Annotated in this window: 46 protein-coding genes (1 of these 46 cut by a window edge); 14 read left to right on the top strand and 32 right to left on the bottom strand. The window is 71.3% G+C overall.

The genetic code is table 11. The annotated features are described in order from the left end of the window. Positions 1-162: 162 nt before the first annotated feature. The 5 genes from AB4K12_RS05465 to AB4K12_RS05445 all read right to left on the bottom strand — a co-directional run bounded on the left by AB4K12_RS05465 (position 163) and on the right by AB4K12_RS05445 (position 6,292). The gene (locus AB4K12_RS05465; RefSeq protein ID WP_368433105.1) at positions 163-1,209 is read right to left on the bottom strand and encodes a phosphotransferase family protein; all 1,047 of its coding nucleotides are present in this window, start codon (positions 1,207-1,209) and stop codon (positions 163-165) included. Next, a complete protein-coding gene (locus tag AB4K12_RS05460) occupies positions 1,206-1,889 on the bottom strand; it encodes a StsF protein (protein WP_368433104.1) in 684 nt (227 codons plus the stop codon). Before AB4K12_RS05460 ends, AB4K12_RS05465 begins: the two co-directional genes overlap by 4 nt. A 58-nt stretch (positions 1,890-1,947) precedes the next feature. Continuing rightward, positions 1,948-2,598 carry a class I SAM-dependent methyltransferase gene (locus tag AB4K12_RS05455; protein ID WP_368433103.1) on the bottom strand — a complete coding sequence of 217 codons (651 nt, stop codon included), beginning with the start codon at positions 2,596-2,598 and terminating at the stop codon, positions 1,948-1,950. Between the two features lie 200 nt (positions 2,599-2,798). Continuing rightward, on the bottom strand, positions 2,799-4,538 hold the full coding sequence (locus AB4K12_RS05450) for an ABC transporter ATP-binding protein (protein WP_368433102.1): 1,740 nt from the start codon (positions 4,536-4,538) through the stop codon (positions 2,799-2,801). Then, positions 4,535-6,292, bottom strand: a complete 1,758-nt coding sequence (locus AB4K12_RS05445; RefSeq protein ID WP_368433101.1) for an ABC transporter transmembrane domain-containing protein — start codon at positions 6,290-6,292, stop codon at positions 4,535-4,537. The genes AB4K12_RS05450 and AB4K12_RS05445 overlap by 4 nt, the downstream gene beginning before the upstream one ends. A gap of 172 nt (positions 6,293-6,464) precedes the next feature. Here AB4K12_RS05445 and rfbC point away from each other — a divergent pair, with 172 nt between their 5' ends. Together rfbC and AB4K12_RS05435 are read left to right on the top strand one after the other, a co-directional pair. Next, entirely contained in the window at positions 6,465-7,013 is a 549-nt protein-coding gene (gene rfbC, locus AB4K12_RS05440) for a dTDP-4-dehydrorhamnose 3,5-epimerase (protein ID WP_368433100.1), read from the top strand. Then, complete coding sequence (locus AB4K12_RS05435; RefSeq protein ID WP_368433099.1) at positions 7,010-8,296, top strand: NAD(P)H-dependent oxidoreductase; 1,287 nt, start codon at positions 7,010-7,012, stop codon at positions 8,294-8,296. Before rfbC ends, AB4K12_RS05435 begins: the two co-directional genes overlap by 4 nt. Before the next feature lie 32 nt (positions 8,297-8,328). On the opposite strand, the gene AB4K12_RS05430 is transcribed toward AB4K12_RS05435, so the two are convergent. The 12 genes from AB4K12_RS05430 to AB4K12_RS05375 form a co-directional block, all read right to left on the bottom strand. Beyond that, on the bottom strand, positions 8,329-9,123 hold the full coding sequence (locus AB4K12_RS05430; protein ID WP_368433098.1) for a glucose-1-phosphate cytidylyltransferase: 795 nt from the start codon (positions 9,121-9,123) through the stop codon (positions 8,329-8,331). A gap of 25 nt (positions 9,124-9,148) precedes the next feature. Continuing rightward, positions 9,149-10,174, bottom strand: a complete 1,026-nt coding sequence (locus AB4K12_RS05425) for an NAD-dependent epimerase/dehydratase family protein (protein ID WP_368433097.1) — start codon at positions 10,172-10,174, stop codon at positions 9,149-9,151. Positions 10,175-10,189: 15 nt separating this feature from the next. Next, positions 10,190-11,371, bottom strand: coding sequence for a dTDP-dihydrostreptose--streptidine-6-phosphate dihydrostreptosyltransferase (locus AB4K12_RS05420; RefSeq protein ID WP_368433096.1), 1,182 nt, complete (start codon positions 11,369-11,371; stop codon positions 10,190-10,192). Positions 11,372-11,487: 116 nt separating this feature from the next. Beyond that, complete coding sequence (locus tag AB4K12_RS05415; protein WP_368433095.1) at positions 11,488-12,087, bottom strand: streptomycin biosynthesis protein StrG; 600 nt, start codon at positions 12,085-12,087, stop codon at positions 11,488-11,490. 9 nt (positions 12,088-12,096) lie between these two features. Continuing rightward, a complete protein-coding gene (locus AB4K12_RS05410) occupies positions 12,097-12,942 on the bottom strand; it encodes a glycosyltransferase (protein ID WP_368433094.1) in 846 nt (281 codons plus the stop codon). Between the two features lie 86 nt (positions 12,943-13,028). Continuing rightward, a complete protein-coding gene (locus AB4K12_RS05405; protein ID WP_368433093.1) occupies positions 13,029-14,075 on the bottom strand; it encodes an inosamine-phosphate amidinotransferase 1 in 1,047 nt (348 codons plus the stop codon). Between the two features lie 83 nt (positions 14,076-14,158). Further along, on the bottom strand, positions 14,159-15,085 hold the full coding sequence (locus AB4K12_RS05400) for an aminoglycoside phosphotransferase family protein (protein WP_368433092.1): 927 nt from the start codon (positions 15,083-15,085) through the stop codon (positions 14,159-14,161). 73 nt (positions 15,086-15,158) lie between these two features. Continuing rightward, positions 15,159-16,121 (bottom strand): aldo/keto reductase, encoded by a 963-nt coding sequence (locus tag AB4K12_RS05395; protein ID WP_368433091.1) that lies wholly within the window; start codon positions 16,119-16,121, stop codon positions 15,159-15,161. 38 nt (positions 16,122-16,159) lie between these two features. Next, a complete protein-coding gene (locus tag AB4K12_RS05390; RefSeq protein ID WP_368433090.1) occupies positions 16,160-17,296 on the bottom strand; it encodes a DegT/DnrJ/EryC1/StrS family aminotransferase in 1,137 nt (378 codons plus the stop codon). Positions 17,297-17,476: 180 nt separating this feature from the next. Then, positions 17,477-18,856, bottom strand: a complete 1,380-nt coding sequence (locus AB4K12_RS05385) for an alkaline phosphatase (protein ID WP_368433089.1) — start codon at positions 18,854-18,856, stop codon at positions 17,477-17,479. Then, on the bottom strand, positions 18,853-19,926 hold the full coding sequence (locus tag AB4K12_RS05380; protein WP_368433088.1) for a Gfo/Idh/MocA family oxidoreductase: 1,074 nt from the start codon (positions 19,924-19,926) through the stop codon (positions 18,853-18,855). The genes AB4K12_RS05385 and AB4K12_RS05380 overlap by 4 nt, the downstream gene beginning before the upstream one ends. Before the next feature lie 87 nt (positions 19,927-20,013). Beyond that, positions 20,014-21,369, bottom strand: a complete 1,356-nt coding sequence (locus tag AB4K12_RS05375; protein ID WP_368433087.1) for a ParB/RepB/Spo0J family partition protein — start codon at positions 21,367-21,369, stop codon at positions 20,014-20,016. Between the two features lie 372 nt (positions 21,370-21,741). Here AB4K12_RS05375 and AB4K12_RS05370 point away from each other — a divergent pair, with 372 nt between their 5' ends. The 3 genes from AB4K12_RS05370 (at position 21,742) to rfbD (ending at position 24,833) form a co-directional block, all read left to right on the top strand. Further along, a complete protein-coding gene (locus AB4K12_RS05370) occupies positions 21,742-22,809 on the top strand; it encodes a glucose-1-phosphate thymidylyltransferase (RefSeq protein ID WP_368433086.1) in 1,068 nt (355 codons plus the stop codon). A gap of 73 nt (positions 22,810-22,882) precedes the next feature. Then, complete coding sequence (rfbB, locus tag AB4K12_RS05365) at positions 22,883-23,872, top strand: dTDP-glucose 4,6-dehydratase (protein WP_368433085.1); 990 nt, start codon at positions 22,883-22,885, stop codon at positions 23,870-23,872. 31 nt (positions 23,873-23,903) lie between these two features. Then, the gene (gene rfbD / locus AB4K12_RS05360) at positions 23,904-24,833 is read left to right on the top strand and encodes a dTDP-4-dehydrorhamnose reductase (protein WP_368433084.1); all 930 of its coding nucleotides are present in this window, start codon (positions 23,904-23,906) and stop codon (positions 24,831-24,833) included. 17 nt (positions 24,834-24,850) lie between these two features. Here rfbD and AB4K12_RS05355 read toward each other — a convergent pair whose 3' ends face one another. Both AB4K12_RS05355 and AB4K12_RS05350 read right to left on the bottom strand, forming a co-directional pair. After that, entirely contained in the window at positions 24,851-25,468 is a 618-nt protein-coding gene (locus AB4K12_RS05355; protein ID WP_368433083.1) for a dTDP-4-dehydrorhamnose 3,5-epimerase family protein, read from the bottom strand. A gap of 75 nt (positions 25,469-25,543) precedes the next feature. Then, positions 25,544-26,476 (bottom strand): aminoglycoside phosphotransferase family protein, encoded by a 933-nt coding sequence (locus tag AB4K12_RS05350; protein ID WP_368433082.1) that lies wholly within the window; start codon positions 26,474-26,476, stop codon positions 25,544-25,546. A 45-nt stretch (positions 26,477-26,521) separates the two neighbouring features. On the opposite strand from AB4K12_RS05350, the gene AB4K12_RS05345 reads away from it, so the two are divergent. Further along, the gene (locus tag AB4K12_RS05345) at positions 26,522-27,292 is read left to right on the top strand and encodes an inositol monophosphatase (protein ID WP_368433081.1); all 771 of its coding nucleotides are present in this window, start codon (positions 26,522-26,524) and stop codon (positions 27,290-27,292) included. Positions 27,293-27,304: 12 nt separating this feature from the next. Here the strand turns inward: AB4K12_RS05345 and AB4K12_RS05340 are convergent, their stop codons facing one another. Together AB4K12_RS05340 and AB4K12_RS05335 are read right to left on the bottom strand one after the other, a co-directional pair. Further along, the gene (locus tag AB4K12_RS05340) at positions 27,305-28,540 is read right to left on the bottom strand and encodes a DegT/DnrJ/EryC1/StrS family aminotransferase (RefSeq protein WP_368433080.1); all 1,236 of its coding nucleotides are present in this window, start codon (positions 28,538-28,540) and stop codon (positions 27,305-27,307) included. Between the two features lie 66 nt (positions 28,541-28,606). Next, positions 28,607-30,100 carry a GMC oxidoreductase gene (locus tag AB4K12_RS05335; RefSeq protein WP_368433079.1) on the bottom strand — a complete coding sequence of 498 codons (1,494 nt, stop codon included), beginning with the start codon at positions 30,098-30,100 and terminating at the stop codon, positions 28,607-28,609. A gap of 234 nt (positions 30,101-30,334) precedes the next feature. On the opposite strand from AB4K12_RS05335, the gene AB4K12_RS05330 reads away from it, so the two are divergent. After that, a complete protein-coding gene (locus AB4K12_RS05330) occupies positions 30,335-31,615 on the top strand; it encodes a DegT/DnrJ/EryC1/StrS family aminotransferase (RefSeq protein WP_368433078.1) in 1,281 nt (426 codons plus the stop codon). Positions 31,616-31,622: 7 nt separating this feature from the next. Here the strand turns inward: AB4K12_RS05330 and AB4K12_RS05325 are convergent, their stop codons facing one another. Further along, complete coding sequence (locus AB4K12_RS05325) at positions 31,623-32,267, bottom strand: HAD family hydrolase (RefSeq protein ID WP_368433077.1); 645 nt, start codon at positions 32,265-32,267, stop codon at positions 31,623-31,625. A gap of 147 nt (positions 32,268-32,414) precedes the next feature. Beyond that, entirely contained in the window at positions 32,415-33,275 is an 861-nt protein-coding gene (locus AB4K12_RS05320; protein WP_368433076.1) for a helix-turn-helix transcriptional regulator, read from the bottom strand. 167 nt (positions 33,276-33,442) lie between these two features. On the opposite strand from AB4K12_RS05320, the gene AB4K12_RS05315 reads away from it, so the two are divergent. Further along, positions 33,443-34,306 carry an NAD(P)-dependent oxidoreductase gene (locus tag AB4K12_RS05315; RefSeq protein WP_368433075.1) on the top strand — a complete coding sequence of 288 codons (864 nt, stop codon included), beginning with the start codon at positions 33,443-33,445 and terminating at the stop codon, positions 34,304-34,306. A gap of 135 nt (positions 34,307-34,441) precedes the next feature. Here AB4K12_RS05315 and AB4K12_RS05310 read toward each other — a convergent pair whose 3' ends face one another. Together AB4K12_RS05310 and AB4K12_RS05305 are read right to left on the bottom strand one after the other, a co-directional pair. Next, entirely contained in the window at positions 34,442-35,431 is a 990-nt protein-coding gene (locus AB4K12_RS05310) for a phospholipase (protein WP_368433074.1), read from the bottom strand. A gap of 278 nt (positions 35,432-35,709) precedes the next feature. Then, on the bottom strand, positions 35,710-36,690 hold the full coding sequence (locus tag AB4K12_RS05305) for an Lrp/AsnC family transcriptional regulator (RefSeq protein WP_368433073.1): 981 nt from the start codon (positions 36,688-36,690) through the stop codon (positions 35,710-35,712). A gap of 234 nt (positions 36,691-36,924) precedes the next feature. Here AB4K12_RS05305 and AB4K12_RS05300 point away from each other — a divergent pair, with 234 nt between their 5' ends. From AB4K12_RS05300 to AB4K12_RS05290, 3 genes are all read left to right on the top strand, one after another. After that, on the top strand, positions 36,925-37,890 hold the full coding sequence (locus AB4K12_RS05300) for an isopenicillin N synthase family dioxygenase (RefSeq protein WP_368433072.1): 966 nt from the start codon (positions 36,925-36,927) through the stop codon (positions 37,888-37,890). Positions 37,891-38,144: 254 nt separating this feature from the next. Beyond that, positions 38,145-38,585, top strand: coding sequence for a MarR family winged helix-turn-helix transcriptional regulator (locus AB4K12_RS05295; protein ID WP_368433071.1), 441 nt, complete (start codon positions 38,145-38,147; stop codon positions 38,583-38,585). Between the two features lie 49 nt (positions 38,586-38,634). After that, on the top strand, positions 38,635-39,096 hold the full coding sequence (locus AB4K12_RS05290) for a cupin domain-containing protein (protein WP_368433070.1): 462 nt from the start codon (positions 38,635-38,637) through the stop codon (positions 39,094-39,096). A 167-nt stretch (positions 39,097-39,263) separates the two neighbouring features. Here the strand turns inward: AB4K12_RS05290 and AB4K12_RS05285 are convergent, their stop codons facing one another. From AB4K12_RS05285 to AB4K12_RS05275, 3 genes are all read right to left on the bottom strand, one after another. Next, complete coding sequence (locus AB4K12_RS05285) at positions 39,264-39,434, bottom strand: hypothetical protein (protein ID WP_368433069.1); 171 nt, start codon at positions 39,432-39,434, stop codon at positions 39,264-39,266. An 86-nt stretch (positions 39,435-39,520) separates the two neighbouring features. Then, the gene (locus tag AB4K12_RS05280) at positions 39,521-40,012 is read right to left on the bottom strand and encodes an RICIN domain-containing protein (RefSeq protein ID WP_368433068.1); all 492 of its coding nucleotides are present in this window, start codon (positions 40,010-40,012) and stop codon (positions 39,521-39,523) included. Positions 40,013-40,615: 603 nt separating this feature from the next. Continuing rightward, complete coding sequence (locus AB4K12_RS05275; protein WP_368433067.1) at positions 40,616-41,131, bottom strand: hypothetical protein; 516 nt, start codon at positions 41,129-41,131, stop codon at positions 40,616-40,618. 908 nt (positions 41,132-42,039) lie between these two features. Between AB4K12_RS05275 and AB4K12_RS05270 the strand changes: the two genes are divergently transcribed. Beyond that, entirely contained in the window at positions 42,040-42,525 is a 486-nt protein-coding gene (locus AB4K12_RS05270; protein ID WP_368433066.1) for a DUF5709 domain-containing protein, read from the top strand. 88 nt (positions 42,526-42,613) lie between these two features. Here the strand turns inward: AB4K12_RS05270 and AB4K12_RS05265 are convergent, their stop codons facing one another. Further along, positions 42,614-42,976: a hypothetical protein gene (locus AB4K12_RS05265; protein WP_368433065.1), complete on the bottom strand. Its 363-nt coding sequence runs from the start codon at positions 42,974-42,976 to the stop codon at positions 42,614-42,616. A 268-nt stretch (positions 42,977-43,244) separates the two neighbouring features. Continuing rightward, positions 43,245-43,760 (bottom strand): NUDIX hydrolase, encoded by a 516-nt coding sequence (locus tag AB4K12_RS05260; protein WP_368433064.1) that lies wholly within the window; start codon positions 43,758-43,760, stop codon positions 43,245-43,247. Positions 43,761-44,017: 257 nt separating this feature from the next. On the opposite strand from AB4K12_RS05260, the gene AB4K12_RS05255 reads away from it, so the two are divergent. Further along, positions 44,018-44,716 (top strand): hypothetical protein, encoded by a 699-nt coding sequence (locus AB4K12_RS05255; protein ID WP_368433063.1) that lies wholly within the window; start codon positions 44,018-44,020, stop codon positions 44,714-44,716. A 311-nt stretch (positions 44,717-45,027) separates the two neighbouring features. Here AB4K12_RS05255 and AB4K12_RS05250 read toward each other — a convergent pair whose 3' ends face one another. Further along, positions 45,028-46,488 carry an MFS transporter gene (locus AB4K12_RS05250; protein WP_368433062.1) on the bottom strand — a complete coding sequence of 487 codons (1,461 nt, stop codon included), beginning with the start codon at positions 46,486-46,488 and terminating at the stop codon, positions 45,028-45,030. A gap of 93 nt (positions 46,489-46,581) precedes the next feature. Here AB4K12_RS05250 and AB4K12_RS05245 point away from each other — a divergent pair, with 93 nt between their 5' ends. Beyond that, entirely contained in the window at positions 46,582-47,061 is a 480-nt protein-coding gene (locus AB4K12_RS05245; RefSeq protein WP_368433061.1) for a MarR family winged helix-turn-helix transcriptional regulator, read from the top strand. A 150-nt stretch (positions 47,062-47,211) separates the two neighbouring features. Here the strand turns inward: AB4K12_RS05245 and AB4K12_RS05240 are convergent, their stop codons facing one another. Then, positions 47,212-47,681, bottom strand: partial view of an SRPBCC family protein gene (locus tag AB4K12_RS05240; protein ID WP_368433060.1) — the 3' portion only. Its footprint extends 7 nt past the window's final position; the window shows 470 of its 477 coding nt (coding positions 8-477); the start codon falls outside the window, past its right edge; it ends in the stop codon at positions 47,212-47,214.

The raw sequence follows: 47,681 nt of genomic DNA, 5'->3' as shown, positions 1-47,681 counted from the left end.
CGACCTCGGCGGTCGCCGCCGCGGTGAAGCAGGCGGCGAGGGCGCTCCGACAGGGCGAATGAGCGGTTGCCGGACCATTCGCCGGCGTTGGTGTCCGGTTCGCACGTGCACGAGCGTGGCCGGCACAACGCCGGGGAGTGCCGCTCGGGTGACTGATCGTCCTCAGAGGTGGCCCAAGGCGTGCAGCAGCGGCGCGTAGTGGCCGCCGTCGGTGCGGGCCCATTCCGCGAGCATCCGGTACGGCTCCCATTCCCGGAACGCTTCCCGGCCGGGCTTGGCCAGCTCCCTCTCCAGGCCCCAGGTCTCCAGCTGGATCGCGTGGCCCAGCAGGAGGTCCACCTCGGCCGCCGTGCGCAGCAGGGGACGGGCGAGGTCGGTCACCGCCTCCTGCAGGCGGTGGCGGCCCGCCGCGTCCGCCCCGGTCGGTGACGTGCCGGGCTCCGGTGGCGCGTAGGCGAGCTTGACCAGCTCGTTGAGGTCGAGTTGCGCGGGGGCCAGGACGGCGAACTCGAAGTCCAGCAGCGACACCACCTCGTTTCCGTCCCACAGCGCGTTGACCGGGGAGAGGTCGCCGTGGTTGAGGACGGGCGTGGCGTGCGGCAGCGCGGCCCAGTGCCGGTCGAGCGCCGGGCGCAGGCGGTTCAGCTCGGCGGCGGTGAGCACTCCCGCCGCGCGCAGGCGCAGCAGCCCGGCCTCGGCCTCCCGGGGGGACCGCGCGTAGAAGGGGTTGGAGGGGCGAGCCAGGGGCGCGGCGACGACCGGGTCGACCCGGTGCACCGCCCGGGCCCTGGCCCAGAGCCGGCGGGTGGCCTCGATGCGCTGGTCCCAGGTCAGGGCCGGCCAGGCGTCGTCGAGGCTCGCCGCGGCGATCTCGGCCGTCGCCACCCACTGGAATCCGCGTGTCGTGCCGGTGTCCAGTACCCGGGGGTAGCCGGTCTCCGGGGGAAGCACCGCCGCCAGGCGGACTTCGCGGCGCAGGTCCTCGGAGCCCGAGGCGCCGGCGACGCGCACCGCGATTCCGCCGCCCAACCAGGTGGCGTTCGTCCAGCCGCTCGCGCGGCGGGCGCCCGTGAAGTCCACCCCGTACCGGTGGAAGACCTCGGCCGCCACCGAGGCGTTGCCCCGTACATCCCGTGCATCCCGTGCGTCGTCCTGTGCGTCCTGTGCGTCCTGTGCGCGGGAGACGGCGCCGCGTCCGGTGTCCGTCACGGCTTGGCCATCAGCCGCAGCGAGACGACCAGGCGCAGCGGGTCGGGGCCGCCGGGCAGCCGGAGCAGCGGCGGCACCTCGTGCCACATGCGCGGGCCGAGCAGCCGGGCGTCACCGTCGCGGTCGTACATCGGCTCCAGGTAGCCCCGGCGCAGGATGCGCATCGAGCCGACCGTGTCGTAGCAGAGCGGGAACTGGAGGTTGAACCGGTTGAGGTCGGTGTCGTGCTCGGCGCCGTGGGGGCCGATGTAGTCGCCCTCGCGGTAGGCCAGCAGGAACACCCGCTCGTACCGCAGTTCGCGGCCGGTGATCTCGTTCACCAGCGGGATCAGTTCGTCGGCCGTGTGTTCCGCCCAGTCGAGCAGCCCGTGTTCGCGGAAGACGGTGGTGACCCGTTCGGCGTGCGCCGGGGAGTCGGACTTGGCGTCGATGCGCAGCAGCCGGAAGCCGTAGCCGAGCGTGTCGTTGTCGGCCGTGTGCTCCTGCGCGTCCAGCACGGGCTCGTCGTGCAGTTGCTCGTAGGCCGAGCGGGTTGCCGTGCGCAGTTCGCCGACGTCGGCGATCCGCGGGATCTGTGCGCACCGGTGAGCGGCGTAGTGCGCCCGCAGGCTTTCGACATCGGCGTCCGCGATACGGTGCCGGTTGGTCGATGCCATGAGCCGGGCGGAGTCGGCGGCCAAGGGGCTCCTCCTTCACAGTGTTACGGCCGGGCAGGGGCGGTGAGCCGGGCGGGCGGCTTCAGGCGGTGCCGAGCACGACCAGGCGGCGGCTGCTGACGGTGAACGTGCCGCCGCGCTCGTTCATGACGCGCGCCGCGGAGAATCCGGCGGTGCGGAACCATTCCAGGATCTCCGGCGCGGTGAACATGCGGACGCTGTACCGGGCCCGTTCCACCGTGTCGTTCCGTATGGTGATCTTCTCCGCGTAGTAGCGGCCGGCCTCCGCGTCCAGCTCCTGGATGTCGATGGCCATGTCCTCGCCGCGGCGCAGCACGTCGACGTGCATGTCGTGGTTGGCCAGGACGCTGGGAATATGCCGGTACGGGGAATGCATGTCGAGCAGGAAACGGCCGCCCGGGCGGAGCGCGCGACGATAGCGGCGTAGAATGTCCCGGTCGGTCTCGTCGTCGAAATAGCCGAAGGAACTGTACCAGGACACGGCCGCGTCGAATTCGGCGACGAAGGACATCTCCCTCAGGTCGACATGGCGGTAGTCGACCTGTACGCCCATGCGTGCCGCCTCGTCGGCCGCCATGGCCAGAAAGCGTTCGTCCCGGTCGACACCGACCACGGAATAACCCTGGGAGGCGAGCACGTTGGCATGCCGGCCGTGTCCGCAGGGCGCGTCGAGGAGGGTCATCCCACGATCGAATCCGCCGAGTTCGATCATGCTCGACACTTCCTTGGCACTCAGTTCGGGAGTGAGGTCCGGAAGGTCGAAGTAATCGTAGTCGTCCCCGAAAAGACTGTCCCAATCCACATGCGGATGCCTGGAATTCATATCGCCAGGCTAGGGCCGGAACGTCTTTGTCTGCAATAAGTTCAGCAACCAGTTCCGCATTCAGTTCCGCATTCAGTTCCGCAATGCGTTCAGTCGCCGTGCCAGGCGCGCCACAATGCGGCGTAGGCGCCGTTCGCGGCCAGCAGCTCGTGGTGGCTGCCGAGTTCGCTGACGCGGCCGTTCTCGACTACCGCGATGCGGTCGGCGTCCTGCGCGGTGTGCAGGCGGTGCGCGATGGCGATGACGGTGCGGTCGCTGAGCACCGCGGCCAGCGCGCGTTCGGTGTGCCGGGCGGTCGCCGGGTCCAGCAGGGCGGTCGCCTCGTCGAGCACCACGGTGTGCGGGTCGGCCATCACCAGCCGGGCCAGGGCGACCTGCTGGGCCTGTGCGGCGGTGAGCGGGTGCCCGGCGGAGCCGACGACGGTGTTCAGCCCGTCCGGCAGCGCCGCCGCCCAGTCGGCTGCTCCGACGACGGTCAGCGCGCGCAGGACCCGGTCCTCGGCGGCGGGTCTGGCGAGGGTGACGTTCTCCCGCAGGGTGCCCCGGAAGATGTGGTGCTCCTGGGTGACCAGCGCGATACGGCTCCGCAGCTCCTCGGTGCCCAGGTCGACCAGTCGCACGCCGCCGAGTTCGACCGTGCCGGAGCCCGGCGCGTAGATGCCGGCGAGCAGCTTGCCGAGCGTGGACTTCCCGGAGCCGGACGGCCCCACGACGGCCAGCCGCTCGCCCGGGGCGAGATCCAGGTCGACGCCGTGCAGGATGTCGCGCCCCGGCAGGTAGGAGTAGGTGACCTCGCGGGCGGTGATCTCCTGGCCGTTCGGCCGGGCGCCGGTGGGCTGCCGGTCGGCGGGCAGCTTGCTGACACCCAGGACCCGGGCCAGCGAGGCGAAGCCGATCTGGAGCTCGTCCATCCAGCTCAGCACGTCGTCCAAGGGGAAGATCAGCTGCCGGACGTAGAGGGTGGCCGCGACGACCTGTCCCAGCGTGGCCAGGTCGTGGGCGTGCAACAGCCCGCCGACGGCCAGGGTCGCCACCACGGGGACGACATAGCTGAACTCGACCAGCAGGTACCACGAGCTGCGCAGCCACATGGTGTACCGCTCGGCCTCGTAGGCCTCGCCGAGGTCACGCTCCAGCGCCCGGCGCCGCGCGGACTCGAGCCCCAGCGCCTCGACCGTACGGGCGCCCGGCACCGTCTCGGCGAGGGTGTCGCCCAGCGCCACGTAACCGGCGGCGCGCCGCCGGTAGCTCGCTCCGGAGCGGCGCAGGTACCAGCGGGTGCCGGCCCACAGCAGCGGGATCACCACCAGGCTGGGCAGTGCGGTGAGCGGGCCGGTCAGCATGAGCGCGGCGAAGGTGAACAGGCACGTCATCACCGCGATCAGCGTCTCGGGCGCGGCGTAGCGGACGGTGTTGGTCAGGGCGTCGGTGTCGCGCGAGGCCCGGGTGATCAGGTCGCCGGGCTCGGCGTCCTCCACGGTGGACAGCGGCAGGCCGACGACGCGGTCGACGAAGTCCTCGCGGACCTCGGCGGTGACCTTCTCCCCGAACCGGCAGGAACGCTGCACCGCCCAGTAGGTGAGCGCCGACTGCGACACCAGTGACAGCAGCAGTCCGAGGCCGAGCCCGTTGACCGTGCCGGCGGTGGTGCCGTGGACGACCTCGTCGATGAGGCGGCCGATCAGCCACGGTCCGAGCAGGCCGCAGATCGCCGCCAGTCCGTGCAGCAGGAGCAGCCGGCCGAGGTCGCCGGCATGGCGGCGGGCCAGTGCGCGGCCGTGCTCGCGGACCTCGGCGGCGTCGGCTACGGGCAGGGTGGCCCTGGTCATTCGGTGCTCCCCCGGGAGGCGAGGCTGGTGGACGAGGCGCTGCCGGCCGGGGCCTCGCCGGTTTCGCGCTGGATGACCAGGCGGTAGTCCGCGCCGGCGGCCAGCAGGTCGCGGTGGGTGCCCGTGGCCGCGACGCGGCCGTCGCGCAGGAAGGCGACCTGGTCGGCCCGGTCGAGCAGCAGTGGGCTGGAGCTGATGAGCACGGTGGTGCGTCCGGCGCGCGCGGCGCGCAGGCGCCGCCCGATCGCGTCCTCGGTGTGCGCGTCCACCGCCGAGGTGGGGTCGACCACGACGAGGACGTCCGGGTCGGCCAGCAGGGCCCTGGCCAGGACCAGGCGTTGGCGCTGGCCGCCGGAGAAGCGGCGCCCGTCGGCGGTGATGTGGGTGTCCAGGCCTTCGGGCAGTGCCTCGACGACGTCCTCGGCGACGGCCGCCCGCAGGGCCGCGGCGATCGCGGTGTCGTCCCCGGCTCCGTGCGGGTCGAGGGCGGAGCGCAGGGGTCCGCGGAAGAGCCGGGAGCGGTTGTCCACCACCAGGATGCGGCGGCGGACCTCCTCGGCCGGCAGCCCGGTCAGGGGAAGCCCGCCGTAGGTGACGGGCGCGTCGGCGTAGCCGCCGAGGCGGTCGGCGAGGCGCACCCCGTCGGCGGGCGGCGCGACCACGACGAGGAACGCGCCGGGGGCGACGGTGAGTCCGGAGCGCTCGTCGATCAGCTCCCGCGCGCCGGCGGGCATCGGCTGGGGGTCCGTGCCCTGTGCGGACTCGGTGGGCAGGGCGAGGACGGCGATGGCGCGCCGTGCGGCGACGTGGGCGCGGGCGAACCGGTCGGCGGTCTCGGTGAAGATGCCCAGCGGCTCGACGAGGAAGGCGGCGTAGGCGTAGAAGGCCACCAGCTCGCCGGCGGTCACCGAGCCCGAGAGCGCGGCCCGCGCGCCGATCCAGGTGACCGCGCCGACCAGCAGTCCGGGCAGCAGCACCTGAGCGCCCCTGATCAGGGCCTCGGCTCCGGCGACGCGCTCACCCGCGGCCCGCACCCGCTGGGAGCGCTCGCGGTAGGAGCGGGCGAAGGAGGTCTCCCCTCCGACCCCGCGCAGCACGCGCAGGCCGGCGACCACGTCGGTGAGCCGGGAGGTCAGCTCGCCCTGGAGATCACGGTAGGCCTCCTGGCGGCGGTGCAGCGGCCGCAGGGTATAGCCCATGGTCAGGATGATGGCGGGCAGCGCCACGATCAGGAGCATGCCGAGGGTGGCGGACTGCTCGAGCAGCACCACCGCCACCAGCACCACGGAGACCACGGCTCCCACGGTCCGGCCGACAATGTCGAAGGCGTTGCCGATGGTGGTCATGTCCGAGGTGCCGACGCTCACCAGCTCGCCGTCGTCCACGCGCCGTTCCAGGGACGCGCCGAGCCGGTTGGCGTGCCCGACGACCAGTTGGACGGTGCGGAAGCCGGCCGACAGCGAGATGTACGTGTTGAGCCGCCTGCGGACGGTGCCGGACACCGCCTGCACCACGCCGAGCCCGAGCAGGACGGCCGACCAGGAGAGCACCGCGCGCAGGTCGCCGGGGACGAGACCGTCGTCGATGGCTTCGCGTATGACCACCGGCATCAGCGCCTGGGAGCCCAGCCAGAGCAAGCCGCAGAACGCCGCGGCGCTCAGTGGCCGGACGATGCGGCCCGCGAGCCACAGCAGAAACCGCGTGGCCGACCGAATATCCGGTTTTCCCGGATCCGTGACAGGTAACGGGCGCATTGCGCGAGGATACCGAGCGCGGCGGACGGAGCGTCAACTCACGGATGAGCAGGGCCAGTCCGCCGTTCGACTGCGTACCGTCAGCAGTCGGAACGCAGTCGTTGCCCCGAATCCTGATGCGGCCATAGTCTCGGAATTCCATGACGAATCGATACAAATCAGGGAGTCGCCCATGCTGGTGCACGCAACTCCACTGGAAGGCGCCGCACTGATCGAGCTGAAACGGCTGGAGGACGATCGGGGATTCTTCGCCCGCTCGTTCTGCCGCGAGGAATTCGAGGCGGCCGGGCTCGAGCCCGCGGTCGAGCAGTGCAACGTGTCGTTCAACCATCGCAAGGGAACCCTGCGCGGATTCCATTACCAACTGGCGCCGAGCGCGGAGGCGAAGACGATTCGCTGCATCCGGGGCGCCGTCTACGACGTCATCGTCGACCTGAGGCCGGACTCCCCCACCTATCTGCGGCACTTCGGCGCGGCCCTCACCGCCGAGAACCGGCTGGCCATGCACGTCCCCAGGAACTTCGCGCACGCCTATCTGACGCTGACCGACGGGGCCGAGACGCTGTACCAGGTCTCCGCCGCCCATACGCCGGGCGCCGAACGCGGGCTGCGCTGGGACGATCCGGCACTCGGGGTGGAGTGGCCCGCCCCGGTGGAGGTGGTCTCGGCCAAGGACGCCGGCTGGCCGCTGCTGGCCGCCGCCCCGGCGGACGCCCGATGATCATCGTCGACACCGCCCTGCGCCGGCGCGCGGAGCAGGACCGGCCGATCCGGGTCGGCATGGTGGGCGCCGGCTTCATGGGCCGCGGACTGGCCCGTCACATCATCGGCTCGGTGCCCGGCATGCGGCTGGCCGCGATCGCCAACCGGAGCCTGACGGGCGCCGAGCGCGCCTACACCGAGGCGGGCGTCCGGCCGCTGCGCGCGGAGACGACCGGGCAGATCGAGTCGGCGGTCGCCGCCGGCCGGCCGGTGGTGACCGAGGACGCGTTCGCCCTGCTCTCCGCCGAGGGGATCGACTGCCTGGTCGACGTCACCGGCGCGGTGGAGTTCGGCGCCCGTGTCACCGTCGCCGCCATCGAGCGCGGCCTGCCCGTGGTGACGATGAACGCCGAACTGGACGGCACGGTGGGCCCGTTGCTGGCCCACCGGGCCCGCGCCGCCGGGGTCGTGCTCACCGGCGCGGACGGCGACCAGCCCGCGGTACAGGCCAACCTCCTGCGCTTCGTACGGGGCCTGGGGGTGACGCCCCTGGTGGCGGGCAACGTCAAGGGCCTCCAGGACGAGTACCGCACGCCCGCCACCCAGCGGGGCTTCGCCGAACGCTGGGGCCAGAACGTGCACATGGTCACCAGCTTCGCCGACGGCACGAAGGTCTCCTTCGAGCAGGCGATCGTCGCCAACGCCTTCGGCTTCACCGTGGGCAGGCGCGGGATGTACGGGCGCGACCACACCGGACACGTCGACGAGCTGACCGGGCTCTACGACATCGATGAGCTGCGCGAACTCGGCGGCGTGGTCGACTACGTGGTCGGCGCGCGACCCGGCCCCGGGGTGTACGTACTGGGCACCCACGACGACCCCCGGCAGCGGCACTACCTCGAGCTGTACAAGCTCGGCAAGGGCCCGTTGTACAGCTTCTACACCCCCTACCACCTGTGCCACTTCGAGGTGCCCGGCACCGTCGCCCGCGCGGTGGACTTCGCCGACGCCGCCCTGGCGCCGCCCGCCGGGCCGAAGGTGGACGTGGTCGCCACCGCCAAGCGGGACCTGAGAGCCGGTGCGACGCTCGACGGCCTCGGCGGCTACGACACCTACGGCGTCGCCGAGACCCACGCGGCGACCCGCGCGCGGCGCCTGCTCCCCATGGGGGTCGCCGAGGGCTGTGTGCTCCGCCACGACGTCGCCCGGGACGCCGTGCTCACCTACGACGACGTGGGACTGCCGCCGGGCCGGCTGATCGACGCGCTCCGCGAGGAGCAGGACAAGCTCTTCGGCGTCTGACGGCCCCTCGCGACGGCCGGGCGGCGGGTTCCTCAGCCCCACACCTTCCAGGGCGCGTTCCCCGCCGCCCACAGCCCGTTCAGGTGCTGATAGTCCTTGTAGGTGTCCATGGCGCACCAGAAGTCGTGGTGGGCGTGCAGGGTCAGCTGCTTGTCGCGGGCCAGGCGCTGCAAGGGGTCGCTCTCCAGCCACAGCATCGGGTCGTCGTCCAGGTAGTCGTCGAGGAACTCCCGGCGAAACATGAAGAACCCGCCGGAGACGAAGCCGGTGACCTGCGTGGGCTTCTCGTTGAATTCCAGGACCACATTGTCCTCGACGTCCATCTCGCCGAACTTCGACGTCGGGTGGATTCCGGTGACCGTGCCGATCCGCCCGGCGTCGCGGTGTTCCTTCTCCAACGCGGCCAGGTCGATGTTCCCGACCCCGTCGCCGTAGCCCATCATGAAGTCGTCCGTGTCCACGTAGTGCCGGATGCGGCGCAGCCGGGCGCCGGTCGCGGTCTCCAGGCCGGTCTCGGCGAAGGTGATCTCCCAGTTCTCGTCGGCCCGGTCGTCGTGGAAGCGCAACCGATGCTCGTCGGTGAGCGAGATGGTGAAGTCCGACATCCGTGCGCGGTGGTCCAGGAAGAACTGCTTGATCTCCCAGCCCTTGTACCCCAGGCACAGCACGAACCGGCGGAAGCCGTAGTGGCTGTAGATCTTCATGATGTGCCACAGGATCGGACGGCCGCCGATGTCGACCATGGCCTTGGGCAGCCGCTCGCTGGCCTCCCGGATGCGGGTGCCGTAGCCGCCGCACAGGAGCACCACCGGAATGTCCGGGTTCACTGTCGTCCCCTCCTCAGCAGAATTCTCATCGCCGCACCCGCATGGCCTCGTCCAGGGAGCCCTCCCGCTGTCTGCGCCGCAGCACCGCGAGGCGGGTGAATTCGTTCTCGAAGGCGGTCCGGGTGAGGCCGCGTGCGCCGTATTCCCTACGGAGCTGGGCCGCCCCGTCCGGGATGCTCCAGCGGGCCCGGAAGCCGAGTTCGGTGCGCGCCCGCGTGAAGTCGACCCGGTAGGAGCGCGGGTCGTCGCCGGTCTCGCCGGTGATCTCCACGACGGAGCCGGGCACCGCGGCGGCCGCGGCCTCGGCGATCTGCGCGACGGTCCGGTTGTTCTCCTCGCCACCGATGTTGAACGCCCGTGCCCGGACCACGTCCGCCGGCGCGGCGAGCCCGGCGAGCACCGCGTGGGCGATGTCCTCGGCGTGCACCAGGGGCCGCCAGGGGGTCCCGTCGGAGAGCACGGTGACCCGGCCGGTGAGCAGCGCCCGGCCGACCAGGTTGTTGAGCACGATGTCCGTGCGCATCCGGGGCGAGAAGCCGAAGGCGGTGGCGTTGCGCAGGAAGAAGGGCGTGAAATGACTGTCGGCGAGCTCCACCAGGTCGTCCTCCACGCGGACCTTCGAGACCGCGTAGGGGGTGACGGGCTTCAGCGGCGCGTCCTCGTCGACCGGTTCGTCGCCGGACTGCGCCCCGTACACCGAGCACGTCGAGGCGTAGGCGAACCGGCTCACCCCGGCGTCCTTGGCCAGCCGGGCGAGCCGGGTGGAGGCGTGGTGGTTGATCTCGAAGGTGATGTCGGGGGCCAGCGAGCCGAGAGGGTCGTTGGACAGCGCGGCCAGGTGGACCACGGCGTCGAAGCCGCGCAGCCTGTCCACGGTGACTTCGCGCAGGTCGAGGGCCAGGCCGGGCACGTCCTCGGTCTCCGGCGCGCCCAGCACGCAGGAGGCGAACAGGCCGCTGTCCAGTCCGGTGACCTCGTGCCCGGCGGCGGTCAGGATCGGTGCCATGACGGTGCCCAGGTAGCCCTGGTGGCCGGTCAGCAGTACGCGCATGACGCTCCCCCGCCCTCAGCCCAGCACCGCGTGCCAGCGCGGGTCGGCGACGTCGACGCCGACCGCGGAGAGCTTGCCGCTCAGCTCCTCCCGGAGCCGTGCGAGGTCCGTCTTCGACTGGCGCAGGTTGGCGGCGAGCCGGACGCTGCGGGCCCGGTAGGTCTCGGGCGCGTCCGGCCGGGCGTTGAAGTCCTCCAGCAGCAGCGCGTCGATGTGCGCCGACCACGGCAGCTCGTGGATGCCGGCGGCGATCTCGCTGGGCCGCAGCCGGTGCCAGTAGGAGATGCCGCCCGCGTGCACCATCTGCGGCGCGAAGACCTTGGTACCGGGGAAGCTGTGGAAGTGCGCGATGCGCCAGCCCGCCGCGAGGGCCATGAGCTGGTAGAACATCAGCCCGTCGAAGACGACCCGGATCACGCTGTTCCCGTTGTGCACATGGTGGTGGCGCTCGTGGCTGCGCACCTCGCGGCCGTCGTCGAGCACGTCCAGCAGCCCGCCCTGCGGGAACGGCAGCCGGTGGTCCTCCATCGCCAGCACCTTGGCCAGGGCCGCCTCGTGGTGCGGCTGGATCAGCCGCACCATGGCGCCGTCGATCTCCTTCTCCGGTCCCGGCGGGGTGTAGGAGTAGGCCGCCGGCGAGACGGGGCCGCCGATGGCGCGCTCGATCTCGGGGCGGGCCAGCGGGTTGATCGCCAGGAACGGCGGGGCCGCCAGCGGGATCGGCCCGTAGCTGAGGGGGCCGCTGACGGCCACGCCCGGCTCCAGCCCGTCCGTGCAGCGGGTGAACCAGTCGGCGTCCATCACGAAGCAGTCGCTGTCGACGATGCCGAACGGCCGGTCGAGGTTGCGCAGCAGGAATTCGAAGATCTCGTGGCTGCCGACCCGCTCGTCCATGTCGAAGGCGGGCAGGCCGCTGCTCATGGTGTCCCGTACGGCGATCTCCTCCGGGGTCAGCCCACTGGAGAGGAACGCGCAGTTGAGCTGCGGCGGGACGAATCGCAGGAAGTGCTGGATGACGTGCAGGAGTCCGGAGGAGAAGAAGCAGAACCACACCGGACGGTCGGCCGGGAGACTGGCCACGAATTGCTGGAATCGCTCGTCCAGGGACAACAGGGCCTCGTCGGAATTGCCGTCCGCGGTGGAAAAAGCCGCGGGAATGGCAGTCGAATTCGAAGTCGTCTCCACGCTGGGATTCATGACGACAGGCTATGAAGACCGTATTTTCGTGTCAACGCCCGGCCGGAGGGCGGGTAAACGAAGGAAAGGCGGTACGGCGGGGGAAAGCCGCCGTACCGCCCGTCCCCTCGGCAAGCTCAGGGGATGTCCCAGTACTCACCGAGGAGGAACGGCATCCCGAAGGACACCGACTTCTTTTCGTTGGGGCGGTAACTGGCCCGGGGAATGGTGCGGAAGTCCATGCTCACCCGGCTGATCTCCGTGTCGTTGACGACGTTGCCGTGCCAGGAGTTCGCGCCGTCGAAGACGATGACGTCGCCGTACTCGGCGTGCACCGGCTCGTCGTCGATCCACACGGTGTTGTTGCCGAACGCCCGGGTGAGCGGCACCCAGTAGTTGACCTCGGTGACGTCGTGACCGAAGTCGCGGTCACGGTGCCAGTCGCCGACCGCGACGGAGTTGCGCAGGTGCACCCGGAACGTCGGTACCCGCTGGAGGTAGTGGGTCTCCGCCTTCCGGCCCAGCAGCTCCTGGGCGAGCTTGCGGTAGGCGGGCGAGATGACGTCGAAGTGGTCGTAGAAGCGCTTGTGGTGGTCCGTGCTCTGGTCGGACTCCCGCGTGGCCACCGCATCACTGGCGGCCAGGCCTTCCAGGTCGTCCACCGCGAGGATCTCGCGCACCAGCTCGGCGATCGGGATCTTCTCGACGTCGTAGCTCAGCCGCGTGTACTTCGCCATGTCCTCTCCTCACACCCTCATTCGGCCGCGCAGCCGCCTGCACCGCCGGTACCAGCCGTCCACGAGCTCGTCGATCGCCGGGTCGCCGGACTCCCCGTCGCTCACCTCGTGTCCTCGGCCCGCCGCGCGCAGCACCAGCCGCCGTGCGGCGACCCGTGCCGGGATCGTGGGCACGGCGAGGTCCTCGAGGTGGTTGCCCAGCCGCTCCAGCGGGCTGAGGTCGAAGAACTGGCGCTGCCAGCGCAGCTCGTTGTGGCGCCAGTCCGTCAGGCCATTGAAGCCGCGGCCGGCGTTGTGGTGCATGACGTCCTGCAGGTCCTCGACCACGACGCGCCTGCCGGCGGCGCGCACCAGCGTGGCCAGGATGACGCCGAGCCCCTCGAAGCCGCGGTAGTGGCCCGGCGGGAAGCGCACGTTCTCGATGACCCAGCGGTTCACGCACAGGATCACGTCGTCCACGGCGTGCACCTCGTGCCGTCCGGCGCCATGGTCGTGGACCTTGTCGTAGTCGGCCACCCGCCCGCGCCGGGTCGCCTTCTCGTTCCACCAGGCCAGGGACACGGTGTCGGATCCGCCGAGCGAGCCGAGCATGCCGACGGACTCGTCCTCGAACACCGGGCCCGCCACGTCGACGGGGTTCTTGCGCAGCTCGACGTCGTCGTGGAGCATCACCAGGCCCGTGACGTCGGAGTTGGCGGCGGCCTGGTCGAAGATGGCGTTGTAGGCCTCGAACATCGATCGCTGGTGGCGCATCGTGAACAGCGGGCTGCCGGGCGTCCGGACGCGTTCGATGCCCGGCCGGCAGATGCGGTCGAAGAGATCGGACGGGCCGACGCAAACGCCATAACCAATCACGTTGGACAATCTCCTGTCGCGGTCGGGGAGTTGAAGGGCGGTCCGCGGCGGCACGGGGGCGGCTGCCGCGGACCGGTGGGGCTCGTTCAGAACCGGTAGGTCTCCAGGGAGCCCGAGCGCCGGACGTCCAGGGTGGCGCAGTGGAAACCGCCGCCGAGGGTGCGGGAATGGGTGAGCTGCAGCGGCAGCACGTCCATGCCGTGCTTCTCCAGCAGCTTGATCAGCCCGGTCTGCCGACGGTCGACGACGGCGAGGTCGGGCCGCACCACGAGCAGGTTCATGCCGATCCACACCGAGCAGTGCGGCTTGTCCCCGGTGAAGCCGATGTCCACCAGCTCCGGGCAGGTGATGGTCTGCCAGGAGCGCAGGAAGTCGGGCATGTTCTCGTCGTTGACCCGCGAGGGGTTGATCAGCACCAGGCCCGGCCGCAGCGGCACGATCGTGGAGTCGACATGGGTGGAGGCGTACAGCTTGCGGCAGGCGTGCACGGTGTACCGGTCGCCGACGGCCGACTGCAGCCACTTCGCGCCGAGTTCATTGCCGCTGTCGGAGACCAGGTACAGCAGGTCGGTGCCGAAGCGGAGCACGTTGGCGGCGTCGAAGACCGGCTCCAGGTCGAGCAGCCGCTCTCCGGCGGGCGCCGTCGGGTCGTACATGGCGTCGGTCAGCCGTGGCTTGGGCGCGGAGATCCACCGGCTGCCGCTGGCGAAGTACTCCAGAAGGATGTCCTTGTAGGCCAGCGACTCCAGGAAACGGGCGCGCAGCGCCATCGGCGACTCGATGACCGTCTGTCCGACGGAGAGCAGTCCGTCGCGCGGGCAGTAGTCGTGGAAGCCGTCGGTCTGCCAGTCCGGGGTCGTGATCAGTGCGGAGTTGTCGCGCTCCTGCGGGCGCCGGACCGTTATGCCGAGCCTTTCGAGCTCTTCGCACAGGACGTTCAGCTCCTCCTCGGTCTCCTTGAGCACCCGGTCCGGATACTCGCCGGAGGGGATCCGGTCCTGGCTCTCGTACTCCCCCGCGTATTCCACGGCGAACACGCTGCGGTCGGCCCTGGGCACCCGTGCGCCCTTGACCGTCCCCACGATGATCTCCTCCAGCGGGTCCCATTCGTTGTGCACGCTGACCAGACTCATGACTCTCCTCATTGGCTGTTGGCGTGAAGGGGGAAGAAGAACTCCCGGCCGCGGCCCGCGCGGGCCGCGGCCGGGAGCGCGCGCTAGCGGTTCAGCAGCGCCCGCGCGACGGCGACCTGGGGAGCGACCAGCGCGGTGTGCCCGTCCTCGATGTCCCACAGCGAGTTCTGCAGCACCCGCCCCAGCGTCCAGCCGGCCGCCCGCCCGCGGTCCAGACCGAGCGCGTCGGTCAGCAGGTCGAACCGCCGCCGCACCACCCGCAGGGCGTCACCGGTCGCGGCCACGTGCTCCCACCGGCTGTCCAGCGCGGGCCACAGGTCGAAGCCCGGGTCCCCGGCCAGCGGCTCCGGGTCGATGGCCAGCCACGGCTCGCGCTCCCCGGCGAGGACGTTGCCGTAGTGCAGGTCCCAGTGCAGCATCCGGTCCCCCGGCTCGCCGGCCAGTTCGGCCACCGCCGAGGCGCAGGTCCTCAGCAGCTGCCGGTCGGCGGGGTCGGCCAGCGCCGCCACCGCGGTGGGTACTTGCTCCAGCATCCCGGCGACGATGTCGCCGAGCCCGGGCAACCCCTCCGGTGCGCGGACGGAGACGAGCCGCGCCAGCAGGCCGGCGAGGATGCCCATCGCGACGTCGTCGTCCTCGACGGACTCCAGCGTGCGGGAGGCGTCCAGCCGCTCCAGCAGCATGGTGCTGCTCGCCGGGTCGTGGTCGAGTAACCGCACCGTGCCGTCGCCGTTCCAGGTGCGCAGGCCGATCAGTGCCGCGGCGGTCTCCTCCTTGGGCATCTGGAACTTCAGCGCCGCCCGCGTTCCGTCCCCGCGCAGCACGGGCAGCACCAGCGAGGCCTCGCCGTAGCCGGCCTCGCCGTCCCGCTTCAGCTCCCAGCGCTCCAGGAGTCGCGCGGCCAGAGCGGGCAGCGCGGCAATCCAGTCCCGCCCGGCCTCACCCGCGCTGCGGTGGTACGACGCCGCCAGGGCGTCCGGGACCTCGACGACGTTCTTCGACGTGCTCATGTGCGGAATGTCCTTCTACGGAGTGGATTTTCCCGCCGCAACCTACCGGAAGGCGCCGGGACTCGACGGCATGTCAACGACCGGGAAGCACGCCCTCGCCGCTCTCCAGCCACTCGCGCTCCGGCCCGGTGAGCCGGTACGTCATCGCCGTCAGGGAATCGCGTACCTCTTCCGGCTGCCTGGGCCCGATCAGCGCCACTACCGGGAACGGCTGGGACAGCGTCCAGGCGAGCGCGATCCCCGTGGAGGAGATGCCCTCGCGCCCGGCGAGCTCCCGCGCCCGGCGCAGCCGTGCCGTGTTGGCCTCGCTGTACCAGCTCTCGGCGAGCGGGCCGGTGCGCAGCTCGTCCGGGTTCGCGAGGGCGTGTGCCCCGCGCCCCTGGCTGGCCCACGGGTACAGGCACATGCCCTCCTCGGCGAGCCAGGCCCGCCACTGGGGGGTGTTCGCGCTCACGGTCCCCGGGTAGATGGGCCGCACCATGTCGATGAGGCTGAACTGGTTGCTCACCCCGGCCGGCTCGGGGAGGCCGTGCTCACGGGCGTAGGCGACCGCCTCCTTCACCCGGGTCAGCGACCAGTTCGACATCCCGTACGCGCCGGTCAGGCCGCGCTCGACCAGCTGCGCGAGGACGGTGACGAACTCGCCGACCGGCACCTCGGGGTTGTCCCGGTGCAGCATGTAGAGCGCGGCGTCGTCCCGCCGCATGCGCTCGAGGCTCTCGGCGAGCTGCGCTTCCACCCGGTCCGGCAGGCACTCCGGCGTGTGCGCGCCCTTGGCCAGCACCCGGACGTCCTTTTCGACGCCACGGGACACCGCCCATGCGCCGAAGGTGCGCTCGCAGCAGCCGGGCCCGTACGCGTGCCCGTACAGCCACGCGGTGTCGAAGGCCCTGCCGCCGCCCTCCCAGTAGGCGTCGTAGACGGGGAAGGCCCGCTCGTTCTGGCCGAAGGCGGAGGTGCCGAGCAGCACCGGCGGGCCTTCGGCGGCGGTGGCCGACGAGGCCCCGGAGGAGACGGGGGACGGGGCAGAGGACATGAGCTCTCCTGTTTCTCCTGATGTCGCGGGGAGGGCCGTCACGCGGCGAAGGCCCTGCGGACCTCGTCCGCGATGTGATCGAGGTGCCCCTCCGTCAGGGCCGGGTGCGACGGCAGCGCCAGCAGCTCCTGCGACAGCCGCTCCGCGACCGGGAGCGACACGTCCCGGTGGGCGTCGAAGGCGGGCTGCCGGTGCAGGGGGAACGGATAGCGCAGCAGCACCGGGACGCCGCGGGAGCGCAGCGTCGCCGCGATCTCCGCCGCCGGCGGCCGGCCGTCGCCCGGCACCGCGCGCACCACATACTTCCAGAACGCGTGGACCGTGTTCTCCGGCTCGACCGGCAGCTCGAGCCCCTCGACGCCGGCGAGCCGCTCGGACAGGCGGGCGGCGTTGTTCCTGCGTGCCTCGACCATCGCGCCGAGGCGGGCGTGCTGGGAGAGGCCGACTGCCGCCTGTACCGAGGTGAGCCGGTAGTTGTAGCCGACCTCATGGGCCCAGATGAGCCCGGGGCGGCCCTCGATGGGGCCCTCGCCGTGGCTGCGCAGCCGCCGCACCCGCTCGGCGTAGGCCGGGTTGTTCGTCAGGACGGCGCCGCCCTCACCGCCCGACGTGATCACCTTCTGCTCGAAGAGGCTGACGCACGCCAGATCGCCGAAGCCCCCCACCGGACGCCCGCCGATCTCCGTGCCCAGCGCCTGGGCCATGTCCTCGACCACCGGTACGCCCGCCGCCGCGCCCACGGCGGCCAGGGCCTCCATGTCGGCGGCACAGCCGTTGATGTGGACGACCACGATGGCCTTCGTGCGCTCGGTGATGAGCGACTTCACCGAATCGGGGTCCAGGCAGTGGGTGTCGGGGGTGACATCGGCGAAGACCGGGCGGGCCCCGAGATAGGTGACGGGACTCGCCGAGCCGATGAACGTATGGGTGGGCACGATCACTTCGTCGCCCGGGCCGACGTCGAGGGCGTGCAGCGCCAGGTGGACCGCCGCCGTGCCCGTGGACACCGCGACCGCGTGCCCGACCCCCTGCCCGGCGGCCAGCGCCGACTCGAATTCCTCGACGACGCTGTTCGACAGACCGACGAGGCGGTTGGAGCGCAATGCCGCCACCGCCGCCTCGATGTCGTCGTCCGAGAGCTGGGGCCACCTCGGCAATTCCTGGAAAGAGCTCACGATTTCACACCCTTCGACTCCATGGAGGCCGTGCCGGAAAGACGGAGATCCGCTTCCGCCGGACCATGCTGCGGGGGACGCGGGAATTCTTCAACCGGTGCCCTGTGAAAGGGACATGGGAATGGCATGGGTGAAGGAATTTGCGGCTGCGGAATGGGCGCGCCCTCCTTCGCGGAAGCCTCAGCGCAGGCCGAGCGCCGAACGCAGCGTGCCGAACAGCGCGGTGTTGTCGTGGACGCCGAGCACCCGGTGGGCCTGCGGCCCCCTGGCCGCGACCCGCACCTGCACCCCGGTGTGTTCCTGCACGTCGTCCGGCGCGCCGCTCGCGTACCCGAGCTGGAGCAGAGCGCCCTCGTCGGTGATGAGCGTGCTGGAGCGGCCGGGCGGCCGCGCGTCCACCGGGAGGACCTGGCCGGCGTGCCCGTGGTCGGCCGTGACGATCACGAGGGTGCGGGGGTGCGCGTCGGCGTACGCGAGCGCGGCGGCGACGGCCCGGTCGAAGGCGAGGGTCTCCCCGATCTGGCCGCACGGATCGGCGTCATGACTCCGGTCGTCGATGGAGGCGCCCTCCACCTGGAGGAAGAACCCCTTGCCGGCCGGCCCGGAGCGCTCGCGCCGGGCCGTCAGCAGGTCCAGCGCGGCGCGCGTGGACTCCTCCAGCGTGGGCGTGCCGGCCGGGCGTGCGGGGTTGTGCATGGCGCATCGCTGGGGCCGCGTCCCGCCGACGACGGCCGGGGCCCCGGTCCACTCCACCGGCACGGCGGCCGGCGCGAACAGTCCGAGCACCGGCTGCCCGGGGCGGGCCGCCTTCAGGCCCGCGCTGTCGCGCACCACCTGGTAGCCCCCGGCCCGGGCCTGCTCCAGCACCGTACGGCCCCGGTGCGGACCGTCGGTGACGGTCTGCGCGAAGACGTCCGTCCCGCCGCCGAGAAGGACGTCGGGCCGCAGGGCGACGGTCTGCTCCGCGACGGAGCCGGCGCCGCCGCGCGCCCGGGTGTCCGCCGGACAGGCCGCCATGTCGGCCGGCCCCTTGCACGAGCGGTCGGTGACGTGCGCGGTGAGGGCGGCGGACGTGGCGTCGGCGACCGACTCGGTGGTGACGCTGCCGACCGCGTACCCCTGGCGCCGGGCCAGCTCCAGCACGGTGGGCACGGGCCGGTTGGAGCCCGCGGTCTTGGAGACCCGTCCGTTGACGGTCTTGTGCCCCGTGGCCCACGCACTGGCACCGGCCGCGGAGTCGGTGACGTAGTCGGGCCGGCCCCGTTCGTCCACCGAGTGGGTGAGGGACGTGCCGGTCATCGGCAGCCGGTCCATGGCCAGGCGACCCCCGGCCCCCACGCTGTAGTCGCGTGCGGCGGTGATCTCCGAGTCGCCCATGCCGTCACCGACGAGGAGGATGACGTTCTGTGCCGTCTCCTGCCCCCGGTCCGGCTTCCCGCCGTCCGGACCGGACGCCGAGGAGGCGGCGGGAACGCTGACGAGCGTCAGCAGAACGCTGCAGGCGACCGCACCCCGACGCCACGGGGCACGCCGTGCCGGCCCATTCGCCCTCCGCGTCATCGGTTCCGTCCTTCCGTGGCGGCTTCCGTGGCGGTTTCCGCGGTGTGGGGGGCATCCGCCGCCGGACTCCCACCAACCGGGGTGATGCGGGTCCCGGTCCGCGCCGACCGGCCCGCGGCCGCGGCCACTTCCTGGGCCGCCAGCGCCTCCGCGGCGGTGCACGGACTCGGCTCCCCGTGCGTCGCCATCCGCAGGAACGCCCGCATCTCCTGCTGGTAGGCGGCCGCGAAGCGGTCGGTGAAGTCCCGGTACGGAGTGTGCGGCGCAGGCCCGGCGGCAAGCCCGTCGCCGTCGGCGCCGACCCGCCGCAGCGGGGTCCGTTCGTCGAGCCCGACGGCGAGGGAGCCCTTGGTTCCCAGGACCTCGACACGGTGGTCGTAGCCGTGCGGATCCAGCCGGGAGGCGGAGAGCACGGCCCGCGCGCCGTCGCCGAGGGTGAGCACGGCGGTGGCGACGTCGTACCCTTCGCCGCCCAGCATCCGGGCACCGTCGGCCTGGACCGCGACGGTCGGCTGTCCGGTCAGCCAGTGCACGACGTCCATGTCGTGGATGAGGCAGTCGGTGAAGATGTCGCCCGCGGTGCGCTCGTACGCGCCGGCGGGTGGCGCATGGTCGAACGCGGTGCACCGCACCAGCAGGATCCGTCCCAGCCGGCCGGACCGGATCTCCTCCCGCAGCATTCGGTACCCCGGGTCGCAGCGGCGCTGGAACCCCACGTGGAGCCGGGCCCCCACGAGAGCGGCGGCGATCTCGCGCGCCTCCTCCACGTCGGCGGTCAGGGGCTTTTCGCAGAACACCGGGAGGCCCGCCCGTGACGCCTCGAGCAGAGCCGCCCGGCGCCGGGTCGCCGGGGTGGCGACCACCAGTGCGTCGGCATCGGTGATGACCTCGCCGAGCGAGGGCCGGGTCGTCGCCGTCCCCGCGGCGTGCGCGTTCAGCGAATGGGCGAGCCGTTCGGCGGCGGCGTGGTCGACGTCGTGGATCAGCAAGGAGGGGGCGTCCGCGCATGCGACCAGCGCCCGCGCGTGCAGCTGCCCCATGCGCCCGGCGCCGAGGATTCCCACCTTCATCGTTCATCTCCCTTGAAGATTCCGGTCGTTGAGTGGGCAGCGGCCGTACGAGCCGGCCACTGCCCGGAGCCGGGCGCGCCCGGTGGCCTACCGCCGCGTCGTGCGCAGCTGGCGGCGCGCGATGACGGCGCAGCAGGGTTCGGAGGGGCCGCTCGCCGCGCGCTCGGGCGGGTCGGTCACCGGGACGGCGACCTCCTCCGGCCGGGCGGCACTCATGGCGTGCGCCGCGCGGGCCCTGATGCCGGCCTCGATGCCGGTGCCGCCACCGAGGCCGGCGCCGACGACGACGGACGCCTGACCCAAGGCGTCGGCGGAGCGCCGGCCCGCCGCGCCGTCCGCCTCCGCGCCGCCGGTCCTCTCCAGCTGCTCCGCCACCTGCTGCCAGATCTCGGCGCAGCCCCGGGCCAGTTCGGCGATGACGTCGACGCGGTGCGGCGGGATGTTGCCGAGCAGGCGCTCCCAGTCCTGGCCGCGCACCGCCACGACGTTGAGCCAGCGCAGGAGTGCGCGACCGTCCTCGGTCAGCCGCACCGACGGATCGCGGCTGAGGTGGCGCAGCATCAGGGTGCGTGAGGGCCTGTTCGCCTCGGCCTCGTCGGGGCGCCGCTGCTGTGGCGCCTCCTCGGTACCGTTGCCCGTCTCCTTCCGTACCCGCACGCGTTCGGGTACGGGGCCCTCGCCGCGCTGCAGCCGTTTGCGGACGTCGGAGACGGTGCTGAGTGACACACCCGCCTGCGCGGCGATCTGGCGCAGCGGGGCCGAGGGGTTCTCCTGTATGAGGCGGCCGGCCAGCATGCGTCCTTCGGTGGGGTCCAGCGGACGGGCCCTGCCGTCCCGGCCGATGCGGACGTTCGACTGTGGAAGCGCCTCGGTCGAACGGGAGCGGATGGCACAGACCGTCTTGGCCGAGAGCCCGGTCGCCGACCCGATCGCCCGGTCCGACCACAGGGGGTGGCTGCTGAGGATCCGTGCCGCGGCCGCCTTGCGGTCGTCGCGGGTGAGCGGCAGGCCGTGGGTGACGTTGGATTCCACGGCGAGGACGAAGGCGTCCTTCTCCTCGCCCTCGAAGTACTGGACCTCGATCTCCGTGGCGCCCCGGAGTTCGGCGGCCCTCAGCCGATGCATGCCGTCGATGACGCGCATCGTGGACGGCATCACGACGATGGGGGGCAGATGTGCGTCGGATTCCGCGAGCGCGCGAATGTGCTCCGGGTTCTCCCCGGCCCTGCGGGGGGAGTCGGACGGCCGGAGAGAACTGATGGGTACCGTGGCGACACCGGATAACTTCGAGCTACAGGTACTGGATTCTGTGGCAGGACCCACAGGCGTGTCACGGGCTTGAACGGGACTGTTACGGGAATTAGTCTCCACTACATACCCTTCGGCCACAAAGGCATTCCACTGTAAGGAGTCCGGCACCGCCTCGGGGCTTTCCTCCGTCATATGCTTAGCATCCGCCAAGATCTCAGTAAAGCAAGGTAAAGCGGCTGGAAAGTGACCCTGCGGAGGGCGGGCGCCGACCGCCCCGGACCCGCCGGGGCCGGGGAGAACCGGGCGGACACCGGGCGGACACCGGGCCGCGCGGGGCACCGACGGCGGCACCGTGCGGCGGACCGTGCCCGCCTGCAGCGTTTTCCAGCCGCAGGAGCGTCATCGCGACAGATCTTTGTTTCAATGCGCCCCTTACACATACGAGTTGCCCCAAGGAGTGGATCACGCCAAGCAGCGTACGTTTCCCGCCACCCGGCGGCGGGGCCGCCCGATGCGGCGACCGACGGCCCCCTGGCCCCACCCCACACCATGCAGGGAGCACCCATGAAAGCGCTCGTACTGGCCGGAGGCGCGGGCACCCGCCTGCGGCCCATTACCCACACCTCGGCCAAGCAATTGGTCCCGGTGGCCAACAAACCCGTTCTCTTCTACGGGCTGGAGGCGATCGCCGCCGCCGGGATAACGGACGTCGGCATCGTGGTCGGCGACACGGTCGACGAAATCATGGAAGCCGTGGGAGACGGCTCCAAATTCGGCCTCGATGTCAGCTACATTCCACAGCAGGAGCCGCTGGGGCTCGCCCATGCCGTCCGCATATCCCGCAAGTACCTGGGGGACGACGACTTCGCGATGTACCTCGGCGACAATTTCGTCGTGGGTGGCATCGACGAGCCGATCCGCGAGTTCCACGCGCACCGGCCGGACGCGCACCTGCTGCTCACCCATGTCTCCGACCCCCGGTCCTTCGGCGTGGCCGAGCTCGACGCCTCCGGCCGCGTGCGCCGCCTGGAGGAGAAGCCGGCGCGCCCGAAGAGCGACCTCGCCCTGGTCGGCGTGTACCTCTTCTCCCCCGCGATCCATGAGGCCGTGCGGGCCATCGAGCCGTCCTGGCGGGGCGAGTTGGAGATCACCCACGCCGTGCAGTGGCTCATCGACGCGGGCCGGGAGGTGCGCTCCACACAGATCACCGGCTACTGGAAGGACACCGGCAACGTCACCGACATGCTGGAGGTGAACCGGCTGGTCCTGGAGACCCTCGAGCCGCGCTGCGACGGCCTCGTCGACGAGCGCAGCGAGCTCATCGGACGCGTCCGCGTCGACGAGGGCGCCGTCGTCCGCAACTCCCGCGTCGTGGGTCCCGCGGTGATCGGCTCGGGCGCGGTCGTCGCCGACTCCTACGTCGGGCCCTTCACCTCCATCGCGGAGGACTGCTTCGTCGAGGACAGCGAGGTGGAGTTCTCCATCGTGCTGCGCAACGCCTCCATCTCCGGCGTGCGGCGCATCGAGGCGTCCCTCATCGGCCGGCACGTCCGGGTGACGCCCGCCCCGCCCGTGCCGCACGCCCACCGGCTCGTCCTCGGCGACCACAGCACGGCCCAGATCTCCTCCTGAAGACCGGCCTTGGCCCACCCTTCCTCGATTCCACCGTTCCTCGATCCCACCCTTCCGGAAAGCGGGGCCCGCCATGACCACGCGTCTGCTCGTCACCGGCGGAGCCGGTTTCATCGGCTCCCACTACGTCCGCACCCTGCTCGGCCCCGGTGGGCCGCCCGATGTGCTGGTCACCGTGCTGGACGCCCTGACCTACGCGGGCAACCGGGCCAACCTCGACCCCATACGCGACGACCCCAGATGCGTCTTCGTACGGGGCGACATCTGCGACGCGCCCCTGGTCGACCGGGTCATGGCCGGCCAGGACCAGGTCGTCCACTTCGCCGCCGAGTCCCACGTCGACCGCTCGCTGCTCGACGCCTCCGCGTTCGTGCGCACCAACGTGCAAGGCACGCAGACGCTTCTCGACGCGGCGCTGCGGCACGGCGCGGCCCCGTTCGTACAGGTGTCGACCGACGAGGTCTACGGCTCGCTGGAGCACGGATCGTGGAGCGAGGACGAGCCGTTACGGCCCAACAGCCCCTACTCCGCCTCCAAGGCGTCGGCCGACCTGCTCGCCCTGGCCCAGCACGTCAGCCACGGCCTGGACGTCCGGATCACCCGCTGTTCCAACAACTACGGCCCCTACCAGTTCCCGGAGAAGCTGATCCCCCGCTTCGTCACCCTGCTGATGGACGGACGCAAGGTGCCGCTGTACGGCGACGGACTGCACGTACGGGACTGGCTGCACGTGGACGACCATGTGCGGGGCATCGAGGCGGTCAGGACCCGGGGACGGGCGGGACGGGTGTACAACATCGGCGGCGGCACCGCACTGAGCAACAGGGAGCTCGTCGGCCTGCTGCTGGAGGCCTGCGAAGCCGGCTGGGACAGCGTGGAGTACGTCGAGGACCGCAAGGGCCACGACCGCCGGTACGCGGTGGACTCCGGCCGGATCGGCCGTGAGCTGGGCTTCGCGCCCGCCACGGACCTGAGCGCCGGCCTGGCGGCCACCGTCGCCTGGTACCGCGCGCACCGCTCCTGGTGGGAACCGCTGCTCGCGCACCGTGCCCTGCCCGCCTGAACCCGCCCACCCCGAACCGGAGGTCGTCGCCGTGTCCCCGATACCTGGTCCCAGCTGGCTCATCACCGGCGCCGACGGCATGCTCGGGCGTGAACTCACCACCTGCCTGGCCCTTCGGGGGCTCGCGGTGACCGCGCTCGGCCGCGCCGCCCTGGACGTCACGGACCCCGCCTCCGTGCGGGCCGCCGTCGCACACCACCGGCCTGCGGTGGTCGTCAACTGCGCGGCGTGGACGGCGGTCGACGCGGCCGAGTCGCATCCCGCGCGGGCCATGGAGGTGAACGGCGCGGGACCCGCGCACCTGGCCCACGCCTGCCGCCGGAGCGGCACACGGCTGCTGCAGCTGTCCACCGACTACGTCTTCGCCGGACTGGCCGACCGGCCGTACCGCGAGGAGGACCCTCCCGGCCCGCGGACCGTGTACGGCATGACCAAACTCGCGGGCGAACGGGCCGTGCTCGGCATCCTGCCGGAGACCGGTTACGTGGTGCGCACGGCCTGGCTGTACGGGGCGGGCGGCAAGAACTTCGTCTCCACCATGATCCGGCTGGCGGCCGGCCGGGACACCGTGCCGGTCGTCGACGACCAGCAAGGTCAGCCGACCTGGACCGCGGACCTCGCCGACCGGCTGGTCGCGCTGGGCACGGCGGCGCTACGGGACGCGGCGCCTGCCGGCATCTACCACGCGACCAATACGGGCGGGACGACCTGGTACGCGCTGGCGCGTGAGACGTTCCGGCTGCTCGGCGCCGACCCGGACCGGATCCGCCCGACCACCAGCGGCGCGCTGGGCCGCCCCGCCCAGCGGCCTGGCTTCAGCCTGCTGGACCAACGCCGTTGGCGGGAGGCGGGGATGGGTCCGCTGCGCGAGTGGCGCGGCGCGCTGGCGGAGGCGTTCCCGGCGCTGCGCCACGCGGCGGGCCGGCCGGAGCCGGCGCCCCGGACCGGGCCGGGGCGCTGAGCCGCCCTCCGGGCCCCTCAGGCCGGGTGCCGTGCGGCCGCGTACCTCTCCCGCAGGCCCTGGTGGAATCTCGTGCAGGCGCCGAAGTCCGGCAGCAGCCCGCGCCGCTCCATCTCCTCGAGACCGGCGGCCGTGCCGTCCTTCGCGGACAGCACGGGCTCGATCCCGGCGGGCCAGTCGATGCCGAGGGCGGGGTCGAGGGGATGGACGGCGTGCTCGCGCTGCGGGGCGTACTCCTCGGAGGTGAGGTAGACGACGGTGGCGTCGTCGGTGAGGGCCATGAAGGCATGGCCGAGGCCGGCCTCGGCGTACACGCTCAGCCGCGGGTCGTCCAGGCGCACCGCCCGCCAGGTGCGGTAGGTGGGCGAGCCGACGCGGAGGTCCACCACGACGTCGAGCACGGAGCCGCCGACGCAGGTGACGTACTTCGCCTGTCCGGGCGGGACGTCGGCGTAGTGCACGCCCCGCACCACGCCGCGCCGTGAGACCGACCGGTTCACCTGCGCGACGCCGGGTGCGTAGCCGAGGACATCGCTCAACGCCCCGCCGCGGAAGAGTTCCTGGAACTCTCCGCGGTCGTCCCCGTGGACCTGCGTTTCCACCAGCCAGGCGCCTTCCATGCCGAGCGGACGCATGCTGCGACTCCTCACACGAAACTCTCACACGAACAGGGGTGATGGCGGTCCCGGCGCCGGGTCCTCAGGGGGTGGTCAGAGGGCCGGGAGGTAGTGCGTGAGCCGTCCCCACATGGCGTCGTCGTCGGCGTCGCCCGTGTGGGGCCCGGAGAACCGCGCGGCGTACTCGGCGATCTCGGCGAGCGTCCAGCGCAGGGCGTAGAAGCGCAGGAATTCCGCGCGCCCGCGCGGTGGGGTGCCGAACGCCCTGGTGACGGCCGACCAGTCGCGTTCCGGCGGGGCCCACATCATGCCGCCCCAGTCGAGGATGTGGACGTCCGGCCCGAACAGGACGTTGGACGGGCTCGGGTCGCCGTGCGTCAGCGCGGGCCGCTCGCCCCGCCACAGGGCGGCGCAGTGCTCGGCGGCGCGTGCCGCGTCCCGCCGCAGCGCGGTGAGGTGGTCCCACCGCCGGGTGACCAGCTCGGTCAGGCGCCGGCCGTACGGCCCGTGGCCGGCGATCTCGTCGTTCAGCGCGGCCTGCAGCGCCTTCTCCAGATCGGACTCGAACGGGAACCGGAAGTCCTCCACGGGCACGTCGGCGGAGAGTTCGGCGGGGGCGGCGAAACGATGGACCTCCTCTAACTGCCGTATGAGAAGTGTGAGTTGCGCGCCGTCCGGAACCACCGGGGCTGCGGCCGCGCGTTCGACATAGGGGAAGACCACGACGGGGAAACCCGCTATGTCGTGGACGACCCTTCCGTCCCGTCCGGGCAGCGGGGCGAGGACGAAGTCCTTTCCGCCCTCCCGCAGCAGAACCGCCGCCTCGTAGGCCCCCGGGAAATGGCCGTCGAGATCACGGCGCACACTGATCCACAGGGATCCGCAGCGATACGACCAGCTGTCCTCGCCGAGCGGAAGGAATTCCAGCTCTTCGGCTTCTCCATCATCGCGCCCGGTGTCCTGGAAGTTCTCCGCGACAAGGCGGAGCAGGCTCCGGCGCTCCACGATCTTGTTCTCCAAGAGCATGCCAGAGGCTAACACCGGCCTGTGGCAAAGGGATATGGTGCGGCGATGGAAACCGACAGCGATGTCATTCTCGCGCACCGCCTCGTCGACCTCGCCGACGAAATGGCACTGGGATTCTTCGGACAGGATCCCGATTCACGGAAGAAGGCCGACGGCAGTCCGGTCAGTGAAGCCGATCTCGCGGTCGAAAAAGCCATGCTCGAGGTGCTGGCCGCCGAGCGTCCCGGGGACGCGGTACTCAGCGAGGAGAGCGGAGCGATTTCGGCGGCCGCGCGCCGCTGGATTCTCGACCCCATCGACGGCACGATTCCCTTTCTGGCCGGAGAGCGCGACTGGGGCACCCACGTGGCCCTCGAGATCGACGGGGAACTGCGCATCGGCGTCATCAGCCGGCCCACCGAGGGCAGGCGCTGGTGGGCGCGGCACGGCTTCGGCGCGTACGTCTCCCCCTCCTCCCGGCCGCTGTCGACGGCGCGACGGCTGCGGCTTCCACAGGCCGCCCTCGCCCTCGACCGGGCCCGGGTGGGCGGCTTCCTCTTCCCCGGCTCGCCCGTCGGCGCCGTACAGGAGCGGATGCGCTGGACCGAGTCCTCGGTGTGCCTGGTTGGCGATCTCCTGGAGGGACGCGTGGACGCGGTGATCGACGAGGGCGGGCACGTGTGGGACCGGGCCCCGGTCGCTCTGCTCGTGCAGGAGGCGGGCGGACGCCTCGACGATCTGCGGGGCGGCCGTCGGCTCGACGGGCCGTGGCTGGTGTACGCGGGAAGCGGCGTCGCCCGCGAACTGACCGGGCTCCTGCGGGGCGTGGCCGGCTGAGCCGGCTCCGGATCACACCGTCCGCGTACCCGTGACCGCTCGCCGGAACTCCCGCGCCACCTCGTCGATCTCGGCCTCCGACGACCCGGCGTGCACGCCGAATCCCGCGCCCAGGTAGCCGTCGGAGACCCCGGTGGCCAGCGCCACCGAGCGGGCGAGGATGTCGTCCGTGCGGGGCAGCGCGCCCCGCTCGTAGTCGCGCGGCCACCGGCCGGCGCCGGGCGCCCGGAACGGCACCGTCGAGCGGTCCCCCCGCCCGAACGCGGCCAGCGCGGGCAGGCTGCCGTAGTGGTGCGTCGGGGAGTCGGAGAGTGGTTTGGCGCCGATACGTCCGGCGACGTCCTGCGCGTGCTTGGCATGCTCGAACACGTACACCGCGAAGGTGCCGCACTCCCCCGCCGCGTCGTGCAGCGTTCTGCGGCGCACGTCCGGGAGGTCGCCGATGCGCTCGACGAGTCGCCGCTTGACCGCTCTGACCCGCTCCAGGATCCGGTCGAGCTTGCCGAGCTGGGCGAGCGCCACGGCCGCGTGCAGCTCGCCGAGCCCGAGGTTCATGCCGAGCAGCGGATCCCCCTCGCCGTGGTCCCGGCGGTAGGGGAACCACCCCTGGTCGTGGAAGGAGTAGGCGCGCTGGAAGACGAGCGGGTCGTCCGTGAGGACGAACCCGCCCTGGAGCGCCGTGATCACTTTGAAGTGGTTGAGCGAGAACGTCCCGGCCGCGCCGAGGGTGCCCAGCGGGCGCCCCCGGTAGCTGGCGCCGGCGCTCTGCGCGCAGTCCTCGAGGATGTGCAGCCCGTGCTCGGCGGCGAGGGCGCGCAGAGCGGTCATGTCGGCGGGTGCGCCCAGCATGTGCACCGGCATGATCGCCTTGGTGCGGGAGGTGATCTTCGCCCGCACGTCGGCCGGGTCGAGGGTCAGTGACTCGTCGATCTCGGCGAGGACGACGTCGGCACCGCAGTGCAGCACCGAGGCGATCGAGGCGACGAACATGTAACCGGGCACGATCACTTCGTCGCCCGGCCCGATCCCGAGCCCGACAAGGGCGGCGACGAGCGCGGACGTGCCGCTGTTGACGCCGAGGCAGTGGGCGGCGCCGAAGCGCATGGCCGCGGCCTGCTCGAAACGGCGGACCATGACCCCTTCGCCGGGGTCGTCGAAGGCCTCGCGGCCGGCCTGCCAGCGGTCGAGCACCTCGAGGACGTTGTCGCGCTCCTCGTCGCCGACGAAGCGGTATCCCGGTCCCGGCACTGTTCCTCCCTGGGGGTTGCGCGGAGCTGATGCTGATGGTCGTGGTGGTCCGTGCCGCCGGGCGGCCTACGCCGCGCGGGCGAGGAACGCGGCGAGCCTGCGGGACAGCGCGATGGCCGTGAGGGACGGGTTCGCGGCGCCCAGGCGGGGGAAGACGGCCGGTCCCGCGGCGTACAGGCCGGGGAGGTCCGCGAACTCGTGGCGGGACGTCAGCACCCCGCCCAGCGGCAGGCTGCCGCCCTCGTGGTCCTCGGTGCCGAGCAGGCTCGTCCAGGTCTCCGGCACGCCCGGCGGCTGGGACCGGGTGCGGCCGGGCAGCACCAGGGTGTTGTCGCGGACCGGGTCGCCGAACGCCGTGAAGTCCATGGGTGCCGGGGGCAGTCCCAGCTCGCGCGCGAGCTCCCGCCAGAAGTCACGCAGGACGACGCGCTGCACACCGATCAGCGCGCGGTCCTCGGCGAGCAGTGCGGTGCGGATCCGCGCCTGCCAGGGCAGGGCGGCGGAAGGGAGGCACTCCACGGCACTGTCGGCGTTGGGGAGCTGCTCCCCGGTCACCCGTACGTCCACCAGCACGGTGTCGGGCCCGTCGTCGTGCACATCCATCCGCAGGTACGAACGCGTGGCGGGGTCGGTCGGCACGTAGTACGAACCGGGCCGCGGGACGCGTGCGGCGGCGCCGGCCGTGGGCAGGCGGACGACGAAGCCCTGCACGATGTGGTCGGCGAGGCCGCCCAGCCGGGGTGCGCGCAGCCGTCCCGTCGCGGTGAGGGCCTGGATCGCCAGGCGCGTGCTCTCCACGGTGCCGGCGCACAGCACCACGGTGCCGGCGGCGATCGTCCTCGTGCCGCCGTCGGCGTCCCGGACGAGCACGCCCCGGGTGGTGCCGTCGCGTACCTCCACGGCGAGCACCTCGGTGCGGCAGTGGACCCGGACGCCGGGCGGGGGCACCGGGCGGCCGTCGGCGTCGCGCCAGTGGTGCAGGGCGGTGTACGCCTCCCAGCGGTCGGCGCCGGACGGCCGGCGACAGGCCCGGGGCAGGGGACGGAAGACCTGGCCGCCGAGCATGTGACGCTCCGAGGCCTCCCCGGCGCTCCAGGGAGCTGGGGAGCTCCAGTTCATCAGGTCCGCGGTGACCTGCTTGTACAACGAGGGGCCGCCCAGCCAGCTCTCGGTGAGGTCGGCGACGACGGCGGAGGGCCACCAGGGGGTGCGCAGCGCCCAGTCCTCCAGCGGCAGGATCACTCCGTGCCAGTACAGGGACCGGCCGCCCAGCCTGCGGCGCAGGCCGGAGATCCCGGTGTAGTGCGGGGCCGAGTCGGAAACCCAGGGGCGGTGGAAGTGCGGATCGCTCTCGGGGGCGAAGACCACATGGGTGGCGTCGTCCTGCGTGCGCCCCATGTGGACGTGCGCGAGGTCGTCGCCGGGGCCCGCCTCCAGCACCACGACGTCCTCGGCACCGTGCCCCGCCAGGGCCGTGGCGAGCTCGAGCCCCGCGAGCCCGCCGCCCACCACCACGATGCCGGCATGGGGCTGGACTTCCGTTCCGGTAATGCTGGACATCTGAACTCCCTCGCGCGCTGCTCTTCCCGCCGTTGATCACGAAGGTGCGGCCGAAGTGGAACCGGTCGCAGGCTCGCCGCAGCGTACCCAGCCGTTCGACCGGGCGCTTTCTTCAGTCGAACGGGGCCGCATCCCGGTGCCCCACGGAGGCGAAACGGCACGCTGTGGCGTACGCCCGCCAGGGGTGCGTAAATTCCGTGTGATCTGTCGCATCCTCGAAAGGCGAGGGCAACCATGGGAAATTCGCTGGCGATCTCCGGTGGGCCACGGCTGACCGAGCGGGAGTGGCCGCGCTGGCCGCAGCCGGGAGACCAGGCGCTGAAAAGTCTCGAAGATGTACTGACGAGCGGCCGTTGGACCATCAGTTGCGCCTATCAGGGGCGGCAATCCTATGAGCAGCAATTCGCTGCCGCATTCGCGGACTACTGCGGTTCCACCCTGTGCGTTCCGACGGCGACGGGAACGTCGGCTCTGGCCATCGCGCTCGAGGCCTGCGGGGTCGGGGCCTCGGACGAGGTCATCGTCCCCGGCCTGAGCTGGGTGGCCTCGGCGTCGGCCGTGCTGGGGATCAACGCCGTGCCGGTCCTGGTCGACGTCGACCCCTCGACCTACTGCCTGGACCCGGCGGCCGTGGAGGCAGCCGTCACCCACCGGACCCGGGCCATCACCGTGGTCCACGCCTACTCGGCCGTCGCCGATCTGGACGCGCTCCTGGACATCGCGCAGCGGCACGGTCTGCCGCTCATCGAGGACTGCGCCCACGCGCACGGCGCCCGCTACGGCAAGTGGCCGGTGGGTGCCTTCGGTACGGCCGGAGTGTTCAGCATGCAGGGCAGCAAGCTCCTGACGTGCGGCGAAGGCGGCGCCGTGGTCACGGACGACCCGGAGATAGCGGTCCGTGCGGAGCACCTGCGCGCGGACGGCCGGATGCTGCGGCGCGACGCGGTGGGCTTCGGCGAGATGGAACTGCTGGAGACCGGTCAGCTGATGGGCAGCAACGCGTGCCTGTCGGAGTTCCACGCGGCGGTGCTGCTGGACCAGCTCGACCTCCTCGACGAGCAGAACGCCCGCCGGACCAGGTCCGCGAACCATCTGACCAGCCGGCTGGGCGAGTTGGGCCTGGGGCTGACGGTACAGGAGACGTCGGCCGGGACGACCGATCGCACCTACTACCGGTACGCGGTGCGGCTGCCGGACGAGCTGCTGACCATCGCTCCCGTGGACCGGATCGCCCGGGCGCTGACCGCCGAGCTGGGCTTCCCCGTGATGCAGACCCACCGGCCGCTGAACGACAATCCGCTCAACCGGCCCAGTACTCGGCGGCGGTTCGCCACCGACGCCGAGTACATGGCACGCGTGGAACCCTCCCGGTTCGGCCTTCCCGTCGCCAAGCGCATCCACGAGAGCGTGGTGAGCTTCGGCCACGAGGTGCTCCTGGCCCCCCTCGACGCCATCGACGACATAGCTTCGGCGTTCGGGAAGATCATCGCCCATGTCCGGGAGCTCGCCGACTGAAGGAACGTCACAGCGTGGTCGGCAGGGCGTCACCGTGCAGGGCCGGCCCGAGCCCGTCGGCGAGGGCGTCCGGCGTGGAGACGTGCAGGGTGTGCATCCCGAGTCCGGCTCCCGCCCGCAGCACCGTGAGGCGGTCGTCGATGAGCAGCGTCTCGGCGGCCGTTGCCCGGCACCTGCGCAGGGCCTCGGCGAAGTACGACCGCGCCGGCTTCACCCGGCCGACACGCCATGACGAGCACAGCACGTCGAACATCGAGAAGTGACCGAAGGCGTCGTTCTTCAGCCGGTCCCAGTGCTCGGCCTCGTTGTTGGTGAGCACCACCGTCAGGCCGGGCCGCCCCTCCCGCAGCTCCCGCAGGGCGCGGAAACTGCCGTCGTACGCGCGCACGCTGTCCATGTACGCGCGGTCCAGCCACCGCGTGTCCTGAAGCACGTCCCCGGCCCGTCCACGGCAGTCCGCGACGAGCCGTCGGAAAACCTGATGCACATGCTGTCCCCCGCCTTCGTACAGGGGTGCCGACTCGTAGGCCCGCCGGGTCAGCTCCTCCCGGTTCACTCCGTACCGGTCGGCGACCTCATGGAGGAAACCGGTCTCCTCATTGATGTTGTTGTACAGCACACCGCCGGCGTCCACGAAAAGCGTCCGGATCACCGCATCGCCCTTTCCCCCTAGCCGTTCGCGCTCTTTTCGCGCGCACCCGCCCCGCGGGCGGCACGACCATACTGAGAATGCGGCTTGTGTGTCCGTTCGAGCCCACGGAGGGAATTCGCGGCGCAGGACGGCGGGGGCGTTGTGCGTTCACTCCCTGTGGACGCACGAGGCGTCCGCGTGCCCCAAAAGGAGCATCGCGTCATGGTCGAGGCTGCCCGGCTCGGCCTGGTAGACGATCAGCCGGTGGCCGTCGGTGCGGGCGACCTCGTACGCCTCGTAGCTCAACGTCATGGTCCCGGTGGCAGGGTGGGTGAAATACTTGCGCCCGTTGGTGCGGTTGCGTACCTCGTACCGCTGCCACAGCGTCGCGAACTCCTCGCTCTTGACGATGAGCTCGCCGACCACGCCGGTGACGTCGGGCGCGTCCGGGTACCGCCCGGCCGCCGCACGCAGATGGGCGACGGTGGCCGAAGCGACGTCCTCCCAGTTGCCGTACAGACCGCGTGCGGCAGGGTGGAGGAAGGTGTAGCGGGCGGTGTTCCGGCGCGGCCCCGGCCATTCCTCGATGCCGGGCAGGAGACGCAGACCGCGTGTGTTGGCGGCCAGCAGGTCGTTGGCGCGGCTGAGCACATACGCGGGGCAGGGTTCGACGATCTCCAGCATGCGCAGCACATCCGGGCGCAGGACACGCGGCGGCGCAGTCCCCGGTTCCGTAACGTCCCGGGGCGCCTTGGCGAGTTCGAAGAGGTGCCGACGCTCGTCCTCGTCCAGACGGAGCACCTGGGCGACCGCCTCCAGGACCGCCGGGCCCGGACGGTGCTGCTTGCCCTGTTCCAGTCGCCGGTAGTACTCGATGCTGACGCCCGCGAGCAGCGCCACCTCCTCGCGGCGCAGGCCCGTGGTGCGTCGGCGCCCTGTGGTTAACGGCAGGCCGGCCTGCTCGGGCGTGACCCTGGCCCGTCGCGTCCGCAGGAACTCTCCCAGTCCGGGTGTCTTGTCGATGTCCACGTGTCGAGTATGACGATCATTCCGCCACGCAAGAGGGGCCCTGCGAGGGCCCCTCTTGGCCGGGTGTTCCCGAACGGGGGCCCGCCTGCGCAGACTGGGGCCCCGGTGGCCGTGGACCGACGCAACAGACGGCCGTCGCAGGAAGCAGGACGAAAGGAACCGCAGCAATGGCGAACGTGGCAGTGATAGGGCTCGGCATCATGGGCAAGGGCATGGCCGAGAACCTCCTGCAGCACGGTCACACCGTGACCGTATGGAACCGCACCCCGCACAAGGCGGCCGAACTCGCCGGCGCGGGAGCCACCGTGGTGGCCACTCCGGCCGAGGCCGCGGCCCGCGCCGACGTCGTCTTCGAAGTGACCGCCGACGACAGCTCCTCCCGCGCCGTGTGGCTGGGGCCCGACGGCATCCTGGCGGGCGCCGCCCGGAACGCCGTCCTCATCGCCTCCGCCACCCTGTCGGTCGACTGGATCGAGGCCCTCGCCACCCAGTGCGCGGGGCAGGGCGTGGCCTTCTACGACATGCCGCTCACCGGCGGAGCCGCCGCCGCCCGTTCGGGCAACCTGGTTCTCCTCGCGGGCGGCGACGCGAGCGGCCTGCCCGCGCTGCGGCCGGTGTTCGACGCGATCGCCCGGGAGGTACGGCACTTCGGCCCGGCCGGCGCGGGCACCCGCTTCAAGCTGATCCTCAACGCCCTGCAGGCCGTCCACCTGGCGGGGTTCGGGGAGGCGCTCCGCCTGGCCGAGGCGGCGGGCCTCGACCCGAGCCAGGTCGGCGAGGCCCTGCTCGACCGCCCCGGCGGTGTGGTCACCCGACTCGCCTGGGACAGCTACCTGACCCCGCCCGAGCCGCTGAACTTCTCCGCCGCATGGGCCCACAAGGACCTCACCTACGCGGCCCGCATGGCCGAAGGCACCGGCCAGGACCGCCACCCTCTCCTCGACGGCGTCCTCTCCCTCTTCGCCGCGGCGCTCGCCGAGGGCCGTGGCGAGGAGGACTGGAGCACGGTGAACCCGGTCGCACCGCGGTAGCGGGGCCACATGGGCCGGCACGAGCCGGTGGCCGCGGCTGCCCGTCGAAGAACGGCCGCCCGAACGTATGAGCTCCGCCGACTGGAAAGCCGTCGGCCGGGATTCCGGCCGACGGCCTGAGAGCGGGGTTGTTCACTACCTGAACAGGCGGTCGCCGCTGTTGGCCATGCGGTGGGTGGCGCTGTGGCGGTTGACCCAGTCACGGACAAGTTTGATGGCGTTGGCGCATTGCCAGCTGTTGTCGTACTCGCGTACTCCGGTGAAGGCGCCGTAGCCGGCGATGATGCCGTCCACGCGCGCATCGCCCAGCAGTTTGTCGACGTACCACGGATCGTTGTAGGTGGTCGTCCAGGACAGCGTGGCCGCGAGCCGTCCCGCGGCACGGTCTCCGGCGCCCTTCTTCAGTTCCGCGCACGTGTTGCGGGCGGCTTCCGTGCAGTTGCCGAACCCCTTGGTGATGTCGGAGTCGCCGTAGTCCATCACCCGCCGACCGGCCGGGAACCCGGAACCGGACCGGTTGAAGGCGCCCAGGACCTGATCGCGGGTCCCGGTCGTCGTGATGCCCTCGAGTTTGCCGAGCTTGCCTTCCAGGCTCTTCCAGCCCCGGCCACCGACGTCCGGGGTGCTGCCGCCGTGGTACTCGTAGAAACCGTAGAGCACCTGGATCCCGGCACCCGTCAGCCGCTGCGCCTTGTCGCGCAGCCCGGCGACGCTGCACGTACGGTTCGGCGCTTCGCCGCAGTAGTTCGGGTCCTTGATGTCCAGCCAGACCAGCGCCAGCCGGCGCCCTGCCCTGGCGTTGGACAGGATACGGTCGATCATGCTGTCGAAGCTGGGGCCCCGCCGGTTCTCACCGGCCGAGGAACAGTCGTGGTAAGCACGCCACTCGTTCGGGTTCCACCAGGCGCAGACATCGATCTCGATGGCGTTGGCGCCATGATTGAGCGCGGCGTCCACACCGTCCAGGGTGTCGACCCGGTGCGCGATGGCATAGATCGCCTGACGCTGATCGGCAGCTGCCGCCGGGGTCGTACCGAGCGCGGTGACACCGACGATCCCGCACAGCGCCGCCATCAGCGCCAGTAACTTCCGCAGGCCGGCCCCATGTCGAAGATGAGTGGTCAAGAAAAATACTCCTTCGTGTCGTTGGATGTGGCGCTTGGACCACCCGAGCTTGCGGGGTAATACGTCCCGGCCGCCACAAAATCCGGACACTTCGGGACGCTGGAACGCGAAAATGAGCTCTGACCAGGGGAGATATAAGCGGCCTGGAACGCCTGAATGGAACGCTCCGGCCCACACCGGGACGGGGAACACCCCTGCCAGGAGCCCTAGCCGCCTCGCCGACCCGCCTGTGCTGCTCTCGGCCCTGGACTCCGGGAGCGGGAGCGGGTCGATGCCGGTCAGGTGCCGGTGGTGAGCCGTTTGACCTCGCGGAGGATGGGGGCGGTCTCGACGGCCTGGATGCCGGGGAGTGAGCCGATGCGGTGGTCGAGGTAGTGGTGGAGGTCGTGGCCGCCGCGGAAGACCCCGGTGGCCACGAGATTGTGCGGACCGGTGGTGGTGGCCGCGAAGACTATTTCGGGGTGGGTGGCCAGGGCCTGGCCGGCGGCGGAGACTTCGCCGGGAGCCACCCGCAGCCAGAGGTGGGTCATCAGGTGGTAGCCCAGGTGCCGGGGCGCGAAGTCCACGGAAAAGCCCAGTGCGCCCTGGGTCCTGAGGCGTTCGAGGTGGCGTTGGACGCTGGAGGGCGAGCGACCGGTGGCGGCCGCGAGCTCGGGCAGGCCGGCCCGGCCGTCCCTGGCCAGCTCGGCGAGGAGAGCACGGTCGGTGGCATCCAGGGCCACGGGCTCGGGGTGTCCGGGGTGCTCCGGGGCCGGCGCCGGGATGCCGCCCTCGTCCCTGGGGGCCGGGCCGAACGGGATCCCGTGGGCGTACCAGGTACTGGTGATGCCGGTGAAGAGGTGCAGCAGGCAGTGTGCGGTGACGCCTGCCAGGCGCGGGGTGCGGGGCAGCGTCTTCAGGAGCAAGGCGTCCCGCTCGTACGGCGTGGAGGTGGTGAGGGCGCAGTACAGCTCGGCGCCCCCGGAGGCCAGTGAGATCCAACTGGTGTCGGGCCGGCGGGCCAGGGCCTGGGCGACGGAGCCCGCGGAGTCGGGAGCACAGTGGATGCGCAGCAGCCAACGGGTCATCCCCAGCCGTGCCGGGACGGGCTGGCCGACGACGCGCAGGCCCAGGGTGCGCAGTCGGCTGTAGCGGCGGCGCACCGTGCGTTCCGAGGCGCCCAGCCGGCCGGCGATGCGGCTCAGTGCCGCCCGTCCGTCGAGTTGGAGGGCTTGTAACAGCCCCAGTTCCAGAGCGTCGAAGGTGCCCGCGTCCCCCACCGTGACCTCCCGTGCGTTCGGCGCCGTCTCGTACTGTCCGCGACGGGGTCCGACGATAGGCGCCCGGTACCGGCCGCGCCCGCGGCCTGCCGCATTCTCCCGTCCCACCGGCCGACGTCGCCGGTTCCTCCCGTTTCCCGGCGGGCGGCTGGGTGGCGCCCGCTCCTCGAGGCGACCATGGCCGGACCGCTTCACCACCTTGGGACGCGGAAGGACATGGAGGAGAAGGGCAGCATGAGTGCTTCCACCATTCCCACGATCGACCTCTCGGCATGGCGGGCCGGTGACCGCCAGGGTCGCGAGCGGCACGCCATGGTCGTCGACCAGGCGCTCGAGCGGGCGGGCTTCCTGCTGGTCACCGGTCACGGCGTTCACCCGGACCTGCCCGCCGCGATCCGCACCGCGGCCCGTACCTTCTTCCATCAACCGACCGACGCCAAGCTGCCGTTCCTGGCGGAAGCGGGCCAGTACGGCTGGAGCGGTCCGGGAGCGGTGGCCACCGGCCGGGCCGAAGGCCTGGTGACGCCACCCGACCTGGTGGAGACCTGGTCGGCGGCCCCTGGCCCGTACGACGCGACTGCCGAGCGCTCCGATCCCGGACTGCTGCCGAAGGCTTGGCCTTCCCAGCCTCCGGCACTGCGTCCCCTCCTCGCGCGGTACGTACGTTCCATGCGAGCGCTCGCCGACGAGCTGCTGGAACTCCTGGCGGCGGCCCTGCGCCGGCCGCTCGACTTCTTCACCCGCCACACCACGCGTCCGGACTGGACCCTGACCCTCAACTGGTACCCCGCCATCACCACCACGGGAGCGCCGCGGCCGGGCCAGTTCCGTGTCGGTCCGCACACCGACTTCGGCACCATCACGGTCCTCGACCGACAACCCGGCAAGGGCGGCCTGCAGATCCACACGGAGGACAACGGCTGGCAGGACGCCCCCTACGACCCGCGGGCGCTCACCGTCAACATCGGTGATCTGATGGCCCGCTGGACCGGTGACCGCTGGCGCTCCGGCCGCCACCGCGTACTGGCCCCGCCCGCCGACGCCCCGTCCGAGGAACTGATGTCCCTGGTCTACTTCTACGACTGCGACCCGCACACGGTCGTCGAGTCGCTCCCGGCCCCGATCGGCCGGGTGTCCCACCCTGCGGTCACGGCCCGCTCCTATGTCCGGTCCAAGGTCGCCGAGATCGCCCTGAGGTGACAGCACCACCCCGCGGGCGGGCACCTGGCCGCAACGGGTCGGACGGCATGCTGTCGGCGAGGCGCCGACCAATGGCTCCAGGCCGGCCTGAACCCGGGGCCCGCCCGGGGCACCCGGCCCGGAGACGGCAACCCTGGTGATCTGTAACCCTGGTGATCTATAGTGAAACTTATTGTTCACCAGTTAACGATTGGTTGGGTGTGCTTCCTTCTCTTGAGGACATGCGTGCGCGGTGGACGGCGCAGCATCCGGACATGGACACCTCCCCGATGGAGGTGATCGCGCTGATCCGGCGGGTTCACACGCTGCACGAACGGGCGTTGCGTCCGCTGCATGAGGCGGCGCCGGTCACGGCGCCGGAACTGGACCTGCTCATTCCACTGCGATACGCGTCGGGGCCGGTCATCGCCCGCCGTCTGGCCGCACATCTGGGGATCTCGCGCGTGGCGGTGAGCAAGAGCCTGGCCCGCCTGGAGGAGCGCGGCTACATCCGGCGCACCCCCAGCGCGGCGGACCGCAGGTCGGTGGAGGTCGTCATCACCGAGGCGGGCGCACGGGTCATCGACGCGCTCTTCCCTCGCCTGCTGGAGCGTGAGGTCGAGCTGCTGGCCGGCCTCGGCGAGGACCGTGAGCAGGTCGTGGCCGCCCTGACCCGGCTGGCCGAGGTCCTCCAGGCAGCCGACCCCGACCGGTGAACCACAACCCCGGCACACCCCCTCCCCCGGCACCGAGAGGCAGGACCCCATGTCACACGAGCGATTCATCAAGCTGCTGCCCGGCGAGCGCAGGCCCGGCCGCGTCGCCCTGCCCCCGCCCTTCCAGCTCAAGGCGCACACCGAAGACACCGAAGGCCGCCTGTCCCTGTTGGAAGTCACCCTGGTCCGTGACATTCCCCGGCACACCCACCACCTCGCGGACGAGATGATCTACGTCCTGGAAGGCGAACTCGGCGTGCACTTCGACGGCGAAGACCTCACCGTCCCTGCCGGGTCCTTCATCCTCCTGCCCAAGGGCGTCCCGCACGCACTGAGCCGCGCCACCGACATACCGCCCCGCGTACTGCAGATCTCCTCACCCGGCGGCTGGGAGTGCTACCTGGAAGACCTCACCGAAGCCGGACCCGCCGCCCACAACCCCGACGGCACCTTCAACCCCGCCAAACTCAACCCCATCGCCGCCCCCTACGGCATCCGGTACGAGGAGTAACGCACCGCAAGTGGGGGCCGGGAAGTCTCAAGGAGCCCACCACCCCGAGCAGCTGACGCCGGCTCGTGTCCGCCAGGCAGGCCGGAAGCGGCGGCGGGGGCATGATGCCGTCCGCACCCGGGTCCGTTCGGTCAATGCGCTTCCCGTCCGGACCCGGTCGCGAGCGGTCAACCGGCCACAGACAGGGCGGCGGCTATCTCGTTCCGCTCCTTGCGGCCGACCAACGGGAAGATGATCTTCCGCCCCTGCTCGCTCTCCGGGGAGGAGACGACGAAGGACGAGTTGAGCAGGCGCTCCTTGATCTCCGAGCGGACGAGACCGGCACACGGGATCGTCATCAGATGCCCCTCCGGGCGGGCGAACGTCGCTCGCCGACGAGGCCGTGCACATCGTCAGCGCCATCCAGATGGCGGGTCAGGAGTTCTTATTGCTGGTGCCACCTGTAGTACTGGTGGGAGGGATCGCAGACCGTCGCTTGCAGCAAGGTGCCGTTTCGTACGCTGGGCGTCGACAGGCAGAGCCCGCTCGACACGTTCTGCCAGACCTGGTACCAGCCTGAGGGCGGACCGTTGGGGTTGTCCGCGAAGAGGACACGCCACTGCTGGGTGGGGGCCGCCGCGTTGCAGAACTCCATCGTGACCGTCCCCGACCCCGAGGCCGGCGCGGTGATACACCGTCCCGTGTGCTGGTTGGTGAAGGTGAACAGGCCTGTCTGGGTGTTGAACCCTTCGAGCCACTTCTGCTCGGAGCCACCGCTGCACGACCACATTTGGAGCTTCGCGGCGTTCTCGGTGGCATTGTCGAGACAGTGGCTCGAGTTCCAGACGTTGATCGGGCTGAAGCCTGCGGCCCGCGCGGGCGCACCGGCCACGGAGAGCGCCAGCACCGCCAAGACCGCGGTGACGAGCGCGAACAATCTACATCGTGTGGGCATGAGCTTCTCCGGTTCTCACTGGAGACCGGCGGAGAGCCCGAACAGCATCCGGTAAGTACAGCGGAAGGAGTCCGAGCGTCGCGAGCCCTGAGGCTGCCCGCTGGAGACGCCGGCGAAATTCTCCGGTCAGGTGCCCCGAGTCTCACAGCATGGTTTGTTTCGAGCAACGCGCTGGGGCCCATTGTCCGAATCTCGTAGGGGCGGACGGCGCCGAGTCCTTGAACCTTGACGTCGCGAGCAGCCTGCTACGTCTCCGGCTCCCCGGAACGCCCGAGGCCTTTGCGAGGACCGGACGCCGCCGGGACCGCCCGGATCCCCCTCCCCCGGGTACGAGCGCACGATGTCCGCCGTTGACGCCAAAGGCCCCGTGTCGATCGGCCTGGCTCACTGCCGCATACGTCGCCCATCCAGTGCCAGGTCCCGACGGTGATCTTCACGTCGCTGCACTTCCTGAGCGCGATGCCTTCCTGGACGGCGAGGACCGCGTTGGCGGTCGGCGTGTCGCAGACCGCGCGCGGGGCTTGGGGCGCGATCGGCTGCGGGTCAGCCGCGGCAGCCGCCATTTGCGTGAGCGTGCCGACGGTCTCAGCTCACGAGCGAATCTCGCATGCGGTCCAGCCCTCGCAGCACCTCGTCGCGGTTCTTCGCCTGCTTGATCCATGCCGGAAGGCGGCTGATGGCCCCCATCTTGCGCCAGGGTTCGTACCAGGGGTCGTGCTCACGCAATGTCGCCTGTACGTACCGCCGCAGCAGGTCGAGGTGTTCGGCGTTGTACGCCCACAGGAGGCCGTGCCTTGTCCGTGTCTGCAGCCACAGCGGCGCCTGGAAATAGGGATCGTTCATCTCGGGGTTGCCGTACCAGCAGAAGGCGATCGGCCATGACTCGTCCCGCTTCCGGGACAGCCCGCAGTGGCGGCACACGAGCCGCCGCTCCATGGACCACAGGGGCGTCGCGCTGTCGGCTTCACGGGACTCCGGAACGACCTGCGCCTGTCGGTCGCACCTCGTGCAGCGCACCAGCACCCTGTCGGAAGAAGCGAAGTGGTACTTGTCGTGTCCGGGGTCCCGGAAGCGTAGGGGTGGAGTGGAGGCTGCGGGCATCGTCCCAGTATGCACGGTACGTCCGTACGGAGGATCGACGACCCGGGGCGAGCCGGATCGCGGGCTCGGGCCGCACGGCGGCGTCGGACGAGCAAGAACATCCCGCACGCCGGTCGTACACCGTGGCGGTAGGTCACCGCGGCGTGGTGCTACGGGTTCTCCTGCAGGGTCAGGCCGTAGTAGTCGACGTGGTAGCCGCCGACGCTCTGGCCGCGGCCGCCGCCCATGCGGCGCGGGCCGCCCCGCGGTGCCGGCCAGCAGTCCGCCGGCCCCAGCGGCCACTACCCACCAGCGCTGGCGCGCGTTGCGCGGCTGCCAGTGCGGTGGAGAACGACGTCCTCCGGCTGCTCGCACGGGTCGGCATCACCGTCGAACTCCGCTGGCCCTCACTGAGAAACTCACCCGACGGGTGAGGAAGGCTTCGTGGACGTCGTCACGTAGACGAGACAGAAGCCCGAGCCGAACGCATGGCCGCACACGGCGGCACGCGACGGCGCTGCCCGGGTGCGGGCGGTGTTCGGTCCGGTCCAGGCACGACCGCACCGATGGCCGACGCGAGCTGTTCGGAACGGTGATGCCGATATCGACGAGCCAGGCCGCCCCGGCGCTGGTCACGGCCGGCGCGAGGACGCGCGGGTGGTCGGCCTGCGCGGCTGGACGAGCCCCGCGGCGTTCCGCGGCCTTCGACGTGCAGAACCCGCCCCATGACGGCGACGACGCGATGCCATGGGCCCGCCGCTTCGCCGTCCGCCGGTCCGCCGTGACCCGGCCCGGAGGGAGGCGGCGGACCCCAGATGGTTGAAGCGGCATCCAACTGTCGTCGCGCTCCAAAGAGCGCAAGGCAGCCGTACAGGGGAGAGTGGAAGTAAGCCATCGCCGCGGAAGCTGCGGGAGGAGGCCGACCGAGTATGTCCGACGCCATGATGGGTGACGAGGTCTATCAGCCTGCCCGGTCGGACCGCCGGGACAACCCGGGTGACCTGGACCTGGAGAACGCCCTCGACGGTGATCTCCTCGACCGGGTGCTCGACGAGGGCTACTCGCCCCCGGAGAAGCCGCTGGGCGTGGGGCACCACGGCACGACGGCCCGCGAACAGCACGAGCGCGAGAGCCTTGACCAGCGGCTCGCCGAGGAGGTGCCCGACGTCACGGTGCCGGAAGGGGACGGCATCGGCGATCAGCCCGGCGGGGACGGCGAGCCGATCGACGAGGAGGTCGGCGACCAGCGTGCCGGGCGGCTCACCGCCACCATCGATGCCATGCCCCCTCGGCGCAACGACGTCTTCGCCCGGGACGTGGGCATCGACGGTGGGGCGGCTTCCGCGGAGGAGGCGGCGATGCACGTCGTGCCCGACGAGCCCGCGACCGGGTTCGACGAGGACCTCGAAGCGTGAGGACGGTGCTCCCCCCCCCGGCACCAGGAGTTCTCTCGCAGGTGCGCTCCGGCTGCGGCCTCATGCGCAGGGTGTTGCCGTCCACGCTTCAGGAGGCGCCGGTTGCGTAGTCGGCATGCGGTCCGCTGCCTACCGTCCGCTGAGAAAGGCGGTCACCGCCGCCCCCTCGCGGGCGTCCCCCGGTCGGCCCAACGGCACCCCGTGACGACTGCCAGACGGTGAACGTGTCGCCGCCGTGCTCCCTCTCGTCGATGGCGGCCCAGGAGGTGGTGTCGATGGTGGCGACCCACAGGCGCCGGACGACGCCGTCGACAGCCGGGGCCTCGTGCCAGGCGTACCAGAGGTCTGGCAGACGCAGGGCGAGGGCGAACTGGGCGGTGAAGTCGTCGCCGGCGACCGCGTCGGGCGACGGCGTGGTGCGGGACTCGTCGGGCTGGTGGTCGTCCTTCACGACGTCGCGGAAGATCCGCAGGTCAAGGCGCTGGCCGACGCGGACGACGACGGGAAGACCTCTCCCCCGGCCTCGACCGGCTCACCGTCGTTGACCTGGGTCACCACCGACGTGTTCGCGTACGCGGCCGCGCGCCACTCGGACGGCTGTCTTCCAGCGTCGATCGGGACGCATGCGCCGTCGAGGCCCCGCCTCCTCCACCGGCCTCAGTGACCTCCGCGCCGTGCCGGCGCCGGCACACGGCCGACCAGTCATGGCCCGCGGCGTGTCAGACCCAGTGGTAGTTGGTGTCGTCCAACGTCGGTAGGAAGGACCGGGCAGCGTCGAGCGGTGCGGTGGGAGTAGCCAGCTCGGCGAGCGGGACCGGCGGGAACAGCGCCTTGTCGGCCGTGTCCTTGTAGTGGATCCAGGTGAGGTGGCCGGCGCCGGCAGTGTCGTCGTGCTCGACGGTGCGCAGGTGGGCACGGGTGGCATAGGCAATGTGGATGCGAAAGACAAGGTGGAGCTTGCGGGGTGGGGTGCTGCCGGGGCGGGTCACCATGGCGTCCTGGATCCAGGTCAGCTGCGGGACACTGCTCACCTGTGTGAGGTCCAAACCCAATTCTTCGTCGAGTTCACGTGCGAGGGCCTGATGGATGGGTTCGCCGCGTTCGACGTTGCCCCCTGGCAGGGTGTACTGGTCCCGACCGTTCTTGGTGCGGTGGATGAGGGCGATCTCGTCGCCGTTGAACAGGGCCGCGGCGACGCGGATCTTGACGCGGGTGAACGGTTCGTCGGAGGTCACGGAGGGGTTGCTCCTTCGGTGAGTGGGGCGCGGTGGTCGTGGCGGATCCGCAGGCGTGTGAATGGGTGGGGCCAGGTAGAGGTCCGATCCGTCGCGAACGACACCTGCCGGCAGACATCGGCCTCAGGCAATCCGTCTGTGTGGTCGACCCCGATCAGGTTGATCAACTGCAACGGCACGGATCCCACAGCATGAACGACAGCTCGCGGTTGCTGCCTGAACGCGCAAGGCGGTAATCGCACGCCCTCTCACCTCCTGTGACCATCGTCTACCAGTGCAGTGACGACCGGCCGCCGACATGGGTAACATCGCGGCTCACACACGGCAACCGGAGCGAGGACAACCTCATGCCAGACACTGCCACTTCCCTCAAAGACCAGTACACGGCCCAGGTCTCGGCGGACATCGAGCGTGTGTCCCAGGAGCGGGAACAGGTCCGCGCGGAGATCTCAGTGCTGCAGCAGCGTCTGGAGACGCTGGAAGCCGACCATCAGCAACTGCTGCAGCTGCGGGCCACACTCACCGGTGAGCCGGTCGCAACCGCGCAGTCGTCGTCCGGCGGTACCGCTGCCGAGCCGGAGGCCGGCAGGAACACGGGCGCGAAAGTGCCCCGGCCGCGCTCGTCCCAGCCACCCGCCCGAGGACGAGCCCACCGCCGTGGGACGCAGGCAGGCCGGGGAGAAGCCACGTGGGGTGAGATCGCCCTGTCCTACCTGACCGGGCAACAGGGACCGCAGTCGGTTGCGGAGATCACGCACGGCGTGAGCACCGCTCATCCGGCGCGTACGGTGCAGGCGACCGTGGTGCGCAACACGCTGGAAGCGCTCGTGGCCCGAGGCAAGGTGCAACGCAGCAAGCAGGCGCGATCGGTCACCTACAGCGTGGCACGCCGGCAGGACGGGGCGGCCCGGCCTGGGCAGGAGCCGGCGGACGTAGAGGCGTCCGAGCCGGCATAGCGGCCGGGGCAGTCAATCCCGTGCACAGTTCCGCACCCGAAAGAACTTGCGTTCCGACCGGAGGAGTTGCTGTTCCTGTCGATCGCTGATGTGTTCCGGGGGCCCGCCGCCTGAGCAGGGTGCACCTCCCGTACGAGGAGAGTGCAACATCACCGAGCCGGGGGGGAAGGCAGTGTCGGTGACGCCGGCCGGAACCGCTTTCACCGGGCGCACCGCTCCCGGCCGACTCACCTGACACCTTCCCGGGGCCGGCCCTCTCCGTCGCAGGCGAGGGGGATCTTCGTACCCGGCCCCGCCGCCCGCCCGAACCGTCAGCGGCGCGGGCTCCGCAGGAGGGTCGCCGCGAGGGCGGAGGCGGTCAGGAGCAGGCCGGCGCCGACTGCGAAGGCCAGGTGGTAGCCGCCGGTGAGGGCTTCGGCCGAGGTGTGGCCCGACTGCGTGAGGGATTCCGTGCGCGAGGCCGCCAGGGTGGAGAGGACGGCGACGCCGAGCGCCATGCCGATCTGCTGGGTGGTGTTGAACAGGCCCGAGGCGAGTCCCGCGTCCTGCTCGTCGGCGCCGGACATGCCCAGCGTGGTGAGGGCCGGCAGGGCCAGGCCGAAGCCGGCGGCCAGCAGCATCACCGGCAGCAGGTCGGTGACGTAGTCGGCGTGCACCGGCAGCCGGGTCAGCAGGCCGAGCGCCAGGACCAGCAGGGCGAGACCGGCCAACAGGACGCTGCGCTCGCCGAATCGGGCGTTCAGCCGGGCCGAGAGGCCGAGGGAGATCGCGCCGATCACAGCGGCGGCCGGGAGCATGGCCAGACCCGTCGCGGCGGCGCTGTATCCCAGGACCTTCTGGAGGTAGAGGGCGACCAGGATCTGGAAGGAGAACAGCGCGGCCACCATCAGCATCTGGACGAGGTTCGCGCCGACCACCGTGCGGGAGCGGAAGATCCGCAGCGGCATCAGCGGGGTACGGGCCCTGGCCTGGCGCAGGGTGAAGGCGGCCAGCAGGGCCAGGGAGAGCGCCCCGAGGCCCAGGGTGTGCGCGGAGGTCCAGCCGTACTGCTCCACCTTGACCACGGTGTAGATGCCCAGCATGAGCCCGGCGGTGACCAGGAGCGCGCCGAGTACGTCGGCCCCCGAGCGCAGCCCCAGGCCCCGGTCGGCAGGGAGCGCGGGCACGGCCATCAGCAGCGCGGCGAGCCCGATGGGCAGATTGATGAAGAAGATCCAGTGCCAGTCGAGGGCGTCGGTGAGGATGCCGCCCAGCACCTGGCCCAGGGAGGCTCCGGCCGCGCCGGTGAAGGAGAAGACGGCGATCGCCCTGGCGCGCTCGCGGGACTCGGTGAACAGGGTGATCAGAATGCCCAGGCTGACGGCCGAGGCCATCGCGCTGCCGAGCCCCTGGAGGAAGCGGGCGGCTATGAGCACCGCGGGCGTGGCGGCGAAGCCGGCGAGCACCGAAGCGGCGGTGAAGACGGCGGTCCCGGCCAGGAACATGCGCTTGCGGCCGATCAGGTCGCCCAGGCGGCCGGCGAGCAGCAGCAGACTGCCGAAGGCGATCAGGTAGGCGTTGACCACCCAGCTGAGGCCGCCGGGGGTGAAGCCCAGGTCGTTCTGGATGGCGGGCATGGCGACGGTGACGATGCTGCCGTCGAGGACCGTCATCAGCATGCCGGTGGAGAGCACGGCGAGGGCTGTCCAGCGAGAGCGCAGCCCCTGAGCGGCCGCTGGGACGGCGGCGGGAGTGCTGACAAGGGGGGCGTGGGCATCCGTGGCGGCAGGCATTGGCTTCTCCAGTCGGTGAGGCGAATGGTGAGACCGTAGCAGATAGTTTTGTTGCAGACGATTTATTTCGGATCGAATTGCTAGGCTGGGGGCATGACTGCGATGGCGCCCGCCCGGACCGAGCCCGACCTCTCCTTCCTCCTGGACCACACCAGCCACGTCCTGCGAACCCGCATGGCCGCCGCTCTCGCCGAGATCGGCCTCACCGCCCGCATGCACTGCGTCCTCGTGCACGCCCTGGAGGAGGAGCGGACCCAGATCCAGCTCGCCGAGATCGGCGACATGGACAAGACGACGATGGTCGTCACCGTCGACGCCCTGGAGAAGGCCGGACTGGCCGAGCGGCGGCCGTCCGCCAAGGACCGCCGGGCCCGCATCATCGCCGTCACCGACCAGGGCGCCGCCGTCGCCCTCGAGAGCCAGCGCATCGTCGACCGGGTTCACGCCGACGCCCTCGCGTCCCTTGCGGCCACCGACCGCAAAACCCTTCTGCGCACCCTGAATCAACTCGTCGAAGGTGACCTGGAGTCCCCCTCCGAAAGCCCCCGCCCGGCGCGCCGCCCCCGGATGTGACACACCGTCCGAGGCCCATTGCCTGATGGCGGGCCGCAGTCACGGTGCGCGAGCACCGCCCGCTGGGCGTGGGTCGGATCAAAGCGGGCGCCGGCCGCTATCGTCCGCGTCCGAGGTGTCCGGTCCTGATCGTCATCTTGATCGACGACATCACCTGCTCGAGACAAGCTGGGCCAGGTGGTGCAGCGAGTTGGTGAGATGCTCGGGGCCGAACGGCGGGAACTGGAGGTACTCCCGGATGGACCGCGGCACCGCCGACCAGTCGTAGGTGAGCGTGACATCGGTCTCGGACGGGCCGAGCGGCGCAAGGTCGTAACGCCAGGTCCAGCCGCCGAACTCCAGGCGACCGTCGTCCTTCTCCTGCCCCGTCAGCCAGCCGATGGCGCGCGGCGGGTCGAGCACCTGGACCTGGTTGGCCACCTGGTAGTCACCGTTCGGATGGTTGGGGTGGTACATGTCCATCCGGAAAATCTGCCCCACCTCGGTCAGCGGCGCCCGGTCGACAGCTTCCTGCACCCAGCCGGTGCCATCGATCGCGGAATGGGTCGTCGGGTCCGCCAGCACCGCGAACACCCTCGCGGCGGGCGCGGCGACAGTCAGGGTGGCGCTCACGTTCTCCT

Origin of the sequence: Streptomyces sp. C36 (assembly GCF_040932295.1) — a bacterium.
GTDB classification, from domain to species: domain Bacteria; phylum Actinomycetota; class Actinomycetes; order Streptomycetales; family Streptomycetaceae; genus Streptomyces; species Streptomyces triculaminicus.
This window is presented reverse-complemented; position numbering and strand designations above follow the sequence as displayed.

Excerpts from the sequence above, each read along its gene's own strand:
- AB4K12_RS05405 (WP_368433093.1), bottom strand. The coding sequence starts at position 14,075 with ATGAGTCTGGTCAGCGTGCACAACGAATGGGACCCGCTGGAGGAGATC.
- AB4K12_RS05335 (WP_368433079.1), bottom strand. The coding sequence starts at position 30,100 with ATGTCCAGCATTACCGGAACGGAAGTCCAGCCCCATGCCGGCATCGTG.
- AB4K12_RS05385 (WP_368433089.1), bottom strand. The coding sequence starts at position 18,856 with ATGACGCGGAGGGCGAATGGGCCGGCACGGCGTGCCCCGTGGCGTCGG.
- AB4K12_RS05350 (WP_368433082.1), bottom strand. The coding sequence starts at position 26,476 with ATGCTCTTGGAGAACAAGATCGTGGAGCGCCGGAGCCTGCTCCGCCTT.
- AB4K12_RS05355 (WP_368433083.1), bottom strand. The coding sequence starts at position 25,468 with ATGCGTCCGCTCGGCATGGAAGGCGCCTGGCTGGTGGAAACGCAGGTC.
- AB4K12_RS05345 (WP_368433081.1), top strand. The coding sequence starts at position 26,522 with ATGGAAACCGACAGCGATGTCATTCTCGCGCACCGCCTCGTCGACCTC.
- AB4K12_RS05300 (WP_368433072.1), top strand. The coding sequence starts at position 36,925 with ATGAGTGCTTCCACCATTCCCACGATCGACCTCTCGGCATGGCGGGCC.
- AB4K12_RS05415 (WP_368433095.1), bottom strand. The coding sequence starts at position 12,087 with ATGGCGAAGTACACGCGGCTGAGCTACGACGTCGAGAAGATCCCGATC.
- AB4K12_RS05395 (WP_368433091.1), bottom strand. The coding sequence starts at position 16,121 with ATGTCCTCTGCCCCGTCCCCCGTCTCCTCCGGGGCCTCGTCGGCCACC.
- AB4K12_RS05435 (WP_368433099.1), top strand. The coding sequence starts at position 7,010 with ATGATCATCGTCGACACCGCCCTGCGCCGGCGCGCGGAGCAGGACCGG.
- AB4K12_RS05400 (WP_368433092.1), bottom strand. The coding sequence starts at position 15,085 with ATGAGCACGTCGAAGAACGTCGTCGAGGTCCCGGACGCCCTGGCGGCG.
- AB4K12_RS05250 (WP_368433062.1), bottom strand. The coding sequence starts at position 46,488 with ATGCCTGCCGCCACGGATGCCCACGCCCCCCTTGTCAGCACTCCCGCC.
- AB4K12_RS05245 (WP_368433061.1), top strand. The coding sequence starts at position 46,582 with ATGACTGCGATGGCGCCCGCCCGGACCGAGCCCGACCTCTCCTTCCTC.
- AB4K12_RS05285 (WP_368433069.1), bottom strand. The coding sequence starts at position 39,434 with ATGACGATCCCGTGTGCCGGTCTCGTCCGCTCGGAGATCAAGGAGCGC.
- AB4K12_RS05380 (WP_368433088.1), bottom strand. The coding sequence starts at position 19,926 with ATGAAGGTGGGAATCCTCGGCGCCGGGCGCATGGGGCAGCTGCACGCG.
- AB4K12_RS05275 (WP_368433067.1), bottom strand. The coding sequence starts at position 41,131 with ATGCCCGCAGCCTCCACTCCACCCCTACGCTTCCGGGACCCCGGACAC.
- AB4K12_RS05420 (WP_368433096.1), bottom strand. The coding sequence starts at position 11,371 with ATGAATCCCAGCGTGGAGACGACTTCGAATTCGACTGCCATTCCCGCG.
- AB4K12_RS05370 (WP_368433086.1), top strand. The coding sequence starts at position 21,742 with ATGAAAGCGCTCGTACTGGCCGGAGGCGCGGGCACCCGCCTGCGGCCC.
- AB4K12_RS05375 (WP_368433087.1), bottom strand. The coding sequence starts at position 21,369 with ATGACGGAGGAAAGCCCCGAGGCGGTGCCGGACTCCTTACAGTGGAAT.
- AB4K12_RS05445 (WP_368433101.1), bottom strand. The coding sequence starts at position 6,292 with ATGCGCCCGTTACCTGTCACGGATCCGGGAAAACCGGATATTCGGTCG.
- AB4K12_RS05425 (WP_368433097.1), bottom strand. The coding sequence starts at position 10,174 with ATGCGCGTACTGCTGACCGGCCACCAGGGCTACCTGGGCACCGTCATG.
- AB4K12_RS05330 (WP_368433078.1), top strand. The coding sequence starts at position 30,335 with ATGGGAAATTCGCTGGCGATCTCCGGTGGGCCACGGCTGACCGAGCGG.
- AB4K12_RS05270 (WP_368433066.1), top strand. The coding sequence starts at position 42,040 with ATGTCCGACGCCATGATGGGTGACGAGGTCTATCAGCCTGCCCGGTCG.
- rfbB (WP_368433085.1), top strand. The coding sequence starts at position 22,883 with ATGACCACGCGTCTGCTCGTCACCGGCGGAGCCGGTTTCATCGGCTCC.
- rfbC (WP_368433100.1), top strand. The coding sequence starts at position 6,465 with ATGCTGGTGCACGCAACTCCACTGGAAGGCGCCGCACTGATCGAGCTG.
- AB4K12_RS05315 (WP_368433075.1), top strand. The coding sequence starts at position 33,443 with ATGGCGAACGTGGCAGTGATAGGGCTCGGCATCATGGGCAAGGGCATG.
- AB4K12_RS05290 (WP_368433070.1), top strand. The coding sequence starts at position 38,635 with ATGTCACACGAGCGATTCATCAAGCTGCTGCCCGGCGAGCGCAGGCCC.
- AB4K12_RS05450 (WP_368433102.1), bottom strand. The coding sequence starts at position 4,538 with ATGACCAGGGCCACCCTGCCCGTAGCCGACGCCGCCGAGGTCCGCGAG.
- AB4K12_RS05455 (WP_368433103.1), bottom strand. The coding sequence starts at position 2,598 with ATGATCGAACTCGGCGGATTCGATCGTGGGATGACCCTCCTCGACGCG.
- AB4K12_RS05295 (WP_368433071.1), top strand. The coding sequence starts at position 38,145 with ATGGACACCTCCCCGATGGAGGTGATCGCGCTGATCCGGCGGGTTCAC.